General features: G+C 41.3%; 59 protein-coding genes and 1 pseudogene (1 of these 60 running past the window's edge). 25 read left to right on the forward strand and 35 right to left on the reverse strand.

Going from position 1 to position 56,535, the window contains the following annotated elements; genetic code table 11:
• Positions 1-266 precede the first annotated feature (266 nt).
• From RMY00_RS16975 to RMY00_RS16980, 3 genes are all read left to right on the forward strand, one after another.
• Positions 267-632 (forward strand): hypothetical protein, encoded by a 366-nt coding sequence (locus RMY00_RS16975; RefSeq protein ID WP_322648645.1) that lies wholly within the window; start codon positions 267-269, stop codon positions 630-632.
• 147 nt (positions 633-779) lie between these two features.
• Positions 780-953 (forward strand): DUF6888 family protein, encoded by a 174-nt coding sequence (locus tag RMY00_RS36190; RefSeq protein ID WP_416212075.1) that lies wholly within the window; start codon positions 780-782, stop codon positions 951-953.
• The gene (locus RMY00_RS16980; protein WP_322654256.1) at positions 950-1,162 is read left to right on the forward strand and encodes a DUF6887 family protein; all 213 of its coding nucleotides are present in this window, start codon (positions 950-952) and stop codon (positions 1,160-1,162) included. The genes RMY00_RS36190 and RMY00_RS16980 overlap by 4 nt, the downstream gene beginning before the upstream one ends.
• Before the next feature lie 188 nt (positions 1,163-1,350).
• Here RMY00_RS16980 and RMY00_RS16985 read toward each other — a convergent pair whose 3' ends face one another.
• Positions 1,351-3,480 carry an SUMF1/EgtB/PvdO family nonheme iron enzyme gene (locus tag RMY00_RS16985; RefSeq protein WP_322648647.1) on the reverse strand — a complete coding sequence of 710 codons (2,130 nt, stop codon included), beginning with the start codon at positions 3,478-3,480 and terminating at the stop codon, positions 1,351-1,353.
• A gap of 1 nt (position 3,481) precedes the next feature.
• Positions 3,482-3,877 (reverse strand): hypothetical protein, encoded by a 396-nt coding sequence (locus tag RMY00_RS16990; protein ID WP_322648648.1) that lies wholly within the window; start codon positions 3,875-3,877, stop codon positions 3,482-3,484.
• Between the two features lie 241 nt (positions 3,878-4,118).
• Between RMY00_RS16990 and RMY00_RS16995 the strand changes: the two are divergent.
• Positions 4,119-4,439 (forward strand): annotated as a pseudogene (locus RMY00_RS16995) (transposase); the annotation flags it as partial.
• Positions 4,440-4,545: 106 nt separating this feature from the next.
• On the opposite strand, the gene RMY00_RS17000 reads toward RMY00_RS16995, so the two are convergent.
• The 3 genes from RMY00_RS17000 to ndhC are packed head-to-tail and all read right to left on the reverse strand — an operon-like array spanning position 4,546 to position 6,159.
• On the reverse strand, positions 4,546-5,076 hold the full coding sequence (locus RMY00_RS17000) for an NAD(P)H-quinone oxidoreductase subunit J (protein WP_322648649.1): 531 nt from the start codon (positions 5,074-5,076) through the stop codon (positions 4,546-4,548).
• Positions 5,069-5,806 carry a photosynthetic/respiratory NAD(P)H-quinone oxidoreductase subunit K gene (gene ndhK / locus RMY00_RS17005; protein ID WP_322648650.1) on the reverse strand — a complete coding sequence of 246 codons (738 nt, stop codon included), beginning with the start codon at positions 5,804-5,806 and terminating at the stop codon, positions 5,069-5,071. Before ndhK ends, RMY00_RS17000 begins: the two co-directional genes overlap by 8 nt.
• Positions 5,797-6,159, reverse strand: a complete 363-nt coding sequence (ndhC, locus tag RMY00_RS17010; protein WP_100899269.1) for a photosynthetic/respiratory NAD(P)H-quinone oxidoreductase subunit C — start codon at positions 6,157-6,159, stop codon at positions 5,797-5,799. Before ndhC ends, ndhK begins: the two co-directional genes overlap by 10 nt.
• 325 nt (positions 6,160-6,484) lie before the next feature.
• On the opposite strand from ndhC, the gene RMY00_RS17015 reads away from it, so the two are divergent.
• The 6 genes from RMY00_RS17015 to RMY00_RS17040 all read left to right on the forward strand — a co-directional run bounded on the left by RMY00_RS17015 (position 6,485) and on the right by RMY00_RS17040 (position 9,191).
• Entirely contained in the window at positions 6,485-6,820 is a 336-nt protein-coding gene (locus tag RMY00_RS17015; protein ID WP_322648651.1) for a rubredoxin, read from the forward strand.
• A gap of 460 nt (positions 6,821-7,280) precedes the next feature.
• Entirely contained in the window at positions 7,281-8,300 is a 1,020-nt protein-coding gene (locus tag RMY00_RS17020; RefSeq protein ID WP_322648652.1) for a photosynthesis system II assembly factor Ycf48, read from the forward strand.
• A gap of 177 nt (positions 8,301-8,477) precedes the next feature.
• Positions 8,478-8,726 (forward strand): cytochrome b559 subunit alpha, encoded by a 249-nt coding sequence (gene psbE, locus RMY00_RS17025; protein ID WP_094348030.1) that lies wholly within the window; start codon positions 8,478-8,480, stop codon positions 8,724-8,726.
• 6 nt (positions 8,727-8,732) lie between these two features.
• Entirely contained in the window at positions 8,733-8,870 is a 138-nt protein-coding gene (psbF, locus tag RMY00_RS17030; protein WP_015115279.1) for a cytochrome b559 subunit beta, read from the forward strand.
• Between the two features lie 8 nt (positions 8,871-8,878).
• Positions 8,879-9,001 (forward strand): photosystem II reaction center protein L, encoded by a 123-nt coding sequence (locus RMY00_RS17035; RefSeq protein WP_012411802.1) that lies wholly within the window; start codon positions 8,879-8,881, stop codon positions 8,999-9,001.
• A 70-nt stretch (positions 9,002-9,071) separates the two neighbouring features.
• On the forward strand, positions 9,072-9,191 hold the full coding sequence (locus RMY00_RS17040) for a photosystem II reaction center protein J (RefSeq protein ID WP_012411803.1): 120 nt from the start codon (positions 9,072-9,074) through the stop codon (positions 9,189-9,191).
• Positions 9,192-9,346: 155 nt separating this feature from the next.
• Here RMY00_RS17040 and psaI read toward each other — a convergent pair whose 3' ends face one another.
• Both psaI and RMY00_RS17050 read right to left on the reverse strand, forming a co-directional pair.
• A complete protein-coding gene (gene psaI, locus RMY00_RS17045) occupies positions 9,347-9,496 on the reverse strand; it encodes a photosystem I reaction center subunit VIII (RefSeq protein ID WP_322648653.1) in 150 nt (49 codons plus the stop codon).
• A gap of 192 nt (positions 9,497-9,688) precedes the next feature.
• The gene (locus RMY00_RS17050; protein WP_322648654.1) at positions 9,689-12,811 is read right to left on the reverse strand and encodes a hypothetical protein; all 3,123 of its coding nucleotides are present in this window, start codon (positions 12,809-12,811) and stop codon (positions 9,689-9,691) included.
• Positions 12,812-13,413: 602 nt separating this feature from the next.
• On the opposite strand from RMY00_RS17050, the gene RMY00_RS17055 reads away from it, so the two are divergent.
• Positions 13,414-13,611, forward strand: coding sequence for a hypothetical protein (locus RMY00_RS17055; RefSeq protein ID WP_322648808.1), 198 nt, complete (start codon positions 13,414-13,416; stop codon positions 13,609-13,611).
• An 82-nt stretch (positions 13,612-13,693) separates the two neighbouring features.
• Positions 13,694-14,173: a Tic20 family protein gene (locus RMY00_RS17060; protein ID WP_322648655.1), complete on the forward strand. Its 480-nt coding sequence runs from the start codon at positions 13,694-13,696 to the stop codon at positions 14,171-14,173.
• Positions 14,174-14,176: 3 nt separating this feature from the next.
• On the opposite strand, the gene RMY00_RS17065 is transcribed toward RMY00_RS17060, so the two are convergent.
• Positions 14,177-14,950: a fumarylacetoacetate hydrolase family protein gene (locus RMY00_RS17065; RefSeq protein WP_322648656.1), complete on the reverse strand. Its 774-nt coding sequence runs from the start codon at positions 14,948-14,950 to the stop codon at positions 14,177-14,179.
• A gap of 379 nt (positions 14,951-15,329) precedes the next feature.
• Here RMY00_RS17065 and rpsF point away from each other — a divergent pair, with 379 nt between their 5' ends.
• Positions 15,330-15,686, forward strand: a complete 357-nt coding sequence (rpsF, locus tag RMY00_RS17070) for a 30S ribosomal protein S6 (protein ID WP_322648657.1) — start codon at positions 15,330-15,332, stop codon at positions 15,684-15,686.
• A gap of 217 nt (positions 15,687-15,903) precedes the next feature.
• On the forward strand, positions 15,904-16,464 hold the full coding sequence (locus tag RMY00_RS17075; protein ID WP_322648658.1) for an Npun_F5560 family protein: 561 nt from the start codon (positions 15,904-15,906) through the stop codon (positions 16,462-16,464).
• Between the two features lie 597 nt (positions 16,465-17,061).
• Here RMY00_RS17075 and RMY00_RS17080 read toward each other — a convergent pair.
• Positions 17,062-17,415: an STAS domain-containing protein gene (locus tag RMY00_RS17080; protein WP_322648659.1), complete on the reverse strand. Its 354-nt coding sequence runs from the start codon at positions 17,413-17,415 to the stop codon at positions 17,062-17,064.
• A gap of 502 nt (positions 17,416-17,917) precedes the next feature.
• Here RMY00_RS17080 and RMY00_RS17085 point away from each other — a divergent pair.
• Positions 17,918-18,550 carry a DedA family protein gene (locus tag RMY00_RS17085; protein ID WP_322648660.1) on the forward strand — a complete coding sequence of 211 codons (633 nt, stop codon included), beginning with the start codon at positions 17,918-17,920 and terminating at the stop codon, positions 18,548-18,550.
• A 142-nt stretch (positions 18,551-18,692) separates the two neighbouring features.
• On the opposite strand, the gene RMY00_RS17090 is transcribed toward RMY00_RS17085, so the two are convergent.
• The 5 genes from RMY00_RS17090 to RMY00_RS17110 all read right to left on the reverse strand — a co-directional run bounded on the left by RMY00_RS17090 (position 18,693) and on the right by RMY00_RS17110 (position 24,212).
• Positions 18,693-19,895: an argininosuccinate synthase gene (locus RMY00_RS17090; RefSeq protein WP_322648661.1), complete on the reverse strand. Its 1,203-nt coding sequence runs from the start codon at positions 19,893-19,895 to the stop codon at positions 18,693-18,695.
• Positions 19,896-20,175: 280 nt separating this feature from the next.
• Positions 20,176-20,679, reverse strand: coding sequence for a PEP-CTERM sorting domain-containing protein (locus RMY00_RS17095; RefSeq protein ID WP_322648662.1), 504 nt, complete (start codon positions 20,677-20,679; stop codon positions 20,176-20,178).
• A 127-nt stretch (positions 20,680-20,806) separates the two neighbouring features.
• Positions 20,807-22,768, reverse strand: a complete 1,962-nt coding sequence (locus RMY00_RS17100; RefSeq protein WP_322648663.1) for an alkaline phosphatase — start codon at positions 22,766-22,768, stop codon at positions 20,807-20,809.
• A 39-nt stretch (positions 22,769-22,807) separates the two neighbouring features.
• Positions 22,808-23,044 carry a hypothetical protein gene (locus RMY00_RS17105; protein WP_322648664.1) on the reverse strand — a complete coding sequence of 79 codons (237 nt, stop codon included), beginning with the start codon at positions 23,042-23,044 and terminating at the stop codon, positions 22,808-22,810.
• Positions 23,045-23,219: 175 nt separating this feature from the next.
• Positions 23,220-24,212 carry a cation diffusion facilitator family transporter gene (locus RMY00_RS17110; protein ID WP_322648665.1) on the reverse strand — a complete coding sequence of 331 codons (993 nt, stop codon included), beginning with the start codon at positions 24,210-24,212 and terminating at the stop codon, positions 23,220-23,222.
• 383 nt (positions 24,213-24,595) lie between these two features.
• On the opposite strand from RMY00_RS17110, the gene RMY00_RS17115 reads away from it, so the two are divergent.
• On the forward strand, positions 24,596-25,549 hold the full coding sequence (locus RMY00_RS17115) for a glycosyltransferase family 2 protein (RefSeq protein WP_322648666.1): 954 nt from the start codon (positions 24,596-24,598) through the stop codon (positions 25,547-25,549).
• 537 nt (positions 25,550-26,086) lie between these two features.
• Here the strand turns inward: RMY00_RS17115 and RMY00_RS17120 are convergent.
• The 6 genes from RMY00_RS17120 to RMY00_RS17145 all read right to left on the reverse strand — a co-directional run bounded on the left by RMY00_RS17120 (position 26,087) and on the right by RMY00_RS17145 (position 33,348).
• Entirely contained in the window at positions 26,087-26,434 is a 348-nt protein-coding gene (locus RMY00_RS17120; RefSeq protein ID WP_322648667.1) for a hypothetical protein, read from the reverse strand.
• Positions 26,435-26,699: 265 nt separating this feature from the next.
• Positions 26,700-29,213: an ATP-dependent DNA helicase RecG gene (gene recG, locus RMY00_RS17125; RefSeq protein ID WP_322648668.1), complete on the reverse strand. Its 2,514-nt coding sequence runs from the start codon at positions 29,211-29,213 to the stop codon at positions 26,700-26,702.
• Between the two features lie 70 nt (positions 29,214-29,283).
• Complete coding sequence (locus tag RMY00_RS17130; RefSeq protein WP_322648669.1) at positions 29,284-30,120, reverse strand: hypothetical protein; 837 nt, start codon at positions 30,118-30,120, stop codon at positions 29,284-29,286.
• A 219-nt stretch (positions 30,121-30,339) separates the two neighbouring features.
• Positions 30,340-31,284 carry a translation elongation factor Ts gene (tsf, locus tag RMY00_RS17135; RefSeq protein ID WP_322648670.1) on the reverse strand — a complete coding sequence of 315 codons (945 nt, stop codon included), beginning with the start codon at positions 31,282-31,284 and terminating at the stop codon, positions 30,340-30,342.
• 217 nt (positions 31,285-31,501) lie between these two features.
• Complete coding sequence (rpsB, locus tag RMY00_RS17140; protein WP_322648671.1) at positions 31,502-32,296, reverse strand: 30S ribosomal protein S2; 795 nt, start codon at positions 32,294-32,296, stop codon at positions 31,502-31,504.
• A 254-nt stretch (positions 32,297-32,550) separates the two neighbouring features.
• Positions 32,551-33,348 carry an HAD family hydrolase gene (locus RMY00_RS17145; RefSeq protein ID WP_322648672.1) on the reverse strand — a complete coding sequence of 266 codons (798 nt, stop codon included), beginning with the start codon at positions 33,346-33,348 and terminating at the stop codon, positions 32,551-32,553.
• 104 nt (positions 33,349-33,452) lie between these two features.
• On the opposite strand from RMY00_RS17145, the gene RMY00_RS17150 reads away from it, so the two are divergent.
• On the forward strand, positions 33,453-34,271 hold the full coding sequence (locus RMY00_RS17150) for a hypothetical protein (RefSeq protein WP_322648673.1): 819 nt from the start codon (positions 33,453-33,455) through the stop codon (positions 34,269-34,271).
• 79 nt (positions 34,272-34,350) lie between these two features.
• Here RMY00_RS17150 and RMY00_RS17155 read toward each other — a convergent pair whose 3' ends face one another.
• From RMY00_RS17155 to RMY00_RS17175, 5 genes are all read right to left on the reverse strand, one after another.
• Positions 34,351-35,061 (reverse strand): DevA family ABC transporter ATP-binding protein, encoded by a 711-nt coding sequence (locus RMY00_RS17155; protein ID WP_322648674.1) that lies wholly within the window; start codon positions 35,059-35,061, stop codon positions 34,351-34,353.
• 126 nt (positions 35,062-35,187) lie between these two features.
• Positions 35,188-36,342 carry an ABC transporter permease DevC gene (devC, locus tag RMY00_RS17160; protein ID WP_322648675.1) on the reverse strand — a complete coding sequence of 385 codons (1,155 nt, stop codon included), beginning with the start codon at positions 36,340-36,342 and terminating at the stop codon, positions 35,188-35,190.
• Between the two features lie 160 nt (positions 36,343-36,502).
• Entirely contained in the window at positions 36,503-37,927 is a 1,425-nt protein-coding gene (locus RMY00_RS17165) for an HlyD family efflux transporter periplasmic adaptor subunit (RefSeq protein ID WP_322648676.1), read from the reverse strand.
• Positions 37,928-38,132: 205 nt separating this feature from the next.
• Positions 38,133-38,321 carry a hypothetical protein gene (locus tag RMY00_RS17170; protein ID WP_322648677.1) on the reverse strand — a complete coding sequence of 63 codons (189 nt, stop codon included), beginning with the start codon at positions 38,319-38,321 and terminating at the stop codon, positions 38,133-38,135.
• 826 nt (positions 38,322-39,147) lie between these two features.
• Positions 39,148-39,885, reverse strand: coding sequence for a phycocyanobilin:ferredoxin oxidoreductase (locus RMY00_RS17175; RefSeq protein ID WP_322648678.1), 738 nt, complete (start codon positions 39,883-39,885; stop codon positions 39,148-39,150).
• A 201-nt stretch (positions 39,886-40,086) separates the two neighbouring features.
• On the opposite strand from RMY00_RS17175, the gene RMY00_RS17180 reads away from it, so the two are divergent.
• Positions 40,087-40,314 carry a hypothetical protein gene (locus RMY00_RS17180; protein WP_322648679.1) on the forward strand — a complete coding sequence of 76 codons (228 nt, stop codon included), beginning with the start codon at positions 40,087-40,089 and terminating at the stop codon, positions 40,312-40,314.
• Between the two features lie 29 nt (positions 40,315-40,343).
• On the opposite strand, the gene RMY00_RS17185 is transcribed toward RMY00_RS17180, so the two are convergent.
• Positions 40,344-40,937, reverse strand: coding sequence for a nucleoside triphosphate pyrophosphatase (locus RMY00_RS17185; protein ID WP_322648680.1), 594 nt, complete (start codon positions 40,935-40,937; stop codon positions 40,344-40,346).
• A gap of 149 nt (positions 40,938-41,086) precedes the next feature.
• Positions 41,087-41,632, reverse strand: a complete 546-nt coding sequence (gene psbP, locus RMY00_RS17190; RefSeq protein WP_322648681.1) for a photosystem II reaction center PsbP — start codon at positions 41,630-41,632, stop codon at positions 41,087-41,089.
• Between the two features lie 444 nt (positions 41,633-42,076).
• Between psbP and tnpA the strand changes: the two genes are divergently transcribed.
• The 4 genes from tnpA to RMY00_RS17210 all read left to right on the forward strand — a co-directional run bounded on the left by tnpA (position 42,077) and on the right by RMY00_RS17210 (position 44,821).
• On the forward strand, positions 42,077-42,520 hold the full coding sequence (gene tnpA / locus RMY00_RS17195; RefSeq protein WP_322648809.1) for an IS200/IS605 family transposase: 444 nt from the start codon (positions 42,077-42,079) through the stop codon (positions 42,518-42,520).
• 85 nt (positions 42,521-42,605) lie between these two features.
• Entirely contained in the window at positions 42,606-42,758 is a 153-nt protein-coding gene (locus RMY00_RS17200; RefSeq protein ID WP_322648682.1) for a hypothetical protein, read from the forward strand.
• Positions 42,759-43,265: 507 nt separating this feature from the next.
• The gene (dapB, locus tag RMY00_RS17205) at positions 43,266-44,102 is read left to right on the forward strand and encodes a 4-hydroxy-tetrahydrodipicolinate reductase (protein ID WP_322648683.1); all 837 of its coding nucleotides are present in this window, start codon (positions 43,266-43,268) and stop codon (positions 44,100-44,102) included.
• Positions 44,103-44,134: 32 nt separating this feature from the next.
• Positions 44,135-44,821: a phosphate ABC transporter permease gene (locus tag RMY00_RS17210; RefSeq protein WP_322648684.1), complete on the forward strand. Its 687-nt coding sequence runs from the start codon at positions 44,135-44,137 to the stop codon at positions 44,819-44,821.
• 134 nt (positions 44,822-44,955) lie between these two features.
• Here RMY00_RS17210 and RMY00_RS17215 read toward each other — a convergent pair whose 3' ends face one another.
• From RMY00_RS17215 to RMY00_RS17235, 5 genes are all read right to left on the reverse strand, one after another.
• Positions 44,956-45,585 carry a precorrin-8X methylmutase gene (locus RMY00_RS17215; protein WP_322648685.1) on the reverse strand — a complete coding sequence of 210 codons (630 nt, stop codon included), beginning with the start codon at positions 45,583-45,585 and terminating at the stop codon, positions 44,956-44,958.
• Between the two features lie 97 nt (positions 45,586-45,682).
• A complete protein-coding gene (locus RMY00_RS17220; RefSeq protein ID WP_322648686.1) occupies positions 45,683-46,492 on the reverse strand; it encodes a TPM domain-containing protein in 810 nt (269 codons plus the stop codon).
• Positions 46,493-46,856: 364 nt separating this feature from the next.
• The gene (locus tag RMY00_RS17225) at positions 46,857-47,393 is read right to left on the reverse strand and encodes a DUF948 domain-containing protein (RefSeq protein ID WP_322648687.1); all 537 of its coding nucleotides are present in this window, start codon (positions 47,391-47,393) and stop codon (positions 46,857-46,859) included.
• Between the two features lie 11 nt (positions 47,394-47,404).
• On the reverse strand, positions 47,405-47,755 hold the full coding sequence (locus RMY00_RS17230; RefSeq protein ID WP_322648688.1) for a YtxH domain-containing protein: 351 nt from the start codon (positions 47,753-47,755) through the stop codon (positions 47,405-47,407).
• Positions 47,756-47,995: 240 nt separating this feature from the next.
• Complete coding sequence (locus RMY00_RS17235) at positions 47,996-48,331, reverse strand: hypothetical protein (RefSeq protein WP_322648689.1); 336 nt, start codon at positions 48,329-48,331, stop codon at positions 47,996-47,998.
• 789 nt (positions 48,332-49,120) lie between these two features.
• On the opposite strand from RMY00_RS17235, the gene RMY00_RS17240 reads away from it, so the two are divergent.
• Positions 49,121-50,113, forward strand: a complete 993-nt coding sequence (locus RMY00_RS17240; RefSeq protein ID WP_322648690.1) for a metal ABC transporter solute-binding protein, Zn/Mn family — start codon at positions 49,121-49,123, stop codon at positions 50,111-50,113.
• 144 nt (positions 50,114-50,257) lie between these two features.
• On the opposite strand, the gene RMY00_RS17245 is transcribed toward RMY00_RS17240, so the two are convergent.
• Complete coding sequence (locus RMY00_RS17245; protein WP_322648691.1) at positions 50,258-50,791, reverse strand: DUF4330 domain-containing protein; 534 nt, start codon at positions 50,789-50,791, stop codon at positions 50,258-50,260.
• Between the two features lie 392 nt (positions 50,792-51,183).
• Between RMY00_RS17245 and RMY00_RS17250 the strand changes: the two genes are divergently transcribed.
• Complete coding sequence (locus RMY00_RS17250) at positions 51,184-52,044, forward strand: M48 family metallopeptidase (RefSeq protein WP_322648692.1); 861 nt, start codon at positions 51,184-51,186, stop codon at positions 52,042-52,044.
• Positions 52,045-52,124: 80 nt separating this feature from the next.
• On the opposite strand, the gene RMY00_RS17255 is transcribed toward RMY00_RS17250, so the two are convergent.
• Complete coding sequence (locus RMY00_RS17255) at positions 52,125-52,880, reverse strand: metallophosphoesterase family protein (protein ID WP_322648693.1); 756 nt, start codon at positions 52,878-52,880, stop codon at positions 52,125-52,127.
• Between the two features lie 238 nt (positions 52,881-53,118).
• Here RMY00_RS17255 and RMY00_RS17260 point away from each other — a divergent pair, with 238 nt between their 5' ends.
• Positions 53,119-53,403 carry a DUF2470 domain-containing protein gene (locus RMY00_RS17260; protein ID WP_322648694.1) on the forward strand — a complete coding sequence of 95 codons (285 nt, stop codon included), beginning with the start codon at positions 53,119-53,121 and terminating at the stop codon, positions 53,401-53,403.
• A 47-nt stretch (positions 53,404-53,450) separates the two neighbouring features.
• On the opposite strand, the gene RMY00_RS17265 is transcribed toward RMY00_RS17260, so the two are convergent.
• Positions 53,451-56,535, reverse strand: partial view of a plasmid replication protein, CyRepA1 family gene (locus RMY00_RS17265; RefSeq protein ID WP_322648695.1) — the 3' portion only. Its footprint extends 62 nt past the window's final position; the window shows 3,085 of its 3,147 coding nt (coding positions 63-3,147); its start codon lies beyond the right edge, outside the window; it ends in the stop codon at positions 53,451-53,453.

The raw sequence follows: 56,535 nt of genomic DNA on the forward strand, positions 1-56,535 counted from the left end.
GCGACATCAAAACCTGCTTTTGCGACATCAAAACCTGCTTTTGTGACATCAAAACTTGCTTTTGTGACATCAAAACTTGCTTTTCTCAACGAATTTCAGCAAATATACCTGTATCTATCTAGTTGGCTAATGCCATCCAATGCTTTTATAATTCTGTAACTTCACTGTGGCTGGTGCATCTGCTTGTTGCGTATCTTGATGATATATAAATAACTCAGTGTATAAAGTCAGGGTTATTTATAAATAAATCCAAATAGGAAAACTATATGCAACGGAAACGAAACTCCATCTCACTGACTAAAGCTGAACGACGGATTGAAGGAATGCAGACAATTAACCCTAAATTAGACTTTAGTAATGGGTTTTCAATTGTTACTTACAACACTAAAGTAATTGAGCTACGAGAAAAGTTAGCCGCTTATAATCAAGCACAAATAATAGTAGAGAAGACACACAATGCATTATTAGAAGCAGAACGTGAGTTGAATACTTATTCTGAGCAAATGCTATTGAATGTTGCATCTCGCTATGGCAAAAATAGTGATGAATATGGAATGGCTGGTGGAACGCGCAGGTCAGACCGCAAGAAACCACGCCCAGTAGTAAAGCAAACAGTCCTAAATCAGTCGTGAACAATAAGATCCCCGACTTCTTTGAGAAGTCGGGGATCTGAGTCTCTCGATTTTCACAACTCATTTAGGATTGCTATAGATGGTTTGATATTTTCTTTTTACCTGCTATTCTGATTCCAAGCTATGGGGTTATGAGGTATACAAATCTTGCCAACTGCTGAACAAGGCATCAGGTGTGTAATACTAAGTCAATCTTTGACCAATACATTCACTCCTATTTACATTATCCGCCTCGATGAACAAACAGGTAAGTGTTTCATTTTGGCAGGAGATAACATAGAGATAAAAATCTATAACAATGGTCTTTGGAGGTTCTTGTGATTGAGCCAAACTTTAGCAGCATGAGCAAAACCAAGTTAAGAGCCTTCGTCATTGCTCACCCCGACAACAAAGTAGCGTTTCGTGCTTTTGTTGACCGCTTTACATTTGAAGCATCTCCAGAGACTTTTGACATCCCAAAATCGAATGCTGAGATTGAAGAAGTTGAAATTTTGATTAGACAAAAATTAGAACAATTAAAAATGAGCTAAATTTTAGAAGTTTCTTTTAAATGTCGCAAAATTAATTGAGTCGAACAACTGTTCGGTTTTGCAACCTACCAAGCTATCCGACTCGGTTTTATATTCGGAGGTTGTCGCCTTCCTCGCTGGTTCAGGTCTGGAATCCCTGATGTACGCTCGATAAATTCCCACTTACCGACTCTGACTTTGGGGAGTACTCACGCCACAGCCACCGCCACCACCCGAAAACCAATACTGCTGTAACGAATCGCGCGTGCGAACCTATCGCGCTCGGCAGAACGGCAATACCTGGCGTGCTTGTAACAACCCCCGCCACGCAGCAGCCTAATGTTATTATCTTTACCAGTAAGCCACGCACTACCATCTTTCGGCGCACCTTGGTAATTGTCATTATATACATCTAGACACCATTCCCATACATTACCATGCATATCGTATAAACCAAAAGAATTAGGCGGAAATTTTCCTACATCTATTGTTTGTTCACGATATTCGCCCTTTGGTGCAGAGCCGTAAGGATAGTTACCGTGGTAGTTAACTAAATCTGTGGTAATTGTTTCGCCAAAATAAAATGGGGTCTTGGTTCCAGCACGACAAGCATATTCCCATTCGGCTTCACTGGGTAGCCTGTAGGTGTGTTCTGTCTTCTTCTGACTCAATTTTTTACAAAACTCTACCGCCTCATCCCAATTTACTTGTTCTACAGGTCGTTTCTCACCTATGAAATTAGAAGGTTTTTTCCCCATAATTGCTTGATACTGTGCCTGGGTGATTTCATATTTACCCATGAAGAACCCAGGCACTTTTACCTGATGCTGTGGACTTTCATTTGGATATCTCCCTGCTTCTTCTTCGGGTGAACCCATCATAAAGGTTCCCCCTGGTATCTGCATCATTTCCAAGGTGACACCATTCCCTAAGTCTTCTTCAAAATATTTTGCTTCCTCATTACGGCGGTTGGTGATACTTCCCTGTGCATTGACAGTCACCGTTTCAAATCGAAAGGTTTTTAAATTGGAGGAAACGCCAGACGGGTTCGGGTTATTAGGAGGTCTTGTTATTTCTGGTGAAGCTGCTGGTGTAGTTCCTGGTGCATCTGTTGGTTCACCTGTAGCTTTTGGTGTAGTTGTTCCAGACCGCCAAATGCGAGGTATTACAATTGCCAAACCCAACCCAGCACCCGCAAACCCAACAGTTATCACCCTTCGCCGTGACCAGTTAGATAATATTGGTTTTTTTAATGGCGCTGGAGGTGTTGGAATTGTAGATGTTGCAAATTGTCCCGTACCAGAAGTCGGAATATTAGTAATTGGTGAGGTTTCCTTGGGAGGTGTTTGAAGAGGTTTACTTATAGGTGTATTTGTGACTGACTTAGATGCTTGTGGAATTGTTTGCTCAGGTAAATCAGGAATTGCAGAACTATTTCGCAAGCGCTCAATTCTTTGTAAACCTCTCACCGCATCCATATCTTGCCCTGAAGCCGCAGCTAATACCCGAATCCATAATTGCTCTGCTAAATCTAAATTCCTGTTTACTTCTACTTGGTAAGCATCATTTTTCAACGTGGCGATATCCGCTAGGGTTGCGTATCGTGGCACAAGTATTAGGTGTGATTTATTCACAGGTTCGGCAATCACATAAGGCGTTTGCCTTGTATTCTTATACTGGCGAACCAGTTCAGGCACGCGAAACTTAAGATATTGCTCCAATCGTTCAACAGTAGCGCATTGACCTTGAATTCCTAACCCTTCTAGTAATGCAGTAGTAAAAGCACCTTGTTGTAAAGCTTCAATTTCATAAGAATATTGCTGGGGAATACAAGAAAAAATGCTGATAACTCCTTGTTGACGTGCTTCTTCTGCGGTTTGTCGCCCAATTCCTTCACCTGTTTTTTTGCCTTCATTGCGACAAGCATCCAGAATCAAGACAATATTATCAGCACCGCAGCGACGCAAACGTTCACTCACAAAGTTAATTGGTATTGCCGTGTTTTCAATATCCTCTGGATCGCCATCACAAGGCATGAGATAATCACGGTCAGCGTATCTTATCCCATGACCACTGAAGAAAAACCAGAAATTATCCCCTGCTCCCATAAAGGGATTGTCAAATAACTGGCGCAAGACTCGCAGCAAGTTAGTGCGAGTTGGGCGAGTTGATTTTCCATCAACAGGAGGAGAGTCATCGGAGAAGAAAAATATCTTTTCAAATCCGACTTCATTACCCAGAAACTCTTGCATTAACAGTGCATCCCGCTTGGCATAGTTTAGCGGTTGCAGATAATCATACTGGTTAATTCCGATCGCGATCGCCCAATTTTTTGCCATCTCACCCTGGTTCTTGGCGCTTGAACTTCAGCTTAATCGCTCCTTTACTCCCAGCTTTGACACCACTGCCAATTAATTTAACTTCCCCATCTGCACTAATTTCTACCGACAGTTCAATTTCATCTAGCTGCATCCGGGAGTTGACTTTTGCTTGTTGTTCAGCTTGACTAAACAAACTTCCCACGAGTTTGAGAAAGTGAGTCATATTTTGCTCTAATGTTTGAGCGCTAACCTTAACGGCATCTCCTACCCCTTTGCTACCAGTATTATCCCTGATAGTTTCCTCTCCCCAACTTCGTGTATTATTACTCCCGCCTTTAGCACCATCAGGAATCGATATTTGCGGCACTTCATCCGTCACAATCCAAATGCCGTCGTTTTGGGGTATTTCTGACATATTATTTTAAATATTTAGATTAAATTGTCCCACAAATACAAATACAACGGTAGAGATAGCGATTCCGATTACTAGGAAATCTTACTGAGCATTTTAGCGATCGCATAGTCTCAAATTATCTCAGATTGGGTGCGATCGCTTTCTCTAATATTTACCCCACCCTAACCCTCCCCTTATAAAGGGGAGGGAACTAGATTTTCCGGTTTCTCCCCTTTATAAGGGGGGATTAAGGGGGGTAATATTTTTTGCTAGCTTTGTATTAGATAGTGCAATAGTTCAACAAATTATGAGGTGGGATATGGCACTTTTAGAGCAGTCGCCTTGGTATCAAGAAATTTTTAGCAAAGGGGAAGAACGAGGAGAACTGCGAGGAAGAAAGGAAGAATTATATTCAGGAATTGAATTAGCATTAGAAATTAAGTTTGGCAATCAAGGTTTAGAATTGATGCCGATAATCTCTCAAATTACAGATTTGCAGAAACTAAAAACAATTCAACAGGCAATTAAAACTGTAAATACAGTCAATGAATTACAGCAAGTTTTATCAACCAACTTGACATGAAACACCAAAAACATAACCCCTCTCCGCCACCGGAAAGGGGTTAATCACTGCCGAAACACTATATTGTACAGACGCGATTCATCGCGTCTCTATTATTCAGCAATCTCTAATAAGCGTCCTGCAACTCGTAAAAATCAGGCGAGATGTAATCCTTCCGCAAAGGCCAACCTACCCAATCTTCCGGCATCAAAATCCGCTTGAGATTTGGGTGTCCTTCGTAGATAATGCCGTACATATCGTAAGACTCGCGCTCTTGCCAATCTGCGGTCTTCCAAATCCAGTACACAGAAGGCACTCTTGGATTTTCCCGTGGTAAGAACACTTTAACTCGAACTTCTTCGGGGCGATCGCTATTATCACCGACTTTAATCAAGTGATATACACTTACCAATTCCTGTCCTGGCCCAAGGTCAACACCGCCTTGAAACTGGAGATAATTAAACCCATAAGCATAAAGGGCTGTAGCTGTAGGAAGCAAGAAATCTGCCGCCACCTTAATTATCTCTACACCATTCTTATCCGGTGCTAAAAACTCATGGTCAAAGCCATTTTCCGTCAACCACTGAGAAATTTTACCCGCTTGTACCAATGCCTCTTCTTTCGCTGCTGGTACTGGTTTAGATTCTTCTTCAGCCACGGGTTTGTTCCTCCTTTTGCGCCTTTTCTGTCAGCAGTGCAGGTGGTATTGGCATACCAATCGCTTCCGTCAATTCCTTCGGTGGTGCAGAGCGAGTTGCTGACTGCAAATACTTACCAGTTAAGATTTCCTCTACTGGCTTCAGGTTATGAGTCGTGCTGTAGTAGCGGTGAGTTTGCTTAATTTTATCCCGCTCTTGCATCGATTCATTAGAGATTTTCTTCCGTAGCTTAATGATTGCGTCAATAATTGCTTCGGGACGGGGAGGACAACCAGGCAAATACACATCTACAGGAATTAGTTTATCGACTCCGCGCACTGCTGTGGGCGAATCAACGCTGAACATACCGCCAGTAATTGTGCAAGCACCCATCGCAATTACATACTTCGGCTCTGGCATTTGTTCATAAAGACGCACCAGTTGGGGAGCCATCTTCATCGTAATAGTCCCTGCCGTAATAATTAAATCGGCTTGGCGGGGGCTAGAACGGGGAATCAGCCCAAAACGGTCAAAGTCAAATCGGGAACCAATTAAAGCTGCAAATTCAATAAAGCAGCAAGCAGTACCAAATAACAACGGCCACAAACTAGAAAGCCGCGCCCAGTCGTAGAGATCATCAACCGTAGTCAAAATGACGTTTTCTGAAAGGTCTTGAGTGACATTGGTACGCTCAATGGGGTTGATGATTCGTTCTTTACCCTGAGTTGTTAAGTTAGAATTCAAGACCATTCCAAAGCTCCTTTACGCCATGCGTAAACTAAAGCGACTACAAGAATTGCAATAAAGACTAGCGCTTCAATAAAAGCTAATAGCCCTAAACGGTGGAAAGCCACTGCCCAAGGATACAAGAAAACAGTCTCCACATCAAAGACGACGAAGACCAGAGCAAACATGTAGTAGCGAATGTTGAACTGAATCCAGGCTCCCCCGATGGGTTCCATACCAGATTCATAAGTGGTGTGCCGTTCTGGACTGTAACCACTGGGTCGTAGGAGCTTGGAAGCTGAGAGCGCTAAGGCAGGAACTAGGCTACAGACTATGAAGAAGCCTAGAAGGTACTCGTAACCGCTGAGGACAAACACAATGAGTATCTACCGCTTATGGAGTATTTAAAGTAGGGAGTGGGGAGTGGGGAGTAGGGAGATAGGGAGCAGGGGAAGCAGGGGGAGAATAACTATTGATTTTTAACCAATGCTCGATACCCAATGCCCAATACCCAATGCCCAATGCCCAATCCCTTGAATTGCGTAACTTTCTTTTACATTATATCTGTTTGGTTTTTCTGAAATCTGGGAAACAGATACACTTCAAGTATTTAATTAGCTTTTGATAGTGATAGAAAAGCCAAACAATTATGTCATAATTTGTAACGTATATTTCAGATTTCTCCTCTGCGAGGCCCTAGCCATGAGCGAACCAGCTGTTGAGACTACGGTGTTAGACCGCTACGAGTGTCGCGCCTGCGGTTATGTTTACGAACCTGAGAAGGGAGACGACAAGGATGATATTCCTTCAGGGACATCCTTTGCAGAACTGCCCATAAATTGGCGCTGTCCAGTTTGTGCTGCTAAAAAAACCGCTTTTGCCAATATCGGCCCTGCGGGTACTGCATCCGGCTTCAAAGAAAATCTCGGTTACGGTTTGGGTGTCAACAACCTAACGCCAACCCAAAAGAATATTCTAATTTTTGGTGCTTTGGCTCTTGGCTTCTTGTTTTTTATCAGTCTCTACGGCTTACAATAACAGCCGTTATCTCAGAAACAAAGAATAGTGAGTAGGGAAGAGATTTTCATTATTGGTTGTGTGATTATAGTCACACAACTATACTGTTTTACTTGTTCCCTAGAGCCTTTAATTAAGCTAAAAATGCTCACTTTTATTTACATTGATTAGCAGTGTATTCTCTGATAAAATATCAGAGATTCAGGTGAGAATCTGTAACGTCAAGCAACCTCTATACTGATAAGTTGCCTCTGAGGTGTTACAGCAAGTAATCGCAAATATGTTGCTTCTCAAAGCAAGAATCACGCTAGAAGCAAACAAGTAAGAGTGCATAGAACTTGATTCTATGCATCGATTGATACACCTTAGTTGAGATTTATCTGCTCAACTTATGTATTTGTTAGCAAATGTTAGCAAAAAAGTATCAGTAAACCTTTTAGAGAACAGCTACAGAAATTTAGAAACAAGTTAAGAAATACTAATGCATTCAATTGTGAAAGGTTGGCAACGAATAGCTACCTTGTTGATAGTAGTCCTCATGTGTATAGGTTGTAGCAGAGTTCCTTCTGTTAGTTACAACCCTTGGAAAGTCATTTCTGTGCCAACAGACTCGAATCTCCTGGATATTGCTTTTACTAATAACCCTGAGCATGGCTACTTAGTAGGTAGCAATGCCACCCTATTGGAAACCAATGACGGTGGTGATACCTGGAAACCAATAACACTGCAACTGGATGAGCAGAAGTATCGTTTTGACTCAGTAAGTTTTGCAGGAAAAGAAGGCTGGATTGCCGGAGAGCCTGGACTGTTGCTGCACACTACTGATGAAGGTGCTTCTTGGTCGCGTATTCCCCTGAGTGAAAAGCTACCAGGTAGCCCGATCGCAGTTAAGGCACTAGCAGACAATACAGCTGAAATGGCTACCGATGTTGGAGCCATATATAAAACCACAGACGGCGGCAAAAACTGGAAAGCCCAAGTTGAATCAGCAGTCGGTGTGGTGCGTAACTTAGAACGTTCTCCTGATGGCAAATATGTTGCCGTTTCCGCCAAAGGTAGTTTCTACTCAACTTGGGAACCTGGACAAGATGCTTGGGTACCCCATAACCGCAATAGTTCTCGGCGGGTAGAAAACATGGGTTTTGCTGATAATGGGCAATTGTGGTTACTAGCTAGGGGAGGTCAAATTCAATTTAGTGACCCAACTAAACCTGAAGCATGGCAAGAGGCAAAGTATCCAGAGTTATCCACCAGTTGGGGTTTACTGGATTTGGCATATCGCACACCCGATGAAATTTGGATAGGTGGCGGTAGCGGTAATTTACTACGGAGTCCCGATGGTGGCAAAACGTGGGAAAAAGACCGTGCAGTAGAAGAAGTTGCTGCTAATTTGTATAAAATTGTGTTCTTAGAGCCAGAACGGGGATTTATAATTGGCGATCGCGGCGTTTTGCTCAAATATCTGCCAAATCCTGAAACAACTTCCCCAGAAGCTGCTTAGTGGGAAAGGAGGGAAAATTCCTCTCTCCTCTGCACCCTTCTCCCTGCCCCTCTGCCTCTTCCCCATGCCCCAGGCCCAACGTACAATTTCTGAGAAGAACTTTGCAACTTGTAACTCTTTCTTAACTTTGTAGGATAATAAACTCAATAACACTCTATGTATAGGATAGGGATCTAAATGTCAGGTACCACTGGAGAGCGTCCGTTTTCGGACATTATTACTAGCGTTCGTTACTGGGTAATTCACAGCATCACCATTCCGGCATTATTTATTGCTGGTTGGCTATTTGTCAGCACCGGGCTGGCTTATGATGCCTTTGGTACACCCCGCCCCAACGAGTATTTCACACCAGCACGGCAGGAAGTGCCCATTGTGAAAAACCGTTTTGAAGCTAAAAAACAAGTTGAAGAATTTATTGGAAAGTAGTTTGACATGACTAGCGGAAACAACATCAATCAACCAGTTACCTATCCAATTTTTACCGTTAGATGGCTGGCAGTACACACCTTAGGTGTACCAACTGTATTCTTTTTAGGCGCGATCGCCGCAATGCAATTTATTCAACGTTAGGAGCAATCATGGTAGAAAGATCGCCCAATCCCAATAATCAACCGGTTGAACTAAACCGGACTTCGCTATACCTGGGACTACTACTAGTTTTCGTTCTGGGGATTCTGTTTTCCAGTTACTTCTTCAACTAAGTAGAAGTCCTGTTGTTAATCTTTGTTTATTTAACCTGTGTTGATTAGTTGTTAAGGGAGGAGAGAAGCTGTGTCTGGAAGTGGGAGAATTCCCCTGTGGGTCGTCGCTACGATCGCAGGTTTAGGTATAATTACAGTCTTGGGCATTTTCTTTTATGGTGCCTACGCCGGACTCGGTTCTTCGATTTAACATCAGTTAGTTTGAACCGAACACTATAAGTTAGAATTTTCTAGCATTTGTTGAGAAATCAACGTTAAAAAACCGCCTGTCTCCATGAGATAGGCGGTATTAATTTTGGTCACTAGTCATTTGTACAAAACAAATGATTAATGACTACAACAGTATCAGTTAATATCACTGATATCGTCGCTTTCAATGTATAAAAGCAGAGACGCGAAGACTACACTTGGCAAAACCCAACCAATTATGGGAACGAAGATAGAAGACAAGTACGAAGTACTAGCCAAGATAGAAGGCAAAAAAGAAGCTGCCATAGTAAAAGTTCCTATGAAATCACACTACAATTCAAAATGAGCTTACTGCAAATTCTGCCAAATTTTTGAAATTCTTTCATATTTTTAACACAGGGGATATTGGGAGATGAGGGAGACAAGGGGACAAGGAGATAAACAAAACTCCTAACTCAGCACTCGTAACGCCCAATGCCCAATTCTCAATTCCCTGAGTTACATATCTAGGAGTTCATCTAGCTGCAAGTTTGGCAAGTCTGGAGGAATTACAGTTCGCACTATTGTGACTTTGTGACTCTCCTGTTGAGTTGTCAGATTGAGTGCGATCGCTTCTAAGCGAATTTCCAAACACCCAAAGGGAATATTTAATTGCGTTATCACTTCCAATCCTCCCAAGGCGTTAGGTAACAAATTTGTCAGCAGATGAGGCCCCTCTAGTAACCAGCGAGTTTGACAATCTTCAAGCCATAACTTGACAACAACTTGGGGACGTACTTCAGGCAGGACTACACGCACTATGATAAATTTGCCAGCGATTAGTTCGCCGTCTGGTACATGCAGTTCTGGAATTGGCAAAGGCTCAATGGCTGCCGCAGTTATGGGTGAGGAAGAGGATAAACCTAATAATGGTTGCTTCTCTTCTTCAAAAAATTCATTCTTCGTCCCATTGGCTTCCAGTTCATTATGTTCACTATATGTATCATCTACAACGATTTCTTGCGCCAACCAAGCTGACGCTATATTCATTTTTATTGGAGGAGGGGGAGGCGGTAGTTGTGTTACCACTATTGAGAGCGTTGGGTCGGATACTTCTACTACCGTATCTTCCCCTATTTCTATATCAGCTTCCTTTGCTGTGTCTGCGTCTTCCCCCAAGCTCCCAAGTTCAGAAACCGACTCTTGAACTTCTTCCGATATCTCTGTGTCAGCATCCACGTTTAACGGCAAGTTGACATCAACATTAGAATTTTCAGTATTAAGAGAAAGCTGGGTCTGCTGGGTTGGAACATAGCGATCGCGATCTTCAGGTTCCAGTTCATCGATGGATTCAGGCAAAGAGTGTCCTTGGCTGTGCATCCACTTTCTGAGCAGGGGAGATGAGTAAAGGTTGCCTGTTGTAATGAATTGTGCATTTGGCTGGGCTTCTTCTACCTCAGCAACAGACTCTTCTTGAAATTGTTCATTTGGCTGGGCTTCTGTTTCAGCAACAGATTCTTCTTGAAATTGGGCATTATCTACTACTAATTCAGGTGTATTTTCCTCAGCTACAGTTGTATCCAACTGCGGTAAGTCTTCATCTGCTGGAACTTTCGCATCTGGAGCATTATTTTTTACTTCTTCTGTATCATCTGGCAAAGTTTGTAGCCGTTTCAAGTACGGCAAAGTAGTTTCGAGTATTGGCATTCGACGTTGCTTGATGATCAACTGCTCCAAGTTAATGGCAACCATAGTAGTATCCTTTTTCAGAAGTTCCTCTTCTGTAGAGGGTTCTGCAACGAAATCTGTGGGAGTGTTGGCATGGGTTTGAATAGGGGGCAGTTTCGGCAATTGAGGCGAAGTGCCTGAATTGTTTAAGTTAGATGTTCGCTGGATGGCTTCTCGCAGAACTTGTAAGTTAATTTGCGGTGGTAAAGTTGTATTTGGGGATGGATTGAATATCTGAGACTGGTCTATTTTTGGAATCTTGACCAGATTGAATAGTTTTAAATCTATCTTCACAGCGGCCTCTGGCTCCATGACAGCAGCAGACGAGTCCAATGGTGCTGTGGTGTCATTTAAGGATGTACTAGGTGTTGCTGCGGCTGTGATTGCCAGTAATTCTGTGACATCTGCTGTAATGGTGAAGGACTGGCTGGCTAACCTGATGACTTCACCAACATCGGAGAATCGACCATACAAAGTGATATCTGCCAAAATTAACTTCGATTCAAAGTCAGCAGGAATATCAATTGATGTATTGATGGTGAAGGGCAACTCCTGATCTGGTAAGGGTTGCCGTACCTGAGTCAAAATTTTTGAGTTTTTGGGCGATCGCAGTTCAATTTCTAGTTCAAGCGCCTGCAAGCTTTTTGAGAATAATGTTTCAGCCTGATCTAGATTTATCTTTTCTTTGAGTTCTACGCGCCCATTGATTGTAAGAGGTTGTCCCCAACGAGTAATGTAAGTATCCTGAGCTAAAGTTAGCAGTAATGGAGGCGGTGGCTGTGTTGCTGGAGAATCTGTAACCTTTTCATCATCGAGCAAGGCTTCAGAATTGGGTAAAGCTAAATCTATTAAATTTTGTAAAATCTGCTCTGCCGTCTCACCTTTGAGCCACACAGAATTCACAGACTCATCAATATCTTTTTTCGTTTCATCTAGCAGAACAGTAGTATTAGGGTTGCTGTCTGTAGTAACCGTCTGTTCTGTAGCGATCGCTTGATCTAAGTTAATTTCGGGTTCTTCTGGGTCAATGTATCCTAAGTTCTCTTCATCTGGCACAACAATATTAACGGGGTTTTCGTCTATAGCGATCGCTTGATCTAAGTTAATTTCGGGTTCTTCTGGGGCAATGTATCCTAAGTTCTCTTCATCTGGCACAACAATATTAACGGGGTTTTCGTCTATAGCGATCGCTTGATCTAAGTTAATTTCGGGTTCTTCTGGGGCAATGTATCCTAAGTTCTCTTCATCTGGCACAACAATACTAACGGGCTTGTCATCTGTAGCAGTTAGCAGTTCTACAAAGACTGCGATCGCTTGATCTAAGTTAATTTCGGGTTCTTCTGAGGCAATGTCTTCTAAGTTCTCTTTATCTGGTACAACAATACTAACGGGGTTGTCGTCTGTAGTAATTGCCGATTCTGTAGTGATCGCTTTATCTAGCGCAATTGCGGGTTGTGCTGGGAAAGTGAATTCCCAGTTTTCAGAAACAGCATCTGGGCGATCAGATGAATTTGATTCTACATTCTCCCCCTGCTTCTTCTGCCTCCTCTGCTCCGCCTCTACTCCCTGGCACAATACTTGAAGTTGGATACTGTATTGCCAAGATTTACCGAGGAGTTCCGACATCAAGTCGCCCATACAGCGTAACTCCCAAACTCCTGGTTCAAAGTAGGTAAAGGGAATTAGCGCCATTAAGCCTTCTGAATTAGTGCGACGCGATCGCTTGAAAATTCGCCGCTTTGGTAGAACTTCCTGGGTTGAAGAATGAGTTACCCGCACTTCAACATCTGTATTAGGAAGGTTAGAACGAGCCAAAACTCTATACTCCCCTTCCAAAATTTCCAAATTTGGCGATTCTAGGATATGCCACGAGCGATCGCCTTGTTTCTGTATCAGAAATTGCCAATGTTCCATTGTGAGTGATGCCCAGACCGACGAGCCGCTCAATTATATTGTGTATTAACTTGCTTGCAAGTTTACCCCAGTATTTTGTAAATGCATCTCTTAAATCGCTATCTAGTTAACTCAGTTTTACTTACTTGCCTTCTGGCACTTTAACTAGTCGCATCAAGGGAATTTCAATGGATTGCCATATTGTTTGTGCGTAAAGCTTTTGTTGTTTCCTCAATATTAATTTTGACACTCTCCAGTGCTAAGTTAACAGAGATGCAATAAAATCGTTGGCTGTATATTTTCAACTTAGTGCCAACTTTTTTTGTATGATTTTTTACCAAAATGTCCATTTACCATAGACGCAACATACAATAAAAGTAAGATTCACTTGACAATTTTTATTAAATTGTGATTCCCCACATTTTGCAACAAAGAGTTAGGATGTGGCTTTTAAGTGTCCTCTGCGATCGCCTACCGTGAGCGCAAAGGGCGATCGCAAATCACAACACTTAACCGCGCAGCACGCGCCTAACCTACAAAGCAGCGTTTCTTTGAACCTCTACAAAGCGCATCCTCACCTGAGTAGAATGTGGGTGACAATGAGGATTTACAGGAGGGATTCGATGCTAGTCATTTTAATGGACGAGCAAATCCTTGCCCCTGAGCAAGTTTGCCAGTCTTGTTTACTCGCTGACAGGAGCGGTCAACCCCGTTGGCGTGGGGGTCAACTGCGTTGTGGTCAAGCAATTGGCAAACTCACTCAACAGCAGCCAGACCAGTATGAGTGTGTCATGGGTTTTCGCATTGCCCATATAGAATAGTATGAATTTGCCAGCAAGACGAAGCAACTGCGTTATCCTAAACTCAAGTAACTATTAAAATTTAACCATAGGAGAACGCATAATGTCTTGGCGCGGGTCTACAACAGTTTCAGATCGAATTTTTGCTTGCTTGCCTTATTTGCTGCCCCTAGTTGATGGTTTAGTCTTTGGCAGGTTTTTATTTAAACAGTTTCCAGCACTACAAGTTCTGCTTTTACCACTGCAACCAGTTTTAATAATTTACGGTAGTTTAGGACAAATTGGACAAATAATTGTGTTCTTTGCCTTGTTTCTATTAGTGGTGAGAAACGAAAAAATCAATCACTTCATTCGTTTCAACACAATGCAGGCGATTCTTTTGGACATAGTTATATTTTTGTGTTCTATACTGGTGCGAGTTTTAGCAGAGGTTCCTGGTACTAGCTTTGCAATAGAAACAGTAGCTAACACCATCTTTCTAGGCGTTGTAGCAGCAGTTGCATATTCTGCCGTCCAGTCTCTACTGGGACGTTATGCAGAAATTCCGGCGATTTCCGATGCAGTATATATGCAGGTGCGTTAGAAATTAACGGGGCGCTACGGTGTTTTCCAGGCGACCAATACCTTCAATTTCGACGCGGACGCGATCGCCTGGATGCAATGGACTTACACCCTCCGGCGTACCTGTAAGCACCAAATCACCAGGTAGTAGCGTCATAACCTGACTGATATAAGAAACTAGAACATCGGGAGAAAACACCATCTGATCGATACAGGCAGATTGGACTGGATTGGCGTTGTCATTCACAAAAGTCTGCAATCTCGCTCCTGGATTTAATTCCCGCACGATCCAAGGCCCCAAGGGACAGAAAGTATCAAAACCTTTGGCTCGCGTCCATTGACCATCCCGTTTTTGTAAATCCCGCGCTGTTACGTCATTGGCGATGGTATAGCCCCAAATTTTCGTTTGGGCTACCTCTGGTGTACATTCAAAGGCGTAATCGCCAATTACTAATGCTAACTCTCCTTCGTAGTCAACTCTTTGTGACTGGCGAGGATACTTAATTTCTTTCTCAGATGGAATAATCGACGTGGGTGGCTTGAGAAAAATTAGTGGCTCAGAAGGGACTGGAGTTCCCATTTCTGCTGCATGATCTGCATAATTTTTACCCACTGCCACAATTTTTGAGGGAGCGCAGGGAGCCAAAATTTCGTAATTTTCTGGTGTCAAAGTTAAATCAGTGGGTTGTCCTTGTAACCAAGGCGGAGCATCTAGCACCTGCACATTCAGGGATACTTGTAGTAACCCATAGTAAACCTGTCCTTCTTGATTTTGAATTCGCACATAGCGTTGCGCCATAACCTTAATGAATATCCTTTTATCTGCTTTTTTGTTGCTGTGAGCGGGTAGCAATCATCAGTTAGCTTTTTGGCGAACCGATTGAGCTTTGAGCCTGAAAGCGATCGCTCGCTATAAGATATGTCCCAATACGTTGCGGTTAAGTGAGAGATTATTTTGGAATAAGCTAAAGAAATCTGGGGGTCGGGAAGCGACCTATTTTTCATTAAGGACATCCAAAAAATTTAAATTTCGGCGATTTGGCTAATGATTCAAATTTAAAACTGGTAAGATTATAGTTCCTTGTTGCTTCAGATGTTGATTAATACCGACATTTTGAATTAAAATAGGTATAAATTAGCACCAGCAGCCATTTCTGTCCATAAGGAGACTGAAAAATATGACTACTAGTTACGAAACAATGTACATTCTCCGCCCTGACCTGGGAGACGAACAGGTAGAGCAAGCAGTGACTAAATATCAGAACTTGCTTCGCGACCAAGGCGCCGAGGATATCCAAATTCAAAATCGTGGTAAGCGTCGTCTTGCTTATGAAATCAAAAAACACCGCGATGGCATCTACATCCAGTTAAATTACACTGCACCTGCAACTGCGATCACCCCCTTTGAACGCGCCATGCGTTTAAGTGAAGAAGTGATTCGCTATTTGACAGTCAAGCAGGAAGCCGAAGAGGAAAAACCTCCTAAAGAGGAAAAAGAAAGACCCACTAAAGTAGCTGCGCCTGCAACAGTGTAAAGGATAGGGAATAGGGAATAGGGGATAGGGATACGAGGAAGAAATAATTAATCCTCCATGCCCCATGCCCCATGCCCAATCCCATTCAATAAAATTTTGTTTTTTCTTTTTTCATGCTTGCTTGGGAATGCTACATTAACAAATACTTGCCAAAGGTAGTACTCCCGCAGTTATACCTAAGAGTGGACAAGATTCTGAATGGGAGCTGTAAGCTACTGTGAGCCAATCTGATACACCCAATATTCAAGTTCTCTCTACGGAAGTATCGCAACTACGCCAAGAATTGCAACTTCGTGATTCCTTAGTACAACAATTATCTCAAGAACTTTTCCGGCTGGTAAAGGGTAACACTAGTTTTATGCCCCAGCAGCCGGATCTTGAGCGCGATACGACCCAGTTACAGGCTTTGCAAGAACAACTCCAAGCTGTAGAGCAGCAGGTGGCGTTCTACCAAGAGCAAATTACAACTCGTGACTCCGAAATTTACCAATTGCGACAGTCAGTTCAAGAACTCACCGATCGCACTCGGATGTTGGAGCAGGTAGTGCAAGAGTTACCTCAAATTTATCGGCGGAAGTTTGAAGAACGAATGACGCCAGTGAGAGAAAAGGTAGCAATGCTACAACGGGAAAACCGCCAACTACAAGCAGAATTGCAAAGTGTGAGTTACCGTTTAGCACTCAAAACTCGCAATGCTAGTCACAGTGGCATTGATTTGCCAAATTTTCCCCGTCCAGTATCCGAAGAAACTAACATTTCAACTCCCCAGAACGCCTAAATTTATCATCATACTGGAAGCGAACAGGTAAAAAATTGCCATGAAAAACTATCTTGGATATATCCAACTAGTACACCAAGGCATTAACAATTCAAAATTCAAAATTAAAGACATTTCAGACGGAGATTTAAACCCTGACTGAAGCGGATGCTATATGTAAATGTAGGGTTCTTAAACCCTTTGATTTACAATAAATAAGAACTATGGAGTTATAAATAACACAAAAGCTGATAACATAACCTTTCTTACTTAAAGGGAAAGTTAGTCGCTTATGGGGGAAACCACTTCTCTACAAGACGCTTCGCGTTTGCGGAAGCCTCTCGCAGAGAAGGCCCTATACTCTCTTTTTAAGAGATGACCGCGTTAACTCACTACAAACTTGCCTATCCATCAATTTAATAGATGGATGGCTTCCAACAAGCAGGTTTATTCATCTGCCTATTAATATTACCTACGTCAAAGCCATGAGTTTCGCTCAACATTCTTCTCTAGAAAAAAAGAAAATTAGTCTGCTAGCACCAGACTGTTCTCTTTAAGAATATAAAAAAATGCAAATATTGCTTGACTCCACCATCCATCTATAGGTAGATTTATTATTTAGGCTGCTAGCATCAGACTTTTATCTTTAACGGTGGTAAAAATGTCTTCATAAGTGGGAAAAATTTCAAACACTGAATCTAGTTGGGTAAGTTCCAAAATTAACCGTACAGGAGCTTGCACGTTGCATAGAACCAAGCGACAACCACTCTGACGTGCAGCTTTCAACCCTTTTACTAAGGGGACTAATCCAGAACTGTCCATGAAATTAACTTCTGCTAAGTCGATAACCCAAAGTTGATGAGCTTGGGGTACTACTCTAGCCATTTGTTCACTCAAAGTCTTACCGCCTTCCAAATCTATGCTTGCTTGGGGTTTAAACAAAATAACTTGAAGTTCTTGTGTGAGAATCATGAATTTAACAGGGTAGTTGGAACACTTGAAAAAAATTGAAAAAAGACATTAATACCTTTTCTCTTTCACCAGCAAAATTACTGTTTTACCGTGGTATTTGGGCAAATAACAGTCGTGCAGTTGAGAAAGATTATTTCAGTATTCATGCCGTATAATTTGTGATAACTTTTATCAATATAGGCATAAACGCTTAACAATTTCGGTATCAACCGTATCTTTTACAAGATTTTTATCATTTGACTGGATATTTATAAATTTTTTATAAATATTTTAATTTGTTTGTAATAAATTATGAAATTGTGGTATCACCCTCTAAAAAATGCATAGTTAATAGCAAAAAATTAATAGTTGCTATAGATTTTAAGTTATGGATTATTCAGAATTAAACTAATGGCTCAATGGTAATGGCTCAATGGGTCTATCTGCGGTTTTAATTGACACCCCGCGCATAAACAAGCAAAGATATAATAAAAGTAAAAATTTGTAAAGACGGTGGTGCGGGATGTCTTTAGAGCTGATTTCACTAGAAAATATCCAAGGAGTCGCCCACACTTACGGGTATTGGGCAGTTTTTTTGGGAATTTTGCTAGAAAATTTAGGCATTCCCCTTCCTGGCGAAACCGTGACTTTAGTAGGCGGGTTTCTAGCTGGCAGCGATGAACTAAATTTCTGGCTGGTTCTCGGTAATGCAATTATGGGTGCTGTAATTGGCGGCACTTGTGGCTACTGGATTGGTAGAGCTAGCGGTTGGCCTTTTCTGGTAAAAGTTGCTAGCATACTTCGGATTTCTGAAGTGCGGCTGCTAACCATTAAAGAGCAATTTAGTCAAAATTCTGCTAAAGCAGTATTTTTTGGACGTTTTTTGGCATTGTTACGAGTTTTTGCTGCACCACTAGCTGGGATAGCTGAAATGCCCTTTGGGAAATTCTTTTTATACAACTTTTTAGGAGCAGTTGCTTGGGCTAGTTTGATGGTGACATTAGCTTTTTTTGCTGGCAGAATTGTTTCCTTAGAGCAATTGGTTGCTTGGGTAGGTCAATTTGCGATCGCAGCCTTACTGATTCTCGCTGCCTTAATTATTGTGCCTCTGTGGTTAGAGGCTCGCCAAGTTAAAGAAGCGAGTAGTGAAAAGTGAGAGTTAGGAGTTAGGAATTAGGAGTAAAGTAAAAAGTTATTTTTTTAATTTTTACTTTTGGATTTTGATTTTTTAACAGACGCGATTAATCGCGCCCCTACTCCTAATTCCTGTAAAGACGCGATTAATCGCGTCTCTACTTTTAACCTTTAATTTTCTGCGACCAAATGCGAGTCGGTAGCCCCCAAACGTAGATAAAGCCTTCAGCAGCTTTATGATCAAATTGGTCTTCGGCTCCGTAGGTTGCTAAATCGGGAGTATAGAGAGAATTATCACTCGAACGCCCAACTATCGTAGAGTTGCCTTTGAACAGCTTCACTCGGACAGTTCCAGAGACTTGCTCTTGTGTCTTTTGAATAAAGGCATCTAGGGCAACTTTGAGTGGGCTATACCACAAACCGTTGTAAACAATTTGGCTGTAAGTTTCTTCAATCCCACGCTTGTAATGGGTGACATCTGCCGTCAAAGTTAAGCTTTCTAAATCTCTATGCGCCTGAATTAGCACTAACATTGCAGGTGATTCGTAGATTTCCCGCGATTTAATCCCTACCAGACGGTTTTCGATCATGTCGATCCGTCCGATACCGTGATTTCCTACCGCCTGATTGAGTTCTTCAATTAGTTCAACTGGCTTTTTGGCTATACCGTTGAGGGTTGTCGGAATACCACTGTGGAAGCCAATTTCGATGTACTCTGGCTCATTGGGAGTATCCACGATCGCTTTGGTCATTTCATAAATTTCTTCTGGTGGCTCAAATGACGGATCTTCGAGTAAACCAGCTTCAATACTACGACCGAGCAAATTTTTATCAATGCTGTAGGGAGAGGATTTTTTGACTGGTGAGGGGATACCAAACCTTTCACCATAAGCGATGGTTTCCTCACGGCTCATGCCCCATTCTCTGGCTGGTGCGAGGATTTTTAGGTTGGGGTTTAAGGCAGTAACTGAGACATCAAAGCGAACCTGATCGTTACCTTTGCCAGTGCAACCGTGAGCGATCGCATCAGCACCATATTTTTCAGCCGTTTCTACTAATACCTTGGCAATCAGTGGACGAGCAAGGGCAGTTCCGAGAGGATAACGGCTTTCATAAAGGGCGTTGGCTTGAATCGCTCCAAAGGCGTAATCTTTAACGAAGCTGTCTTTGACATCCGCCACGAGGGATTCACTTGCACCCGATTTCAGAGCTTTTTCTCGAACTGGCTCTAATTCATCTCCCTGACCTAAATCTGCTGCTAAAGTAATCACCTCTTCTACACCCCACTCCTGTTTGAGGTAAGGGATACAAACGGAGGTATCTACTCCACCAGAATATGCCAGGACAACCTTTTTGGCGCGACCCATTAATTTCTCCAGTTAGGAAAACAAACAATGAGTCATTATTATATCTAAACAATCGATGTATATTTTATTCATGCAACAAGTAATAGATTAATTAACTGCAAACCTAGACATTACCGTTAATGTCTGATGCTAATAAAACGATGTAGCAATCCTAAATTATTATGTGAATGACATGATTCCCTAACTTTCTAGAAAAATTGGGAATTTGAGCTTTGAGATTTTATAAATTTAAAAATTTGCGGGGTGGATTATCCCACCCTGTTATTCTTGATAATTTGATTTAAGCTTTTGTGCTTGATGTTTGAGAAGATGCTATCTTTTTACTCAAGAACAAACTCAACCCAAATACAGACAATCCAAGCATTAAACTTGGCTCTGGAACACTGGTATAAGTGACGGTCTGAACACCCGTACTAGTTGAATCGTTCAGATTGATAAAATTTTCGCGGTAGACATTAAAATCGCTAGGTGTAAAATACAACCCTAATCCCACTTTATTAAAAATTTTTCCCGTTTTGTCGGTAAAAACTGACGCTAAAGGATCATCCGCTTCAGTGTATGACTGACCACCATAGCTAGCAGAAATCTTTAAACCTTCTGCGATCGTTACTTCTTGATCGCCTGCTGCTGCTTGGTTGAATGAAAAAGTGCCTGTGAGAGTTTTATCATCGTTAAAAAAATTATAAGTTACGGCTGCTTGAGCAGGGATAGTTTCCCCTAACGAAAAAATCAAAGCAGTTCCTACTGTTGCAGCTGCTAACTTCTTGAAGATAGAATCAGTCATTTTTTCCCTTGATAAAAGAACAGGTGCAATAATACCGCAATAGTTTTTTGAGACAGAGACGTGGTAATACACGTCTCTGCAAAAGAAAGCTTTTCAGTTAATATCTTACTGAAGCAGCGTATTCAATTTACGGACTTACGATCGCAGTTTTCATGGCTTGGAAGATATGACTTTGGTCAACCACGCCCCGAACACCAGGCACATTGTAAGTACCAGAACTATCTGTAATCTGGAAGCCTTGTCCTAGCGATCGCGTCAGAGTTGATGCGTAAGCACCCTGGTAGTAAACAGGTACAACGCGACGGCTATGGCTACCCCAGAGATATTTGTAATTTGGATCAGACCCCCAGAAGTGACCAGCATCAGTAGGATTATGCTTAACGAAGGTGATGTCCTTGGCGTTATACTTCAAGCCTTTAGCCTGATTTGGGTTAGGATTGGGAGTCAATTTAGAAGCAAAGTCATTATTCAGAGTCAGGTAATGGTCATGGTCAGCAGTAACCAATAGCAAGTTCTTGCTCCAACCACCATGATTCTCTACCCAACTAATAACTTGCTGGACTGCTTTATCAAAATCATTCATGGTTCCGATGAGGTTATCCATGTTGTTGTCATGAGCAGCCCAGTCGATATCGCCTCCCTCAACCATCAACCAGAAGCCATCTTTGTCTTTACCTAAAACGGTTAAAGCTGCTTTGGTCAAATCAGCTAAAGTTGGATTTTCATTAATTTCTCTAGCGATAAAGCTGGCATCAGTTTCACCAGGAGCCAGAGGACGAACAGTATCGGGTGCAGGAGCATTAGGAGCGATGGGATTACCAGCTGCATCAATAACAGGAACACAATCCCCAGCAGTACCAGTTATTATCTGACCTGATGGACAGGTATCCGGCGTTCCAGGCTTGACAACAGAGGTATACAGAGAGAAGTTGTCCAAACCTGTCAAACTATAATCTCCCTTAGAGGAACTAACAGGAATGTTGCCATTTTGTCCACGCGCACCATACAGACCAAATAATCTGCCTCCCTTGTTGGGGTCGATTTTAGCAGCCGTGTTTAGCAGTGTCTTAGCTGCATTAGGGCCACGTTCCAAAAAGGTATAGCCGTAACGATTGGACGTAGGATTATTCTTCAGATGCTGGTAGGTGTCTTCGGTAATGTACGTGTACTTAAAGACGCCTTCTGCTGTACTTGTACTTTCTTTATTTTCAAAATCTTTGGGATGACCGCCACCCAACAAAATATTGGGTTTAAAGTTTAGCAATGTCTGTTGCAAAATGCTGTCTTGGTTGGTTTTGCTGGGGTCGTAAGCACTATCGTACTTACTACGACGATTTACGAAAGAAGCCGCAGCACCAGGCGTTGCATGACTAACAGGTACGGAAGTTACCAAGCCTGTAGACTTACCTTTTTCTTTGGCAATTTCTAGGATGGTTTTCAACTTCTTCTCGTAAATGTCAACCCCCATCGCGTTGTTGAAGCTCTTTACTCCCGTATACAGAGTTGTAGCTGTGTTAGCAGAGTCGGGATAACTGTACTTGATGTAATCTTTGTCATAACTACCAGAATTAGCAGGGGTCAAAGGAACCCAAGGAACAGGGCCGCCTTTACTGATGTCATAACCCGCCAGATTACCATCCTCTAGGCTATTACCATCAGCTCGATTGCCAGGGTTAAAAGGAGTAGGCTTGAATGAGAAGTTGGGGCGAAGAGGACTTGCAGCAGTCACTGTATTTGACCCATCCAGAGCAGAGTTACCTGTTAGATGGGGCTGGTCTGTTGGATTGGCTGGTGTATTTCCCTGAATAGTTGTGCCGTAAGTAGTCACCAATCCATATCCACTGAGCTTTTGGAAGCTCAGACCTGAGCCTTTACCACTAGTGTAAAAAGGAGCGCCTTTGGCAACGGCTGCGGCCCGTGCCATATTCCAACCCATACCATCGCCAATCATGATAATTACGTTAACTCCATTACCAGCCGCCATAGTCGGCTGAAAAACAGAATTACCAACTACTAATAGAACGGTACAAAGCAAGCCAACCATCGTAAGGGCTAGAAATCGCTTGTACTTTTGCAAAAATGAAATCATTGCAGTGTGCCTTAAAGTTAATTGAGTAAGTTTTAGCTTTTAATACTGATAAAAATTTGGTTCTAGATGAGTAGCACCAAAGTCTAAGCCTGTAGCAGTCCCATTTGGCTGAGTATAGGCTGTAGCTTGACTTTGCTCAAAGGCGGTTGCTGGTTGTTGATTTGATGTTCCCAAGAACAACAAAGCTGCCATAACCAGACCGGATATAAACCAAGCTAAGGCGCGTTTATACTGTTTCAGTAATGAAATCATTTTGGATTTTTGAATGAGAGCCATGATTGGGAAACCTCTTAATGAATAACCGAGTTACAATCAGTGATTGTTATGCTTTGACAGTTAGAAAAATGCCAATAAGCATTATGTTTAAACAATCTTTAAAAACTAAATATAGGTAGAGTAAATTAGCACAATTTATTTGAAATTTATAGTAGCAATTAGAACAACTATGAATTTAGCTATGATTTTGGTTTAAATTAGTTTTACTTGCAGATAACATGAAAACTAAATCTTGGTTAAATAAAGGATGAATTGGTAACGCTGAAGGTTTTTGAGAGCTAGCTAGCTGTAAAGTTATCTCAGCAATATTAAAAGTTTTTCGGATGTGAGTTTCCAACTTAGTAAGTAAGCGATCGCGTTCCTGAATAGTTGCACATTTAACTGTCAAGTTGGCACAAAGCATTACCTTATCTAAGCTAATTGCCCAGATATGAAGTTTTTCTACTTCAACAACACCAGGAAAAGATTTGAGAGATATTTCCACATCAACAGGATCTATTGACTCCGGTGCATACTCCAAAAAAATCTTTAAACTTTCTTGCACTAAAGGTAAGGCACTCAAACCCGTAAAGATTGCAACGACTATACTAATGGCAACATCTGCCCACCACCAATCCCAAAGATGAACTACTAAAGCAGCTATAATAACGCCAACAGAACTAACAGTATCGGCGATGACATGAAGCAAAGCTCCCCGCAGGTTTAAGTCGTCGTGACTGTGCGGATGAAGCAAATTAATATTGAGCAGATTGATGATTAAACCTAATACTGCAATTGCTAACATTGGTAAGCCTAAAATTGCTGCTGGATGTTGCCAGCGTTGAATAGCTTCTAATATGATAAAAGTAGCGATCGCAAGTAAACCTAATCCATTCAAAAATGCTGCTAAAACTTCGATTCGCTGATGTCCAAACGTTGCTTTTTCCTTAGCTGGTTGCTGTGCTAAAAAACTAGCAAGTAGCGATATTGCTAAAGCTGTAATATCCGATAGTATGTGTCCTGCATCTGCCTGTAAGGATAAACTTTGACTCCATAAACCCACACTCCACTCAGCAACAAAAAAAATAGCAAGTAAACCTACTGTTATCCACAAAATTTTTGCTTTTTGGTAATTATTAACTACTTTTACAGAATTATCTGCACATCCACACCATTGAAGTGAAAGCATTACTCAAAAAACCTTTTTACAGTTTAAGTTACTTAAATGCATGAATTTTTATAAGTTTGTCCTAAAATATAATCAATAAAAATTAACAACAGGTTATATAGTGATTAATTAGAATTTATCAACTGTTATTATTTACTGAAAAATAATCTGGAAAAAAGTAATATCAATTAAGCATAAATACCTCTGTACCTGTTAAATAATCTTTAACGGACATAGAGAGATGTATAAATTTAAATGTTAATATAGTAAATTTATATACCTGCTTTTAGGTATTCAGCAAATATTGCATCATGGGCAGATTTACTATATTCCGTAACCAGAATTATGTAAGGAACAGTGACAGCGTCGCATCTGTCCTATCCTGGAGATAGATAAATTGTGTTGTGGGTGAGACTGTGTTTTTCAGCGTTGTGATACCGACTTATAATCGCCAACCGATTTTAGAAAAGTGCCTCCGCGCCTTGGAGGTACAGGAGTTGAGCCAGTTAAGTTCGGTTACTGATTACGAGATTGTCTTAGTGGATGATGGTTCTACTGATGGCACATTGGAGTGGTTAACAGCACACGAAGAGGAGTTTCCCCATGTGCGCTGGTTTGAGCAAGATCATGCTGGCCCGGCTGCGGCGAGGAATCTGGGTGTAGAACAGGCACTGGGAGATACAATTATCTTTATTGATAGCGATTTAGTGGTGTTGGAAAATTTCTTGCAAGCTCATGCAAAGGCGCTAGTGCAGGGAAAGGAGAAATTAGGGAGCGATCGCTTTTTCACTTACGGTGCAGTTATTAATACTTGTAATTTCAATAACCCAACTGCTGAACCCTACAAAGTCACAGATTTTTCAGCAGCTTTTTTTGCTACGGGAAATGTAGCAATTTCTAAATATTGGCTAGAGAAAGCCGGACTTTTTGACACTAGCTTTCAACTCTATGGCTGGGAAGATTTAGAATTAGGTGTACGGCTGAAAAAACTAGGTTTGACACTAATTAAATGTCCCGAAGCCGTAGGATATCACTGGCATCCAGCATTTAAATTAGAACAAATTCCTCGATTGATTGACCAAGAAATTCAACGCGGACGTATGGGAGTTTTGTTTTATCAAAAGCATCCCACATGGGAAGTGCGAATGATGATTCAAATGACTTGGTTGCATCGCTTACTTTGGGGAATTTTGTCACTCAATGGCGCAGTTAATGAACGCACAATGGCTCCATTATTGCAATGGCTAATTAATTTAGGTAAACCGCAATTAGCTTTAGAAATTGCCCGAATTTTTCTCAACTGGTACAACGTGAAAGGTGTTTATCAAGCTTATGCCGAAATGCAACAAGTATCGTGATTGAATAGTGAGGAGTGCAGAGCTAGGTCTAATACCATTTCCAAAAAACTTTGCAACAGATGAATCGGTTGTAAGGGCGCTATATGGTTTGTCGTATATTTTTATATAAGTTATTAACAGTAATATTAGGTACAGTCTAATAGCTCACTCAAAAGCGATCGCACAATTTAGGGAAACTATTTCTTGGGACAGGGAGCTATTGGTCTACTTTTGGACTGTACAGCCCTTATTAGAGATAAAAATCTGAAATTATAAATAGTGCCTACTAAATACTTGTAGTGATTTGACAAAGTACTAATAAGTTTATAGAGATTTTTATGAATATTTTGAAGAATATTATTGCTGTCCTAGCCGCTATAACTCTCTTACTGGGCGATTTTACACCCTGATTTTATTTCTGTAGCTGTAAGCGTATCGCCTATGGGTGTACGTTATTTGCTGCAAACATCTAAGGATAAAGAGGATACTAAATAACTTAAGTTTGACCGTAGGTACTCTTACACGCTACCTGTGGTCGTTAACTCTTACCATCGCATCTCAAGAATTATTTCTGATCAACTGCAACAATATTGACTCAAGACTTTGTAATGCAGCGTTTGTGGTGCGCTGATGTTCTTCAAAATTACGTTGATGTTGTTCATGGCTATCACGTAATTCAAGTAACACATCATCCAAAATCGCACTAAGACCCAAAACACGGTCAACGTTACTGGTTAGCTCTCTCATTTCTTGGCTTAGTTCATCCAGTTGTGCCTGTGTGTTAGCTTGTCTAATGGTTAAATTATCTAATTGTTCTTGTGTACTAGTTTGTCTTTGTGCCAACCCCAAGATTATTTGTTCAATACGATCTATCCGGTTAGGGAAATATTCGGGTGTATCAGTCATTTTTCTTGTGTTGAACTTCTACAATTTTACTTTCTCCTTTGATTCAATATCCTCAAACACCGATAAATATTGTTTTTAGGGCGGCGTGATAGTTAAATTATTTTATCGCTAGCACTACAAACCTGATACGAATAACGCGATTTTCTACTGAGATAACCTCACTAAATCACAATTCCCCAAAGCGATCGCTACAGGGAATCAAAGAGTTATGCGGGTTAGAGGATGGTTAAGGCGGGTTAGTCCTCTACTTCAGAATTATTATATATTATGTCAAAATTGCCCCACCCATCAATCGCTCATACCGATACTTCAACTCTTCTTTCATCAAATACCAACGCTCTAAAGTAACATCCATCTCTATTATTTTCTCTGCTGCTTGTCGCGCTAAAAGTAAAACTTCTTCATCTTCAACCAAACTTGCCAATGTAAAATCTGGCACTCCTGATTGACGAGTTCCCAGTACTTGCCCAGGCCCACGAAAACGCATATCCATTTCAGAGATGAAAAAGCCATCCTGAGATTGTTCCAACACCTTTAACCGTTGTTGAGCATCAGGGCTTCTGGAACTGCTCATCAACAAACAGTAAGACTGAGCTGCACCACGACCAACACGCCCCCGCAATTGGTGAAGTTGCGATAAGCCAAATCGCTCCGCATTTTCAATGAGCATTACTGTGGCATTAGGTACGTCTACACCAACTTCAACAACGGTAGTAGAAACCAAAATTTGTGTTTGGTTATCACGAAATTTGGTAATTGCTTCATCCTTATCGGCTGAACTCATGCGACCGTGTAGCAGCCCTACTTGAAAGTCAGGAAAAACGCTTTCTTGTAACTTTTGATGCTCATCTACAGCCGATCGCAGATCCAGTTTTTCTGATTCTTCTACCAAGGGCAAAACCACATAAACTTGTCTACCTTGGGCAATTTCTCGGCGCATGAGGTCGTAAGCATGGTTGCGTTGCTGACCCGATAGTACTGTTGTCTGAATCTTTTGTCGTCCTGGTGGTAACTCATCAATCTGGCTTACATCCAAATCCCCGTGTATCGTCAGTGCTAAGGTTCTAGGAATCGGCGTAGCTGTCATAGTCAACACATGGGGTTGTTCACCTTTTTGCTGCAAACGCGCCCGTTGTTCTACTCCAAAGCGGTGCTGTTCATCAATCACCACTAACCCGAGTTGATGGAAGTTTACGGGGTCTTGAATCAAGGCATGGGTTCCCACTAACAGAGGTAATTCACCAGTTCCTAACTGAGAATGTATTAGTCTTCGTTTAGCAGTTTTAGTAGAACCTGTCAGTAATTCTACTGGTAAATGCAAGAGGTTAAACCAGCTAACTAACTTGCGATAATGTTGTTCTGCCAAAACTTCTGTGGGAGCCATCAGCGCCGCTTGATAGCCAGATTGAATTGCTGCGAGGATAGCCAGCACAGCAACGACCGTTTTACCAGAACCGACATCACCTTGCACCAAACGATTCATTGGTACGGGTTTCTGTAAATCGTTGAGAATGTCGTTAAGGACTCGTTGCTGTGCGCCAGTAAGTTGAAAAGGCAGTATTTCGTGGAATTTTTCTACAAGTTGACCGCGTGGAACCAGGATGGCGCTGGTTTGAATAGCCCTTGCTTGCTGTTGACGTTGTAGTAATCCAAGTTGTAAGTAGAAAAATTCATCAAAAACTAGGCGACGACGGGCAACTTGCAGAGCGGCGCTATCACTAGGAAAATGAATGTTAGCGATCGCATCTTTCAATTCCATCAAACCATACTTTTGTCGCAAACCACTTGGTAAAGGGTCTTTCAGGTTAGCCGCAGCAGGTAAAGCAGCTATTACCGCCTGTCGCACTGTATTTGCTACCACTCCTTCAGTTAGTCCATAAATTGGTACTACTCGCCCAATATTCAAGGACTCAATCGAATCTCCTGGATTTGCCAAAACCTCTAGTTCTGGATTATCCAGTGTTAAACCGTATTTACTTTCTTTTACCAACCCACACGCCGCCAAAATGCTACCTACTGGATAACGGCGTTTTAAACTTTCTTGCCAAGCGCGACTGCTAAAACGTGTACCTGCGTAAAAACGACCAATTTTGATTTGACCACTATTATCTTTTACTACCAGTTCTAAAATTGATAATTTCTGATTTTTAGGGCTAGTAAAGCAGTTGCAACGCTTTACTGTAGCCACTATTGTCACCGTCTCACCCGCTTGTAACTCGCGGATATTCACCTGACGCGCATAATCAATATGGTCACGAGGATAGTAGAAAAGCAAGTCGCGGACGGTGTGTAAACCAAGCCGTGCTAAATTATCAGCTTTTTTAAAACCTATTTCTGGTAAATCGCTGAGTTTTTGGTCAATGTTCGGTGCAAGCCTCCGACTCACCTCAGTGATAATTTTAGATTTTGGGTCGCGCCTTTGATGCGCTGGAAGCGCAACTTGGATTTTGGATTGATAAATTCTCCCCTGCTCCCCTGCTCCCCTGCTCCCCTGCTCCCCCTGCTCTTCTTTCTGTAGTTGAGAGAGATACCTACGAGTCTCTGCTACTAAATGTTGTCTTTCTTCCAATGCTAGATGTGGATAACTAGCAAATTGCACCGCTAGTCCTTGCCAACGGCGGCGTTCAGTTTGGGGTAAGCCTGTTGGGAATTTGCCCAAAGTTAGACTAAGAAATTCACTAAAGCGGTATTCTCTGCCCATCAAGTCTGTAAAGCCGCGTTCAGCTTCTATTGCCAAGGCTTTGTGCAATCGTATCCAATCTGGTTTTTCATTAGTCATTGGTCAATAGACATGGGAGTGAGGAGTTAGGAATAAATTACTCATAACTCATAATTCATAACTCATAACTTTATTCAAACCAACTAGCACGCCATGCAGCTTCAGCTTCCGCGATCGCTCTTTCTCGATGTTTCTTTTGATACTCTCGTCCTAACTTGTTTAGCTGAACTAAAATACTGCGGATTTGCTTGCGCTCAGAAGAGAGTGCCACATCAGCAAATTCAATTTCTCCTAATCGCAGGTTAATAGCCATAACTTGCGTCAGTCCAGAATCTTCTGACTGCTGCTCATTTTCAATTTCAATTACTAAGTTTAATAAGTTGGGTGGCCCTGGCATTACCTCAGCAGATGCTTCTGATGCAGCAGCAGCTGCTGCTGCTAAAATCGGTTCTGGTAATTTTTTAGGTAATACCCCAGATTTTTGTATTAAAACATTAGCATCATGCGAAAGTTTTTTCAGTATCTCTTGCGTAACCTCTTCTAAGTTCTGTTGCCATTTTACTAGTTCTATAGGATTAGAAGTGTCAGCAGTGAAAGACTGAGAATTAGAGGTATCCAGAAGTCCAGAAGATAAAAAGGATGTTACTTTCTCATCTCCCTCATCCCCATCATCTTCCCCAACTTCCTGACTTTGAATACAAGCAAGCAATTTATCCCCTGCCACTTGCCCCAAGTTGCGGATAGCTTGTTGCAATTGCTGACGCTGATTCAATGATAAATTCAGAAAGTTTTCAGGATACCCCTGAGTACAAAGGTGGTAACTTGCCAGAATCAACTGTTTTCGTACAGCTAGCGCCAAGGTGTTTAAATAACTAGCATAAGCGTTTTGTAATTCTACTGCGATCGCTCGAATCGCTTCTTTTATTCCTGCAATATCCCGTTCAATTCGCTCGATTGCTCTTGCCATATCTTTTTGTTCTTGCCCATGTGAACTATTACATAGTACAAATGTACAAATTTATTTTAGGATAACTTTCCAGAGGATTTTATATTTTAAATTAAATGCGATATTTCGCGTCTCTACTAATAAAATACAGGTCAGGCTATTTGCTTGACCTGTTTAATAAAGAGTCATTTGTCCTTTGTCTTTGCTAAAGACTAATGACTAATGACCAATGACTAAGTATTACTTAGTACCCATTTGTGCGGCGACTTCATCAGCAAAGCTAATTTCTTGCTTTTCAATGCCTTCGCCCAGTATATAGCGGACAAAGCGGGTCACTTGAATCTCTCCGCCTAATTGCGCCTTCACTTGCTTCACCAAGTCTTCCACGGAAATACTTTGATCGCGAATGTAAGGTTGATCGAGCAAGGTCAATTCTTTCAGGCGTTTTTCAATCCGTCCCTGAACAATTTTTTCTTTGATGTTATCTGGCTTGTTCGCCAAATCATCCTTGCCCATTTCAATATCTTTTTCCTTTTGGGCAACTTCGGCGGGGATTTGGTCTACACTGACATACTCGACATTTGGACAAGCGGCAACTTGCATTGCAGTGTTCCGTGCCAAGTTTTGGAACTCTTGATTGGTAGCCACCGACTCACTTTGAGAACCCAGTTCTACCAATACACCAACTCGACCGCCAGTGTGAATGTAGCTGTCTACTACACCTTGTGTGCCTTCTGCTAGGGCAAAATTGACAAAGCGACGCACTTGGATATTTTCACCGAGCGTGGCAATGGTTTGCTTGATGAATTCTTCTACAGTCCCACTTTCATTTTCAATATAGGGTTGAGCCAACAAAGACTCAACACTATCAGCAGTTGCTGCTTGCTTGGCTAGATTCTTAACTAAAGCTTTAAAAGCCTCGTTACGAGCAACAAAGTCGGTTTGGCAGTTCACTTCTATGAGTACACCCACTCGACCACCGGGCTGAATGTAAGTGTCTACTAGCCCTTCTGCCGCAACGCGATCGCTTTTTCCCCCTGCCTTAGAGATGCCTTTTTTCCGTAGCCAGTCTATGGCTTCTTCTACGTTGCCATTAGTCTCTATCAGCGCCTTTTTGCAGTCCATCATGCCGGCACCAGTTTTTTGGCGTAGCTCTTGGACGAGTTTTGCAGATATTTCCGCCATGTTGCCTCAATTCCTAACTTGACCTCGAGTTGTAATCGCTCACGGGTGTTGAGTATTTCTATCTTACTCAGGGGTGGGGTAGAAAAAATAATGAAGTTATAAGGTATGAGTTTTTTCGCCTTTACCTTAACCTAAGATTTACCGCAGGCTAGGGCGGCTTGCTGCTACTGTGCCAGCTACCGCCCTCCTTCGGATACTTCCTTCACCCCTGCTTTATTTATTCTTCTGTTTCTTCGTCGGGAATTACGGCGTCAGTATATTCGGTTTCTTCATAGTCATCGTCATACTCACTGCCGTCGTAATCTTCGTAATCATCTTCAGCCTCAAGCTGACCGTGACGACCTTCATAAATGGCATCCGCCAATTTTCCGACTATCAGCTTAATTGACCTGATAGCATCGTCGTTTGCCGGAATGGGGATATCTACTACATCTGGGTCACAGTTTGTATCCAGCATGGACACAATGGGAATATTCAGCTTTTGGCATTCTTGAACTGCGTTATATTCCCGACGTTGGTCTACAATCACCACGATATCGGGTACTTTCCGCATTGTTTTAATGCCGCCCAAATATTTTTGGAGCTTCGTCATTTCCCGACGTAGCATTGATGCTTCTTTTTTCGGTAATAAATCTAGTGCGCCAGTTTCTTCACGGCGTTCTAAATCTTTTAGACGGTCTACCCGTGTTTTGATGGTTGCCCAATTGGTCAGCATTCCACCCAACCAGCGTTGGTTAATATAGTGGGAACCACAACGGGTAGCTTCTTGGGCAATAATTCCAGCTGCTTGGCGCTTGGTGCCGACAAAAAGAAATTTCTTCCCTTGTTCTGCGTGCGATCGCATGTAGTTGTAGGCATTATCCATCAACTGGGCAGTTTGCACCAAGTCGATAATATGCACACCATTGCGGGAAGTATAAATGTAAGGAGACATTTTTGGGTTCCAACGCCGGGTCTGATGCCCAAAGTGAACCCCTGACTCCATCATTTGAGCCAATGAAACTACTGGCATATATTTTTTAACTCCGATTCGGGTTAAACCTCCATCCAAGTGCATTTCCCAATTGGGAAACACCCGAATTCTTAGATGTGCGAGATTAGTTAACCATACTAGGTTAACATATTCTGAAGAGTTCTAGTTGGTTGACATGAGGGCGAGAAAATAGCGCCGCCCACTGAACAATTGGGTACGCCATAACGTTTTTATGTATGGTGTACAATTGGGATAAACAGAGGGTGTCATCAGTAGAATAACTCTACTTCTGGCTAACTTGAGATGTGCAAGCTTTTCAAAATATAACTAGATAACTCACAAAATCCTTCGCCTTCGGCAGCGTTAGTAATATAAGTAGGGAGATATTTCAACTTATTCACATATTCCAGCACGTTTGCCACGCCTACAGAAATAGGAAAATAACGCGGATTAAATAAGCTTTCATCATTGGGACTATCACCAACAGTGACAATTTGTTCTGGTGAATACTGGGGCAAATATTCGCGCAAGACTTGCAACAATCCTACAGCTTTATCTTGCCCTTGGGGTTTAATGTGGCACTGCACGTTACTATAGGTAAATCCCCAACCCATTTGTTGACAGAGATTCTCTAGGATTTGTAGTTCCTCTTGATGCAAAGCACCTACATCAAAAGTCCAATCGGTGATGCGAAAGCGATTATCAGCAGATTCTTGGATTTGGGGAAATTTAGTTTGTAAATTTTCAAAAGTCGTAGCCAAGTGCTGGCGATGTTTAACTAAATCGAGAATGGGTGTTAAGACTACTGGTTTCTGGTTTCCAGGCGGAAAGTACAAACCACCATTTTCTGCCATTGCACCTGCCACTGGCATCAAACTACTCAATCCATTCACCCACCCAGCAGAACGTCCTGTGACAATCATCACCTTAATGTCAGCTGCCGCTAAATCCTCTAAAGCTTGCAAGAGTGCAGGAGTAAATTTTCCTCGTTTAGTCAGAGTGCCATCCATATCTGTGGCTATCAGACGAATATTACTAAAGCTTTTAGATGAAAACTCAGACAGGGCAAGGATGCTTTGGTGTCTGGACATAGGTGATTTGTAAAAGGCTGTAAAAAATATTAATCATACAGCAAGATGGCATTGAAGATTTGGGCATCCTAAACATCAGGAGTCAAGTTTTTCAGTTTCCAACCATGTCCACTTCGATATTTCTTGCCCAAACCTCAGGAAAGCCTAAAAAAGCATCCCAGGAAGTGCCAGCAAGTAATCCTCAAATACCACCATTATTGTTGGTATCTTCAGGAGGGCTGGCTTTAGCGGTGATTGCTCTGATTGTATATAGTAAGCTCCAGAAGGATAAGCTGGAGAAAAAACTTAAGTTTGAACAATTCCGCGCGCGAGAATTAGAGAAAAAATTTAAGCTGGCGCTGGAAACGATTCGCAAAATGGAAACTAATCCTGATTTGGTCAACTCACGAGACTTTAACCTGGATTACCTGCGTATGCGGATGGCAGAAGAGGTTTTTCATTTTGCAATCCTTAATCAAATAAAGATTCAGATTAAAGAAAAAGTTACTCAAGCCCTGCGTCCAAATCAAGCACAACTTGGATCAGTCGGAATTGCTAACAGTGCTGGACGACAAGTAGATGAAATTTTTGATGTAGAGTATGAAACTGGTACTCCACCGAACAGTGCTAAAAAAGTACTATTTCGGATTCAAATCCGGTTAATGAAGTTACCAACGCAGGCGACTTCTGCAACTATTAGTCAAATTATTGACTGTATAGAAACTTACCTAAGCCCCATAGAAAATGAGGATAGTTGGCAACCAACAATTCAAGGTCGGATTGCTAGTATGCATTGGGATCAAAAGGCTAAACCTACGCCTCTACTGGTGCTAGAACAATCAAATGAAGGCGTGAATGTGACTTTTCGTACTAGTCGCCAACCAAATGCTCCAACTTTGCCAAACCAACCTGGAATGAAAAAATCAGGCTCGGCTAGGCAATGAATTATGGTTGTTATTAGTCATTGGTCATTAGTCATTAATCATTAGTCATTCACAAAGGACAAATGACTAATGACTAAAATCATGGCTGAATAATCGCATTGGGAGAATTACGGGTTAAAAGACCATCTTCCATTTCTACGATGCGATCGGCTATATCTAAAATGCGGTTGTCGTGTGTCACTAATAAAATAGTAGTTCCCTGATTTTTGGCTAAACTCTGCATTATTTCTACAACATCGCGTCCTGATTGTTTGTCTAATGCTGCTGTCGGTTCGTCTGCTAGCACCAGTGGGGGACGATTTACTAAGGCGCGAGCGATCGCAATTCTTTGTTTCTGTCCACCAGAAAGATTATCTGGGTAGTAATCAACTCGTTCTTCTAGACCAACAGACCCTAGCATGGCTTTTGATTTAGCTACTGCTTCTGTTTTAGAAATATTATCATTCAATTCTACCGCCATTTGCACATTTTGCTTTGCTGTCAAGAACCCTAGCAAATTGTGAGCTTGAAAAATATAACCAATGTTACGCCGCATCTGCACCAGTTTGTTTTGACTGACGCCAACAAGTTCTTCACCTAAAAACTTTAAACTTCCTTCTTGTACAGACCGTAAACCACCAATTAAGCTCAGTAATGTTGTTTTACCTGAACCTGATGGCCCAGTCATAATTACAATTTCACCTGGATAAATTTCTAGGTTGATGTCAAATAATATCTGTTTTCTCAGCGCCCCTTTGCCATAGTAGTGATTGAGATTCTTAATCGCAATTACAGGTTCTTTTTCTATCATATTCTTATTAGTTACAAGTTAACAGTTTTGAAACGTAACTGTAGCACTTATCAAAAATCAAGCTTTCTTGATTATTGATTATAAACTATAGTTGTTAATAAATTATTTTAATTAATATTGACTTAATTAAAATATATCTGCTGGATCGGCAGAACGTAATTTTCGGACTGCGATCGCACCAGAAACAATGCACATTAACATAGTCAAAATCAACACCATTACTGCCCGATCAAAACTCATAAAAACTGGTAAGAGTGTTGCATTTCTGGCGGTGTTATACATAAATAAAGAAAATATTATTCCAGGGAAATATCCTAAAATTGCTAATAACAAAGCCTCTTGAAGAATGACCGTCAATAAATAGGTTTGTGTGTAACCTATTGCTTTGAGAGTAGCGTATTCAGCTAAATGATCTGCAACTTCTGTATAAAGGATTTGATAAACTATCACAGTCCCCACAATGAAACCCATGACAGTCCCTAATGTAAAAATAAACCCAATAGCTGTACTATTTGCCCAATAGTTTCGCTCAAACTCAATAAATTCTTCTTTAGTTAACACATTTACTTCACTCGGTAAATACTTTCGTAATTCTTCGGCAACAACGTTAGCATTAGCTCCTGGTTTTAATCTAATTAGTCCAATATCAATTAATCCTTTTTGACGATTGCTGAATATCCGCAGAAAGTTAATATCACTTGTAATTAAATTACCATCTGCGCCAAATGATGCACCTAATGTAAATAGTCCTCCGACTTTAATTCGCCGTCTTCGCACTTCTGCGGTTACGGTTTTACCTTGTTCATAATTAGCAGCAATTGGGCCATACTCCACTCTAGAAGAACGGTCAAATAGAACTACATCAGGTAGTTTAAGTTTATCTAAATTCTCTTGAACTCCAGGTAAATCAACTAGGTTAGTTTCTGGGTTCATTCCAAATATCAAGATACTACGAGGGCGACCTGTTACAGGATTTTTCCAAATTGTAAAGTCTAAATATATCGGATGTACTGATTGGACTGCGGGTAATTCTAAAGCTTTATATAACCGTCTTTGAGAAAAGCTCCTCATCGCCAGAACAGCATTAGATTGACTGTTAATTAAAACAATATCACCCTGTAAACTGTTATGGAATCGAACGTTACTATAATACAAAGCATCCCGGAAACCGAGTTGCATAAACATTAGAATATCAGCGAAAGCAATTCCTGCTAAAGCCACAGCTAGGCGAGTTTTTTCTCTTGTCAGTTGTAGCCACGACAGAGGTATTTTTTGACTCATTTTATAGGCATCCAAGCACAGTTAAGATAATTCGTAGCTCGTAATTACGCTCGGATCGAATTTATAGACCGCTTAAAATTAATTAGGCAGTTTGATTAAGAGCATTTGTAATCCAAGTTATCAAATAACAAATTGGTATTACTGCTCGCCAAGAACTTGATTAGTTATTAATATCGACAACAACTTTGGCGTAAGTTAAACCAGAAACTTTCTGGCTATCTTCTGGAGACAGAGCAATTTTCACTTCTACAACTCTGGCATCCACATCTGCTGCTGGATCTGTATTCAGCACATCTTTTTTACCAATTTTTCTGCCAATTTCAGTTACAGTTCCCTTTAATTCGCCGCTAAATGCTCCATTATCGCTGCTGATAGTGGCGTTTTGACCAACACGCACTTTACCAATACTATCTTCGGCGACTTCAGCAATCACAAACATTTGGTTGGTTTGTCCAATTTCAGCAATGCCATTTGCACCGATCGCTTCGCCTGATTTGGTGTAAACTTTTAAAATCTCTCCTGCGATTGGTGCTTGAACGTAGCTTAACTTTAGTTCTGCTTCGGCTTTTCTGATATTTGCGATCGCATTACTAACTTGGGCTTGCGCCACTTGCACATCAGTAGGACTAACCTCTAAAATTCTGCTCAGTTTGGCCTTTTCTTCATCAATTTGTCTTTGCAAAGTTGCTACGGTTTTATCACGGTTAACTTTGGCTTCGATTAGCTGCTGTTGCAAAGTTGCTAAATTTTGTATTTGGGTAGCTCTGGCTTCGGCAAGTTGCTGTCGTAGAGTTGCCAATGTTTGCTTTAGCGTAGCTTGGCTTTCCGCCACCTGTTGATTAGAAGTTACTGCACTCAAGCGTCTTCTATCCCGCTCTTGCTGAGAAATAGCGCCTTCTTTGTATAAATAATCATAGCGTCCGGCATCGACTTGAGCATTGCGCTGTTCAGCTTTAATACGTGTAAGCGTTGCCCTGAGAGCATCTCTTTGCCCACTGAGTTCAGCTTCTAAGCGATTCACGGTTGCTTGTTGGACAAGTTTATCACCACTTAACTGAGCTGCAATCCGCGCGATCGTTGCTTGCCCTGCACTCCTTTCCCCAATTAACTGCGCTTGTAGGCGAGCTATAACTGCTCTTTGGGCTTGAATATCTCTTGGAGATCCCGCTTTGACTTGCGCTAAATTGGCACGGGCTTCTTGCACTTTGGCTTTTGCCTCTTGTAGTCCGGCTATTTGGGTATCGCGGTTATCCAAAATTGCGATAATTTGGCCTTGCTTTACCTGTTCACCCTCTCTCACTAAAAGTTGTTGAATTCGTGACGATGGTGCTAATCCTGATGATGGGGCGGACAATTTAACAACTTCGCCTCGCGGTTCCAAACGCCCGACAGCACTAATGCTATTAGTAGCTGGCATTACGGGGGCAGATGTAGTTAGTTTTCTCAGCTGTTCGATTTTAGCTGTACCTAGTATGCCAGCCGCAATTACTATTGGCACGGCTACAGCGATACCCCACCAAATCTTAGGTTGTTCTTGATTAAATGCCTGCTCACTTGGCTTTGGCTTTTCAGTCACCCTTGACATAGTATGTTGCCCATTTACCTGAATTGTGCTGATGGAAGTAAAAATAAAAAGGTTTTTAATCAACAGCCAGCCGCTTAGGACAAACAACAGTGGTTTAAAGCTGGGTATGGCTTAAAATCCATCGCGTGATGAACGCTTAACACTATGGTTTTAGAAAATGGTGTTTTCTATAGTGCTTCTTGTTTGTATGTAATACATTTTGGCCTCACTTCCATTCCTCTCCTAAAAGGCTACGGTGTACACACAAGTCTCTTGCATCGACCTGCACCTTTGTTGCATCGCTCTGCACTTTGGTTGTATCGACTCGCACTTTTGTTATATTGACTCGCACCTTTGTTGCATCGCTCTGCACCTTTGTTGTATCGACTCGCACCTTTGTTGCATCGTTCTGCACTTTTGTTGTGTCGACTCGCACCTTTGTTGGCATCGACCTACAAAAATTAACCCACCCTACGTTACACAGCAACTTTAAAAGACTTGCGTGTACACTGTAGCTCCTAAAAGGAGAGAGGCTTTGAGGCTGACTTCGCAACACTAGCTCTTAAGAGAGGCTGTTCTTGTTAAGTCTGTGTTGATACTGAGAAACGCTATAGTAGCTGGCTATTCAATAACTCTGACAGGACTTACGCAAGAACTCTCTAAAACTCTTATTTCTCCGCGTCCTTGGCGACCTTGGCGGTTCGTTTTTTCATTATTTTGCGTAAATCCTATCTGAGTATTATTGAGGCATGAGTACAATGGACGTTAGCAAAATTCACAAGCAGTATGAATCTAGATGTAGAGACGCGATGTATCGTACCTCCACACAAAATCCCAAATTGGTATGATGCGGTATACTGCTACATTCACTACGGCTATAGTTAGTCACAAAATTGAAAAAAAACGTCAAAAATAGACTGTTACCTTTGCTGGATACAATCTTGGTACAAAAGTTAGTCTTCCTTAAGTGAATCAAGGATTAATTAACTAAAAAATATCTGTCAAATTGAGCATTTCTAACATTAGAGTTTCCTTAACTTTCTGGTCAATGACTTAGCAGGGCTAGTTGCTTGCACTACCTACCAAGACAACAAACCATTTTGTGATGTTTGCTTCAAAGACCTTACTATTCTCCCTGTTGCTGTTTTGGGACTCCATTAAACTCTCGTTGAATGAATTCTACATTTATCCGTTACGCGAAAACGTAACAGAGCCTACAGATGGGGGAGATGAGGGGATGATTAAGTTGGGAGGTCGAATAAGACTGTAGTCATGTAATTTTCTGCCCAAGCTGGGCCAAAAGCTTTTTCTAGTACGCGGCGGGTTTTATCGTTTTGCTGCTGTTTGGTGCAGTAGTTGTGTTGTCCGGCGAGATTTTGTGTAACTTGTTCAGATGAAACAGGATGTGAGGCGATCGCTTGGGTGCAGTGAATATCTAAAAATTCTCGCACCCGCGAGAGAAATATTGTTTCTTCTTCTGGGGAACTGGGGCGCACAAAGATGCAAAAATCTGAAAAAATATCTCCCCATTCAGGTAATTCACGAGGTTGGGAAAAGTTAAGCACTGTTAGCTGTGTCAGCGCAGAAGTATAAGATTCTGGTAAGGTTCGCCCTAATTGGATCGGAGAAAGGTCTGCGATCGCTGCACTAATTTGCCCTCTACCTCCAACTAAATCGCAACCAAACATCGGCAGGTTATATTCTGGACGGGGAAACATCACGCAGTGCAAAATATCCAGCATATTTCCGATTTTTGCCAGTTCCAAGTGCATTTTTCGGAACTGTGGTGTTTGATAGCAACGGTTTTCAATTGTCAGTTTTTCCCCTTCTAGTCTACCTTCCACATACCCCAACTCATCAGGCAAATGGTATGGCGATAGATCCAAGTGCTGATGCCAAGCTGCCTCAATACAATCAGCTAGCTGACGAATTAGGGGATGTTGTTGCTCACGCAGCGAGGGCATAGAAGTAAATGACATATTCTAGTTGGGAATGCGATCTAGTGGCCAGTCTACAACCTGTTGTGCCATAGCTGTTGTGGTCTGCAATATAAGCAAACACTTGCACCCAGCCAACGTAAATTTATAAGACAGATACTTTTCAGAAGGATTATTTATTTTGTAGTCTAGGTTACAGAATTAATTTTGGATTAGCCCATTCGTAAAGGCTAATAGAAAGCTATGAAACTAGATTCTCGTAAACCAGATTTTGCTGTCCAACCAAAAAGACAGAATTTGGAAGGTTTGCAGCAGTTAACAGCTTCTACTTGGGTGAAGCTTTTGCAACTTCCTAATCCCTTTAGTTTTGACGAAGCACTTTTATTGTGTCCGGTTTCAGCAGATGAGTGGCTAGCCTGGATTCCTGATCATGGAGAGGCAATACTCAATATCAGGCAATTTAGTTATTAGTCATTGGGCATTGGGCATTGAGCAAATGACTATTGCCAGAAATCAGTAGCATCGTATCCTAGTTCTCCTAGCATGTGCCGTAGCAGGGGTAAACTGAGTCCAATTACGTTAGTGTGACAGCCTTCAATTTTTTCGACGAAGAAACTACCAAAACCTTCAATTGCAAAGGCTCCAGCACACTTCAGGGGTTCACCTGTGGCAACGTAAGCTTGAATGGCGCGATCGCTCATTTGGGTAAAGTAAACTCTTGTGACTTGAGACTTGACTATAGTCTGATTTTGGGATAAGTCAATTAAGGCGTGACCTGTGTACAAGTCGCCAAAGTTACCCTGCATTATCTGCCAACGAGCGATCGCATCAGTTGTGTCTGGTGGTTTGCCGTAAATTTCACCATTCATGAACAAAACCGAATCACAACCCATAATCAAAGCCGATTCAAACTGTGGGGCTACAGTTTGTGCCTTGTATTGGGCAAGAGTTTTGACCAATTCTGCTGGTTCACTTAATTCAATTTGGGATTCATCAAAATCACTTGCGCGAACTATCGGTTCAATACCAACAGTTTGTAGCAAGCGGCGTCGGGCTGGGGAAGCTGAGGCAAGTACAAAAGGTGGAATTTTCATGATATTTCTAGACAAACTTTGTAATTGGGAGTAACGCATAGGGCACTGGACATCAAAAACAGGCTCCAAGGGCAAGGAGTAGGAAAAATTCTTCTACCTTGCTCCCTGCTCCCTGCTCCCCTGCTTCTTCTCCGTTCCCCACTCCTTAATTAATAAACAGTAAAAGAATTGACAACCTCATCAATCATTCGTTTAACTCTCGGCCAGCGTTTCTCAGGAATTGAAGCATTGAGGGTAAAAACTTTACCACGGCTAACAGCGACACTGGCGATGTTGTGTCGTTCCTGTTGATTGGGGAGTTTAACCTCATACTCTAAAAGGTAGTAGATTTTCCCGTCTACTTCTCGCTGTGCAGCATTGATTAATTCAGCTGAACGACCAGAGTCAGGAGGCGCAAGAGCTGCTTTTCCCAACTTATACCCCACTTCTGTTGGGGTTCCCAATTCTGACAAAGTTTTCCCTTCTGGTACTGGGCTAATCACAACAGAAACATTTTCAGACACCTCAATCAAATCGTGGAAAACGACATCTGGGCCGTTGGCAACTTTAACTTGCAACCAGCCGTTAGGATATAAAAACTGATAGCCATCATTAGTGTCTACAAAGCTTTTGAGTCCAGATGCTGCCGCTACATCAGAATTACTCAGGCTGAAGCTCAACACCAATAGCAAAATTAATATAATTCGTTTCCACATTTTTACAGATTCCTTTGGGCTGGAGACAACACCAGGCTTGTATCATTTCTCGTTATTATTCTCCCACCAACCGGCACGCTTCGGATGAGGCATTATATTGCGAAGCAGGAGACAAACAAATCATCCCTTAATTTGAAGAGAAGATGATTTGGAGCTACTGAACTCTTGTAAAGTTGTAACCCTACCCGCCTCGGAATAAATTCCAAGGCTGATAGCTCAAGTCAGCTCAAGCTGACTAGAAGATTTTTAAAGAAGAGGAGCAAATCATGCATTAATTTGAAGAAAGGATGATTTGGAGCTACCGAACTTTTGTAAAGTTGCAACCTTACCCGCCTCGGAATGAATTCCAAGGCTAATAGCTCAAGTCAGCTCAAGCTGACTGGAAGATTTTTAACGATTCTGGGAATACTAGATACAGTAAATTGCATCAAAAACAGCACATACATGGCTCTGTGGCGACTTTACTATCATCTTGTTTGGGCGACAAAAGAGCGCCAGCCACTAATTACCCCTGAACGCGAAACCCAACTTTATAGTTACATCATTGGCAAAGCCAATGCACTTGGTAGCATTGTCCATGCTGTGAATGGAATAGAAAACCACATCCATTTAGTGGCTTCCATACCACCGAGATTTTCTATCTCTGATTTTGTCCAAAATCTTAAAGGCAGTAGCGCTCATCATCTCAATCATCTATTGCCCTCACAAGATTTGTTTGGTTGGCAACGGGGATATGGCGTTTTTTCAATGGGAAGCAAACAACTTGAGCAAGCTGTTGTGTATGTAGAGAATCAAAAAGCGCATCATTCCAATGGAACTACAATTTCGTCTTTGGAACTGCATAATCATCAAGATGATGGGCCAAAACTCACGCAGCTAAACCCATGAATTTCATTAATCTTCACGTTCATTAAACCATAGTCAGCTTAAGCTGACTTGAGCTATTAGCCTCAGAATTCATTCTGAGGCGGACTTGTTATCAAGCCAAGATTCCACAATTATTCAAAAACGTAATGCGCCGGAACCATTACCCGCCATCAGCCGAGATTTCACAATTATTCAAAAACGTAATCTCCAATCTCGCGGTGGAACCATTACCCGCCATAGGTTAGAAACCTACGGCTAATAGCTCAAGTCATCTCAAAGATGACTAAATAAATTAAAGAACTAATTAAAAACACAAAAAACCCCGACTTGATAGCCGAGGTAGATGGGAGAATTCCAAATGTCGATGAGATATACCGATGCCGAAATCTTTTTTTCTTAGCTAACACCAGTTAGATAGTTAAGTTTGGTCTTTGCTAAGTTATGTAAATAAATATAACAACAATATTACAAATAGTCAATTGGACTTGACAAAAAAAGACTAATATGGATCATAAGAATTACTTATCAGCAACAGTATGAGATTATTTTTGAAGGTGTGGTAGATGAAGTAGCGAAAATACAATAGTTGCTGGCTAAGATAATGAGATGAACATGAGAATCCATCTACTGTAGAGAGTAGAAAAACTGAGAGATTAACTGCATAAATCAAGGTAGTTGGAATTAAGCCAGAGATTTGAGAAGCTAGCTACTAGATCACTAAAGTCTTTACAATTCCTTTGTTACCTCAAAAAATATTTCTCGACCTATGACGAATCAAGCTCCTATCCCGGTTATTGTCAACGGTGCTGCTGGTAAAATGGGCCGTGAGGTGATTAAGGCAGTAGCGCAAGCGCCAGACTTAAACCTAGTGGGTGCAATTGACCACAGTTTAGAACATCAAGATAAAGACGCTGGAGAGTTGGCGGGTTTAAGCGAACCCCTGGAAGTACCAATTAGCAATCAATTAGAACCGATGTTGGGGTATGTGGCTGGCGACAGACAGTCTCCTCCGGGGGTGATTGTAGACTTTACTCATCCCGATTCAGTTTATGACAATATTCGTAGTGCGATCGCCTATGGTATTCGTCCTGTAGTCGGCACCACTGGGTTAAGTCCAGAACAAATTGAAGATTTGGCAGACTTTGCCGATAAAGCTAGCACTGGTTGTCTAATTATTCCTAATTTTTCCATTGGCATGGTGCTATTGCAACAAGCCGCGATCGCAGCCTCAAAATATTTTGACCATGTGGAAATTATCGAACTACATCACAACCAAAAAGCTGATGCTCCTAGTGGTACTGCCATTCAAACGGCGCAGTTATTAGGAGAATTGGGTAAAACTTTTAACCCTGCTCTTGTAGAAGAAACGGAGAAATTAGCAGGAGCCAGAGGCAGTATAGCAGATGAAGGAATCAGAATTCATAGCGTCCGCTTGCCAGGATTGATTGCTCATCAAGAAGTTATTTTTGGCGCAGCAGGACAGATTTATACTTTACGACATGATACGAGCGATCGCGCTTGTTATATGCCAGGAGTGCTACTAGCTATTCGTAAAATCTTAGCGCTAAAGTCGTTAGTATATGGATTAGAAAAGATACTTTAAACACATTATTGCTCATTCATCACTCAGCACTCATGTTAGTACCACTGACTCGCCAGAAATTTGAACAAGTTATCCCTCTAATCGCCACTGGTTTGCAGTACAAGTACTACTGGGGGAAGTTCTCAAATTTTTTGCAACGACTGTTAATTTCTGTAGTAGCCGTAGTTGTAATATTGCTTGCAATAGTCATTTTTAAGCTAGAGTTTGCTTCAATAGTATTTGTGCTGGGAGTAATTAGCGCTTTTTTTTGGCTGTGGTATCCAGTGTTTCAAGCAAGTATGCGGAATTTGCAATGCCGCCGTTATAAGTATGGCGGCTTTTTCCGTGGTCGAGTGCTAGATTGGTGGATTACAGACCAATTGATGGGTAAAACCGAAACAGTCAACAGCAAAGGCGAATTGGTGATTGTAGAAAACCGAGAAAAACAGATTAATTTAGAGGTGGGAGATGAGACAGGATTTAGCATTGAGTTTGTAGCACCATTACGTCCTGCCTACAAAGTTATAACTCGCGGTCAAATTGCAGAAATGGTAGTGATGTCAAATCGCCCAGATTTGAGCATTATTGAAGAATTCAGCGATATATACTTTCCTAGCCGTGACCTGTGGGTTAGCGATTATCCTTATTTACGGCGAGATTTCTTTAACGAAGTTGGTCGCCGCTTGCGTGAAGACCAACAACAAAAGCCACGTCGGCGGCGGCGTAGCACAGAAGAGTAAACCTAGTCAGCAATCAAAAGATTTACGAATGAGAGAATCCAGGCTCGTGGCTCGGCACTAATTAACAGAAATATCTGGATCTTCAATATTTTAAAATAGTATTTGCCATAGAGAGTTTGATACAGCCAACGCTCCTAACTCCCGCGATTTCCATCTTGTCCATAGGCTTGCCAAGCCAAGTCTACCAATCCATCAACGATCGCAGCTGCTACAACTGCATTACCTTTGCGGCTGTCAATTGTAATGTGAGGCACTAAGGAGTCTTGTAAGCGCCGCTTCGCTTCATCGACATCGACAAATCCCACTGGAGTTGCAATTATCAAAGCAGGTCTAATTTCCTCAGCTTCAATTAAATCTACCAGTGCTGTTAGTGCTGTTTGCGCTTGACCCACCACAAAGATTCCTTCTGGATAACGCTTTGCTAGGGTTTCTATTCCCCATGCTGCCCGAGTTTTCTCTTTTTGAGGACGTGTCAGAGCTTCCATGCTGCAATATAGGGGATTAGCAAAGGTGTTTTGAATCTCGTAGGCAATACCTACTTGCACCATCGGCACATCTACCACAATTGTGGTACGCGCGGCTAGTGCTGCTGCTCCTGCTTGCAAGGCACGCTCAGAGAAACGAATCAAAGACTTATACTCAAAGTCAGCTGTAGAGTATATTACCCGACGCACAATTTCATACTCTGCGGGTGAAAAGACATGATTTTCAATTTCACTATCAATGATTGCTAAACTTTGAGCATCAGTTACGTGCCATTCCATTTTTGTTGAGCTTCTCAAATATTAGCTTTCAGCTTATCAGCTTCAGAGAGTGAGTAGTTAGGAGTTATAAGTTAATTAAAAACTCCTAACTACTCATTCATAACTCACTACTGGAAGAAGTCCGACTGAAAACAGGAGATAGGTAAGCAACCAAGACGCCAATAAGAAACCCAGAGATATTGCGAACTAGAGGCAACCAGTCGCTTGTACGGGTTACTACTGGCCCAATGCCAAAGGCAAGAAACAAGATTCCCCACAAAGGTGAGAAAATTAAAGCCCACTGCCAAGCGAAAATTTGTCCTTTCTCGCGGGGTTGAGCTGCAAATCCACAAATCACCCCACCAATAATTGAGGTAATCAAAGTGAGAATCCATTGCTCTCGTGGCAGTCCGGGTACAACATTGCAACCACCTTTGAGTAAACAGCCTTTAACGGATTCTAAAGCTTGCAGAATGGCTTGGTCTTCGCCTTGTTCGCGGACAAAGTACAAATTACCGAAGCGGGTTTGCAGTTCTATCCAAAAAGTTCGGGGTAAAAGTTCATAAACAGCATCGCCGACGCTAAAACTGAGAATGTTGCCGCCACGAGAATCGGCAACGAGTAGAATGCTTTTGTCATCCAAACCCCAATATTTTATAACTGCCCGACCTGGGGTGCGGTCATATTGGGTCAATACTCGCAGTTTCCAGCCCGTATCAGCTTCAAATTGTTCTAAATCTTTGACAAGCTTTTCTTCTTGGAGGACAGGAAGAGATTTTGCTAAGTCTACAACTGGGGTAAAGGTGTCAGGGAGTAACTCAGGATTGTCATAAGCCAGTGCTGGGGGAGAATGCATGACCCAAATTGACCCAGCCAGAAAAAATACTGCAATTGATACCAGAATTCGTCGCCAAAAACAAGATTGCATGAACGTTTTTATACAAATATTAACGGTAAAAGTGAACAAGTTGTTTTAAAAGAGTTGTGGAAAAGTGATACTTCTTTACACTTGTTTACTTTACTCTAATCTAAGGGATCAAAGCAAAGCGTTTTTGCGGAGTGGGGATTGAGAGTAACGTTTGTGATAATTTAAGATAAAGTGCATTGGAATTAGGTCAGCTTGAACCTATCCCTCTAAGCGATTCTAGAGAAACTTCTAGTAAGAAAGAGCAACTTGCATACCGTCCTGCTTCCGGGCGTTCTATTCTTCAACACGCCAGCACTTGGGAAGGTAACGGCTTTGAAGAATGCCTTCAAAGGAAGATTAGCAATACCCCATGCCCTTTTTTTGGTCAATCTTCATCATCAAAATTGTTTTCCCAGCTAGCGGCGTCGCTGTAACCGTCATTAGCGCGGTACACTTCTGCTTTGATCCGGCGTTCTTGCTTGAGTACTTCTCGTTCTCGCAACGTTAGTGGTGGTTTTTCATTGCTTGGCAAGCGATCGCTTGTTCGCCTTGTGGGTTTTTGGCGCGTGAAGTTTTTCCAAGCAGCTTTTGCGCCAACAAAGATGCTGCGTGTACCTACTTGTAGATTTTGAGCCTGAATTCTTGCACTATCAAGGCTTTGATCGACTTGTTTGACAACTTTATTAGCACTTTTTACACCTTCACTGACATCACCACTTAAGTCAGTGATTTCCAAACCAGTCACACGGATAGCTTCTAGAGTAGGCGGTAACTCCCGCGAGAGTGTATCAAATAGCTTTTCTGCACTACGGGCAGCGCGTGCTAACTCCTGCAAAGCCGGTATTGCCGCCACTAAAACCGCAGTCAAACTTGTGGCGACTAAGAGTAAGGAAAGTCCCAACCAAAACAGGGGTTCAATCACGGTTGTGTCATTTATGAGCGTTCTAATTGCTGGGGAAGAGAATCTGAGTCTTCAACAGATGTTTGCCGCTTCAAGACTTGGTTTTCTCGTTGGCTGGCATCTACACCTGCTGCGATCGCTTCCCGTAACCTATCTAAAGTTTCATCCCAGTTTCGTAGTGCGATCGCAGATAGACGATCTGCTTGGATTTGCACACTCGTTGATAAATCCTCTGCCAAGTCTGGGATAGCATTGGCAGATTTTTTCAAAATTTTACGCGTTTCGCGCCCTGTGCGTGGAGCCACTAGCAAGCCGGTCAAAGCACCGATAGTAGCTCCCAGCATCAAACCGCCAAAAAATACTCCAGAACGGTTATTAGACATCTTGTTGTTTCTCTCCTTACACCCATTTTAAGTGGGTTTTCTCTCCTTGTAAGACTTGACTGATTTTATTCAGTTAATCTATCGTGACAACATATCAGCCAAAAATGTTGCTTTTATTCATTAAAATATCAAAATCACTAATTACTTAATAATTCAAAATTCACGGTGTCCCCGTCTTATGGTGTCACCGCGTCCCTGTGTCAGCACTAATTATAAATGTTTATATGAACTTGGCATAACTCATTTTCCAACAGTTCTTTTCACTGGTGTTAAATCTAGCTTACGAAAATAACGTTGCCAGATTTGCTGTCCTAGCAAAAGTAGACTGATAATTTGCCGCACTTGTTGGATTTGCATCTGTAGTACTTTATTTTTCTGCCGTAAGTTATAAATACTCTCCTGGCTAAGATAAATATTTTCGGGTGCTTTATGCAGTGCTGCATGGCTACAACTTTCATAGGCGGTTAACCTATCTGCTATGTATGCTAACTGCTGCTTGAGTTGCCACACTCGCCAAGCCACATATAGTAGTATCAGCGAAATGAGGGTGTTAAGGAAGATAACTAAAATTACCATTCTTTATATTTACCAATATTAGCTTTGAATAATTTTTCTATATACTTGACTTGGTTCTTATTTCATGAATAAGAAACTAAAAAATAAAAATTATGTCATAAATTACAGGCAGGATTATGTAATAAAAAGCAGTTAGATGGTTCTCTGAGCATTATTGAAAGGTTTTACTAGGTGAAAATTAGTCTAACAAAGGCTGATGGCTAAAAAATTACCAATTCGCCAATTTTGTAACCATCAGATGCCCACAGTTTGCAAAACCACAGTTACAATTGCCTTAGATTCACGATTCGGTTTGCGAAATCAACCCGTATGCTCAATCAGCGCCAGCATTACTACGTTCCCCTCCTTAACCTGATAATCCTAGATCATTTGCGACCTTTGTGGAATATAAGCACAATGGTATAGCCCCTTCAATAGACGGTGAGAGAACTACACTACACTCTTTACCAGAGGCTCTCCAGCATCACTTTTATTATTGTGCTTTTACCTCTACCAGTTTTCTATTCTTTCGCCTGAACTTAACTAACATTTTGCCTGAAAAAATCTCACTTGAGATTCACCAAGCAAAAATTGCTGAATGTGCGATGGAGAAAGGAGAGAGTCTATTAATATACTCTTTCCTTAAAAAGGCTTGCTCTAATTCCCTCCTTGTTAAAAAGGGTTAAGGAAAATCAAGCCTTAACCCAAGCATATTGCCTTTAACCTCTTCTTTGTTGAAGGCTTACATCTTGTATTTCACTAATCCGTTACTGATAATGATTATTTCTATACATCCAGTAGGAGTTTAGGATGTCAAAAAAATTACCATCAACTAATTCCTTCCAAGCTATTCTTGTTGCCTTGACGATTGGATTTGTTGGGTGTGGAAATCAAACTGCAAGAACTGCATTCACTCAGACTACCACTCAGGTAAATGATAATCTTCCCAGAGTCGTTGCAACTACAAGTGTATTATGTGACTTAACCAGACAAGTTGCGGGAAATACAGTTAACCTCACCTGTTTAATTGACCCTAGCGCCAATCCCCAATTTTATAAACCAAAGCCAGAAGATCGTAGAGCCATTGAGCAAGCTAATCTTATTCTCTATAATGGCTATAATTTAGAACCAAATCTGATCAAATTAATTAAAGTGACTAAAAATACTGCACCGAAAATAGCTGTTGGTCAACTTGCAGTGTCTAAGCCACAAAAATTTCAAAAAGGCGACAAAAATGTAACTAATCCTCATCTTTGGCACAATACCAAGAATACTATCAGGATGTTGCAGGTAATTAATAGTAATCTGATAAAAGTAGAATCTAGCGATGCAGAGGCTTATACCAGCAATACTAAAAGAATCACAAATGAACTTACTCAACTAGATAGCTGGATTAAGTCAAGAATTGCCAGTATTCCTGCCAAAGAACGCAAGTTAGTCACAACCTCTAATGTATTGAGTTATTATGCCAAAACTTACGGTATTCCATTAGCAGGGGGATTACAAGATATTAGTTCTAACGAAAACCTGACAGATGCAAGAGTGAAAAATTTAGTTACAAATATTAAACGGGCTAAAGTATCAACAATTTTCCCAGAGGCAACAACTAACCCTAATTTACTTCAATCTGTAGCTAGACAAGCTGAAGTAAAAATTTCTGACAGGAAGTTGTATGCTGAGGGACTTGGTGAACCCGGAAGCGAGGCGAACACCTATCAGAAAATGATGATTGCCAATACACGCACAATTGTAGAAGGGTTAGGAGGAACGTATTTAATGTTTGAAACGAAAGCTGCTAATTAGTTATATAGCAGTTATCCACTAAGTAGGTATAGAACTCCAACCATCTTTGTAAGCCAGGAGCTTCTGAATCTGAATAAACCGAGTTCTTTAGGTAACAGAAAATTCGGTTTATCAGTCTATTTTTTGATGAATAAAATGCAAATACTATTTATCTTTTAATCTGATATCAATAACAGTTGCATTGAAATTATAGTTAAAGCCTTCCAACTCAAATGGCATTCCTATTTTAACTTTACTATTACCAATAACAGGGCCATTATCAGTGAGTTGAGCTTTGCCATCTAAAGTCATAAGCAAATCTGTGCTAAAATTATTAGTCTTTGGATCTGGTAATTCTTTAACACTGCCATCAGGTTGGGAAACATTTATTGTTCTAGGTAGCTGTTGAATAGATTTAATCTCAATTGCTCCGTGGGGTTGATTGCGGATAATCACATTAGTTTTACCACCTTTTTTTAATCCGTTATTGAATAATTGTTCAGGGTCACGGACATTCAAACCACGAACTACTAAGTCTACTTCTATGGGTACTGTTTTCGCACCGACTTGGGCAACAGAACCAGAAGTGCCAGGAAAGATAAAGATGCTAAATACAACTAGCAGAATTACTAGCGCGGCACCTAAATCTAAGAGGTTAATTTTGCCGAACAAGCGACCTTTTGAATCTAAAATAGCCATAAAAAGTTTCCCGAGGTAATAGCGAAGTAATTGATTGTAGCAAGAAGGTTTTCAATGGGAATAGTAATTTTCCCTATTTGGTAATAATTCAAAGCGGCTAGGCATTGCGGTTATGCGACAGTTTATCACGAGTTCGTAAGTTCGTAGTGGTGGCAGCTAACCCTTAAACTTTTGCCCGTTAAGATTGACACACCTAGAAAATAATATCTAGTGTTTAAGCCCATCTCTAGAGGGAGTCTCTAATTTCCATAGTTCGGTAGATTTGCTTAAACATTAGTTGTATAACAACTCCTTTGGTCTTGATTTAAGAATGCAACTTAGAATACTCTAAATCCGTCTCATAATTTGTCCCATCATTTTATGTTCTCCCAAAATAATCTTCAAAGCGTATTATGTTCAACTGGAATTTTGTTACAAATTATCGTGTGTGGCGGCGTCGCTTGTTTTATCCTTTAATTTCAGTGATAGTTGCCTTGAGTCTGTGCTTGAGTACACCTCTACCTGGAAGAACTTTAGACTTCTTGCCTCTTCTACTCCAAGGAGTTCAGGCATTTCAGCTTTCTAGTATGTCTCCTCGTCAGGAAGTTGATCTGGGTAAGCAAATTAATAAAGAACTAGTAGGCAGTGAAGTGCGGCTTTACCGCAATCCAGAAGTTAATCGATATGTGGAACAAGTTGGTCGGCGTTTAGCAGCTAATAGCGATCGCCCCGATCTCCCTTATACTTTCCAAGTAGTTCAGGATGAAAGTATTAATGCTTTTGCTACCTTAGGCGGCTATGTATATGTCCATACGGGTTTGCTAAAAACCGCAGACAATGAAGCGGAACTAGCAAGTGTACTCGCCCATGAAATTGGCCACATTGGCGGTAAACACGTAGTTAAACAGATGCAGCAAAAAGCGCTCGAAAGTGGTCTATTAACAGCTGCTGGCTTAGACCGGAATACGGCGGTACAAATTGGTGTACAGTTAGCGCGAGACTTGCCACGCAGTCGTAGCAATGAATTTGAGGCTGATCAAAGAGGACTACGAACTTTGACACGGACTGGTTACGCCCAATCTGCAATGGTTTCCTTTATGCAAAAGCTGCTGAAACAGGGTGGTTCTGCTCCGACATTTTTAAGTACGCACCCCGGAACGAGCGATCGCATTGATGCCCTCAGACGTGCAATTAACTCTCAACCTAGTAAGGGAAATTACGGCTTGGATAAAGCTAGTTATAAAGCTAATATTCGACCATTAGTGAGGTCTTGAGGTATTAGGGATTGGGCATTGAGCATTGATTATTAATTCTTCTTCCCCTGCTCCCTCATCCCCCTCATCTCGAAGATTGCTCAATTCTTATTGCGGCGATCAACTCTGATTTTAGCTGGATCAATTCTGATCGCTACATCTTCTAAGGGCAGGGTACGGATATTGTCCTTAAAAATATTAACTTGATAAACTAGGTTGTTTGTGACATCTAGTCCAGTCAACCAGCCACTCCGGGGATGATAAGCGCCAGTATCTATGTCTAGCCATCCCTCTCCTTGTGCCAGTTTGCCAGGAGAAACACCCGGCAGGGTAAAGGTGATGGTATGACCGATAATAATGAGCTTATCTGGGAAGTAGGGTTTTTCAATGCTATGAAATTCCTCTCGTATCCAGCACAGTTCATCGGCAGTTTGTTCTGTCACCGCCTTGGAAGGGTCAACACCAGCATGAGTTAACCAAATATCCCCCAAGTCGAGATATGTAGGCAAACTCTTGAACCAATCCAGATGGTCATCAGGAATTGAAGCCTGGTGGTAACTGGCTACGGTAGCTTGCCCTCCACTGTACAGCCATGCTTGCATCGTCGGGGAGGAAGTTCTGTCATTGGTCAGAATGTTTAATAACATCTGCTCATGATTTCCCAGCAAACATGAGTAGTTATGCCGCTTGACAAAATTAACTACTTGTGAACTATGAGGACCACGATCAATTAGGTCTCCCAGAAAATAGATTTGATCGTCTGACTTGGGGGCGATCGCCTCCAACAATGTCATCAAACCTTCATAGTGACCATGTACATCCCCAATTACAATTCGTCTGGGGCTAGTTTCGTTCATTTTCTCTTAGCTTCAATAGTTTGGCTAATACTTCTGCTACAGTTTAAGCTGTCTGGTTTCCGTAGTAGAAGGTAGAAATACTGAATAAGTTTATTTTAATTTAATTATTCCACCATAAAAAAAATTAATTTATTATGCAATGGAATAAAATGCATCGTCTTGAGTATTAAGAAAAAAAATCAGCAAATTTCATTCACGTTGTTAGCTTAAAATTTAAGCTGTTGCTTTTATTTAAAGAATGTCTAAGAATTTTTCTGCTGATATTAGTTCGCGCATCTGCAAGCACATGAATGACGATCATACTGATGCCATAGTTGTTTATGCTAAGGCTTTTGGTGGTATAACAGATGCAGATACAGCACAAATGATGTCAATTGATGCACAAGGTATGGATTTAACAGCGCAAGTGAATGGGGAAGCTGTGCCAGTTCGCATTCAGTTTGATCATGTTTTAGCAGATGCGGAAGATGCCCATCAAACTCTAATTGCGATGGTGAAGCAGGCGCGGGTGAAGACAAATTAGAAATTGCGCTAATTGTATGACTAATGCTTGGCTGTTTTTAGATACACTTAGCTATCAAGGATATTAGCTGCTGCGGTATAAGCCTTGGGTTGAATAATTTCAAACTTCCAGTCTGAAGAATTATCAGGCAACTCATAGCCGACACTCTTAACATGAGCCAACATTAACTCATCCCGTTGATGCCAAACTGTAAATATTTTTTCCCTGCCATCATAAAGCGTTTCTAAGTCGATTTGATAAACCTCATTTACCCGCTTTAGTTTCAAGCCCAACAAATTTAATAATCGGCTAAGTATTTTTATTGTCGAAACCTGCTCTTTTTCTCCTATTAAATTAATCCCAAGCGCTCTTTTAATGTGCTTACTATGCTGAAAGACAATATTTTTCAGCAATATTAAATCTGGATGACTCTCAGTAAATTCTCTTTCTGATTCGAGAAATTGAAGCATTCCCAAAGCTCTCATCGCCTCAACTTTGAGCGTATAAGTTTTTAAATCTGGCAGAAAAACTTTCCCTTCACCCCAAGACAATTGCTGATGCCATTCTTGCTGATCTCTAACGTGAAAATACTCGCTTTCGTGAGTTAAGTAATAATGAATTAAAAGTTGACGATAATATCCGTGGTCATCCTGCAATTTTAGCCAAGGAGTAACTTCTACACCATACCTTTGTCTAAGAACATATTTATTAAGTTGGTTACGTTCTCCATCAGTCAGGGAATGCTTGACTAATAGCTGCTCATATTCTACATAATCGATATTTTTAGCATTAGCTACAGCACTTGCTACCGATAGTTGATTTTGCTGCTTAATCTCTTTAATTTTGCGTTTAATATCTTTAGCTTTTTGACGGCTTTGCGCCCAATCTTTTTGAACTTTAACAATTTCTAAAATTAATCTTCTGCGGGTAGCTAAATCATCAGCGTCAGTTGCCAAAAACGCAAGGCGTAAATCTCGAATAATATTATTGTGAACAGCATTACTCCGCATTTGAATTTGATGCCCATCAGCAATTAAACCATCTTGCATCGATTGACGGTAGAGGCGGATAGAGGCATTTACCCGTGCAGATAACTTGGCCCAAGTTCGCAAATGAATCGGGTCATGAACTAAAGGTAAATCCACATCTATTTTATGTAATGGACTAAGTAAAGCTAAGTTTTCTTTTTGATTTTCTTGATACCAATCAGATAGCAAGCGATAATTTGTACTACCACTACCAATTAAGCCAATACCTCGTTTAGCGCACCAGACAACACGCGGCACATCATCCCGCACTCTTGCTAATGCTTGTCTTGCTTCCGAGTCAGGAATTACCCCTTGAAAAATGCCATAAACTCGGTCGAAATGTTGAACATCAATACTAATTCCCGTACCAAGGCTAGGGGTAACGAAAACGCCGTCATATTCAGAGATTTTTTGATTGATAGCTGCGATAAAATCAACCGCTTCGTGGCCAGGTGTGTTTGTCGTGTGGCTACTAACTACCAAAGTTTTAGGAAATTGCCTTCGTAATTTTTGTAAGCGTTCTTTGAGATAACGTTCAATTGTTTCACAACTGTAACGCCCAGCGCGACTATCGGTAGTAACATAACATTTACGTCCAGCAAGTAAATCCAATTCTAATTGGTGAATTAGAGGTGTTGGGTTTGGCGAATCATAAAAAGTTACGTCCCAACCATGCTGAGGTTTCCACTGGTTAAGAACTATCCAAGGTGTTAATTTAATTCCTGCTAATCCTTGTAAATATTCAAGTGACACATCTGATAAATCGGCGTCTTGGGCAATTACTAATCCTCCAGTTGTTAAAACTGTGGAAATTAGTTGCTGAAATAATTTTAGTATTTTTACACGCTTGTGTTTACAAGTATTACTATTTAATAGATGCCACAAAGATTGCTCTACTTCATCTAAAATTACTATTGCTCCTCGCCAATTTTCAGGGTTAAGTTTCCAAATAGAATCAACACATAGTCCAAGGGATTGCTGTGGAAAGAGTGAACGGAGGATGGGAGGAGCAGGGGTAAGTGTTTTTTCAATTCTTTTCTCCACATTTTCTTTATGTGTTCCCCATTGAATACCAATTTTTTCACACAAAAATTTTCCTAGTAGGATTCTGTGAGTAATTAATAAAACAGGTTTATTTCTAATTTTTGCTTGCTGAACAACAGCTTGCAGTGCTGTAGTTTTACCTGTTCCTTTTGCTGATTTGACTCCTACTAATCCAGAAGTGGGGAAAGGTATTTCACTTATATAAGGGCGATTCAATGTGAGAGCCGCAGGAATGCTTAACTCGGTGTGGGGTTTGGTTTGAGCTAAATAAATTTCTAAATCAACACTTTGGCGATAAACTTTATCAAAACTAGTTGCACCTTTGGCAACGATAAACTCATCAACTCCTTTTTCTATTCCTGGAAGTTCGATGACTTTAACAGCGCAATTTTTTTGCTGGAATAAACAACCAAGTTGAGAAATGGCATTATTTACAGCAGCAATTGTTTTAGGTTGAGTTTCAAAATCAAAGCAAATATAAAAACTACGTTTTGTAATTGCAAACGCTGCTAAATCAGGAATTAATTGACGACGGGTAACTTTGCCAAATTCATCTTTAACAACCCGATAACCACTGGTAATTCCGGGAATGGCAATAGCTACATATCCTTGCGTTAACAGTGTGGCTGCTTTCTTCACACCCTCACATAGAATCAGGGGAATATTATGTTGCATCACCCATTGCCAAAAGCCTTCAGCTTCACCATCAACAGTAATGGTGATATTGTCAGGCATGACCAGATTGTAACGTCCAGCAACTTGCTGCCACACTTGCAACGTTACGCGCAAACAAAACACCCGCGTTGGTGTGCCGGGGGGATGCTCGTATTTGATGGACTTACCATTATGATTCTGTCGGGGTTGGTTTGGCTTAAAGCATCCCCATTCCATCATTTGCCAATTATTCAAAGGATCTAGCCCAGAACACCACCAACCACCTTCAGTAATATGAGCATAACGCTGCAACCATCCAGCTTTCACCATTCCAGTATTAGTGCGAGGGAGTAGTTCAGAAATCAATAGGTATTCAAAAGCTGTTATGCCTTGGAGTGACCTAAAATTGAGTTGCACTAGGTGTAAG

The sequence above is a fragment of the Nostoc sp. ChiVER01 genome (assembly GCF_034531155.1).
GTDB lineage: Bacteria > Cyanobacteriota > Cyanobacteriia > Cyanobacteriales > Nostocaceae > Nostoc.

What these genes read in the sequence shown, in the direction of transcription:
- RMY00_RS16975 (WP_322648645.1), top strand. Translation starts at nt 267, where the DNA reads ATGCAACGGAAACGAAACTCCATCTCACTGACTAAAGCTGAACGACGG.
- RMY00_RS16985 (WP_322648647.1), bottom strand. Translation starts at nt 3,480, where the DNA reads ATGGCAAAAAATTGGGCGATCGCGATCGGAATTAACCAGTATGATTAT.
- RMY00_RS16990 (WP_322648648.1), bottom strand. Translation starts at nt 3,877, where the DNA reads ATGTCAGAAATACCCCAAAACGACGGCATTTGGATTGTGACGGATGAA.
- ndhK (WP_322648650.1), bottom strand. Translation starts at nt 5,806, where the DNA reads ATGGTCTTGAATTCTAACTTAACAACTCAGGGTAAAGAACGAATCATC.
- RMY00_RS17015 (WP_322648651.1), top strand. Translation starts at nt 6,485, where the DNA reads ATGAGCGAACCAGCTGTTGAGACTACGGTGTTAGACCGCTACGAGTGT.
- RMY00_RS17020 (WP_322648652.1), top strand. Translation starts at nt 7,281, where the DNA reads ATGCATTCAATTGTGAAAGGTTGGCAACGAATAGCTACCTTGTTGATA.
- psbE (WP_094348030.1), top strand. Translation starts at nt 8,478, where the DNA reads ATGTCAGGTACCACTGGAGAGCGTCCGTTTTCGGACATTATTACTAGC.
- psbF (WP_015115279.1), top strand. Translation starts at nt 8,733, where the DNA reads ATGACTAGCGGAAACAACATCAATCAACCAGTTACCTATCCAATTTTT.
- RMY00_RS17035 (WP_012411802.1), top strand. Translation starts at nt 8,879, where the DNA reads ATGGTAGAAAGATCGCCCAATCCCAATAATCAACCGGTTGAACTAAAC.
- psaI (WP_322648653.1), bottom strand. Translation starts at nt 9,496, where the DNA reads ATGGCAGCTTCTTTTTTGCCTTCTATCTTGGCTAGTACTTCGTACTTG.
- RMY00_RS17050 (WP_322648654.1), bottom strand. Translation starts at nt 12,811, where the DNA reads ATGGAACATTGGCAATTTCTGATACAGAAACAAGGCGATCGCTCGTGG.
- RMY00_RS17055 (WP_322648808.1), top strand. Translation starts at nt 13,414, where the DNA reads ATGCTAGTCATTTTAATGGACGAGCAAATCCTTGCCCCTGAGCAAGTT.
- RMY00_RS17060 (WP_322648655.1), top strand. Translation starts at nt 13,694, where the DNA reads ATGTCTTGGCGCGGGTCTACAACAGTTTCAGATCGAATTTTTGCTTGC.
- RMY00_RS17065 (WP_322648656.1), bottom strand. Translation starts at nt 14,950, where the DNA reads ATGGCGCAACGCTATGTGCGAATTCAAAATCAAGAAGGACAGGTTTAC.
- rpsF (WP_322648657.1), top strand. Translation starts at nt 15,330, where the DNA reads ATGACTACTAGTTACGAAACAATGTACATTCTCCGCCCTGACCTGGGA.
- RMY00_RS17080 (WP_322648659.1), bottom strand. Translation starts at nt 17,415, where the DNA reads ATGATTCTCACACAAGAACTTCAAGTTATTTTGTTTAAACCCCAAGCA.
- RMY00_RS17085 (WP_322648660.1), top strand. Translation starts at nt 17,918, where the DNA reads ATGTCTTTAGAGCTGATTTCACTAGAAAATATCCAAGGAGTCGCCCAC.
- RMY00_RS17090 (WP_322648661.1), bottom strand. Translation starts at nt 19,895, where the DNA reads ATGGGTCGCGCCAAAAAGGTTGTCCTGGCATATTCTGGTGGAGTAGAT.
- RMY00_RS17095 (WP_322648662.1), bottom strand. Translation starts at nt 20,679, where the DNA reads ATGACTGATTCTATCTTCAAGAAGTTAGCAGCTGCAACAGTAGGAACT.
- RMY00_RS17100 (WP_322648663.1), bottom strand. Translation starts at nt 22,768, where the DNA reads ATGATTTCATTTTTGCAAAAGTACAAGCGATTTCTAGCCCTTACGATG.
- RMY00_RS17105 (WP_322648664.1), bottom strand. Translation starts at nt 23,044, where the DNA reads ATGGCTCTCATTCAAAAATCCAAAATGATTTCATTACTGAAACAGTAT.
- RMY00_RS17110 (WP_322648665.1), bottom strand. Translation starts at nt 24,212, where the DNA reads ATGCTTTCACTTCAATGGTGTGGATGTGCAGATAATTCTGTAAAAGTA.
- RMY00_RS17120 (WP_322648667.1), bottom strand. Translation starts at nt 26,434, where the DNA reads ATGACTGATACACCCGAATATTTCCCTAACCGGATAGATCGTATTGAA.
- recG (WP_322648668.1), bottom strand. Translation starts at nt 29,213, where the DNA reads ATGACTAATGAAAAACCAGATTGGATACGATTGCACAAAGCCTTGGCA.
- RMY00_RS17130 (WP_322648669.1), bottom strand. Translation starts at nt 30,120, where the DNA reads ATGGCAAGAGCAATCGAGCGAATTGAACGGGATATTGCAGGAATAAAA.
- tsf (WP_322648670.1), bottom strand. Translation starts at nt 31,284, where the DNA reads ATGGCGGAAATATCTGCAAAACTCGTCCAAGAGCTACGCCAAAAAACT.
- rpsB (WP_322648671.1), bottom strand. Translation starts at nt 32,296, where the DNA reads ATGCCAGTAGTTTCATTGGCTCAAATGATGGAGTCAGGGGTTCACTTT.
- RMY00_RS17145 (WP_322648672.1), bottom strand. Translation starts at nt 33,348, where the DNA reads ATGTCCAGACACCAAAGCATCCTTGCCCTGTCTGAGTTTTCATCTAAA.
- RMY00_RS17150 (WP_322648673.1), top strand. Translation starts at nt 33,453, where the DNA reads ATGTCCACTTCGATATTTCTTGCCCAAACCTCAGGAAAGCCTAAAAAA.
- RMY00_RS17155 (WP_322648674.1), bottom strand. Translation starts at nt 35,061, where the DNA reads ATGATAGAAAAAGAACCTGTAATTGCGATTAAGAATCTCAATCACTAC.
- devC (WP_322648675.1), bottom strand. Translation starts at nt 36,342, where the DNA reads ATGAGTCAAAAAATACCTCTGTCGTGGCTACAACTGACAAGAGAAAAA.
- RMY00_RS17165 (WP_322648676.1), bottom strand. Translation starts at nt 37,927, where the DNA reads ATGTCAAGGGTGACTGAAAAGCCAAAGCCAAGTGAGCAGGCATTTAAT.
- RMY00_RS17175 (WP_322648678.1), bottom strand. Translation starts at nt 39,885, where the DNA reads ATGTCATTTACTTCTATGCCCTCGCTGCGTGAGCAACAACATCCCCTA.
- RMY00_RS17180 (WP_322648679.1), top strand. Translation starts at nt 40,087, where the DNA reads ATGAAACTAGATTCTCGTAAACCAGATTTTGCTGTCCAACCAAAAAGA.
- RMY00_RS17185 (WP_322648680.1), bottom strand. Translation starts at nt 40,937, where the DNA reads ATGAAAATTCCACCTTTTGTACTTGCCTCAGCTTCCCCAGCCCGACGC.
- psbP (WP_322648681.1), bottom strand. Translation starts at nt 41,632, where the DNA reads ATGTGGAAACGAATTATATTAATTTTGCTATTGGTGTTGAGCTTCAGC.
- tnpA (WP_322648809.1), top strand. Translation starts at nt 42,077, where the DNA reads ATGGCTCTGTGGCGACTTTACTATCATCTTGTTTGGGCGACAAAAGAG.
- dapB (WP_322648683.1), top strand. Translation starts at nt 43,266, where the DNA reads ATGACGAATCAAGCTCCTATCCCGGTTATTGTCAACGGTGCTGCTGGT.
- RMY00_RS17210 (WP_322648684.1), top strand. Translation starts at nt 44,135, where the DNA reads ATGTTAGTACCACTGACTCGCCAGAAATTTGAACAAGTTATCCCTCTA.
- RMY00_RS17215 (WP_322648685.1), bottom strand. Translation starts at nt 45,585, where the DNA reads ATGGAATGGCACGTAACTGATGCTCAAAGTTTAGCAATCATTGATAGT.
- RMY00_RS17220 (WP_322648686.1), bottom strand. Translation starts at nt 46,492, where the DNA reads ATGCAATCTTGTTTTTGGCGACGAATTCTGGTATCAATTGCAGTATTT.
- RMY00_RS17230 (WP_322648688.1), bottom strand. Translation starts at nt 47,755, where the DNA reads ATGTCTAATAACCGTTCTGGAGTATTTTTTGGCGGTTTGATGCTGGGA.
- RMY00_RS17235 (WP_322648689.1), bottom strand. Translation starts at nt 48,331, where the DNA reads ATGGTAATTTTAGTTATCTTCCTTAACACCCTCATTTCGCTGATACTA.
- RMY00_RS17240 (WP_322648690.1), top strand. Translation starts at nt 49,121, where the DNA reads ATGTCAAAAAAATTACCATCAACTAATTCCTTCCAAGCTATTCTTGTT.
- RMY00_RS17245 (WP_322648691.1), bottom strand. Translation starts at nt 50,791, where the DNA reads ATGGCTATTTTAGATTCAAAAGGTCGCTTGTTCGGCAAAATTAACCTC.
- RMY00_RS17250 (WP_322648692.1), top strand. Translation starts at nt 51,184, where the DNA reads ATGTTCAACTGGAATTTTGTTACAAATTATCGTGTGTGGCGGCGTCGC.
- RMY00_RS17255 (WP_322648693.1), bottom strand. Translation starts at nt 52,880, where the DNA reads ATGAACGAAACTAGCCCCAGACGAATTGTAATTGGGGATGTACATGGT.
- RMY00_RS17260 (WP_322648694.1), top strand. Translation starts at nt 53,119, where the DNA reads ATGTCTAAGAATTTTTCTGCTGATATTAGTTCGCGCATCTGCAAGCAC.